41 protein-coding genes are annotated in these 45445 nt (G+C 72.7%); 15 read left to right on the top strand and 26 right to left on the bottom strand.

Annotation, left to right across the window (positions count from 1 at the left end; all coding sequences use genetic code 11):
- Window positions 1-433: 433 nt before the first annotated feature.
- The 3 genes from ABZ312_RS38790 to ABZ312_RS38780 form a co-directional block, all read right to left on the bottom strand.
- The gene (locus tag ABZ312_RS38790) at window positions 434-1123 is read right to left on the bottom strand and encodes a type 1 glutamine amidotransferase domain-containing protein (RefSeq protein ID WP_500439732.1); all 690 of its coding nucleotides are present in this window, start codon (window positions 1121-1123) and stop codon (window positions 434-436) included.
- A 153-nt stretch (window positions 1124-1276) separates the two neighbouring features.
- On the bottom strand, window positions 1277-2065 hold the full coding sequence (locus ABZ312_RS38785; protein ID WP_500325872.1) for an alpha/beta fold hydrolase: 789 nt from the start codon (window positions 2063-2065) through the stop codon (window positions 1277-1279).
- Between the two features lie 80 nt (window positions 2066-2145).
- Window positions 2146-4422, bottom strand: coding sequence for an AAA family ATPase (locus tag ABZ312_RS38780; RefSeq protein ID WP_500360575.1), 2277 nt, complete (start codon window positions 4420-4422; stop codon window positions 2146-2148).
- A 135-nt stretch (window positions 4423-4557) separates the two neighbouring features.
- Between ABZ312_RS38780 and ABZ312_RS38775 the strand changes: the two genes are divergently transcribed.
- A complete protein-coding gene (locus tag ABZ312_RS38775; protein WP_500439731.1) occupies window positions 4558-4725 on the top strand; it encodes a hypothetical protein in 168 nt (55 codons plus the stop codon).
- Window positions 4726-4756: 31 nt separating this feature from the next.
- On the opposite strand, the gene ABZ312_RS38770 is transcribed toward ABZ312_RS38775, so the two are convergent.
- The 4 genes from ABZ312_RS38770 to ABZ312_RS38755 form a co-directional block, all read right to left on the bottom strand.
- Complete coding sequence (locus tag ABZ312_RS38770) at window positions 4757-6658, bottom strand: alkyl/aryl-sulfatase (RefSeq protein ID WP_500360579.1); 1902 nt, start codon at window positions 6656-6658, stop codon at window positions 4757-4759.
- Window positions 6659-6776: 118 nt separating this feature from the next.
- A complete protein-coding gene (nhaA, locus tag ABZ312_RS38765; protein WP_500325880.1) occupies window positions 6777-8093 on the bottom strand; it encodes a Na+/H+ antiporter NhaA in 1317 nt (438 codons plus the stop codon).
- 206 nt (window positions 8094-8299) lie between these two features.
- Window positions 8300-9064: an SDR family NAD(P)-dependent oxidoreductase gene (locus ABZ312_RS38760; RefSeq protein ID WP_500325882.1), complete on the bottom strand. Its 765-nt coding sequence runs from the start codon at window positions 9062-9064 to the stop codon at window positions 8300-8302.
- 208 nt (window positions 9065-9272) lie between these two features.
- Entirely contained in the window at window positions 9273-10571 is a 1299-nt protein-coding gene (locus ABZ312_RS38755; protein WP_500439730.1) for an epoxide hydrolase family protein, read from the bottom strand.
- A gap of 588 nt (window positions 10572-11159) precedes the next feature.
- Between ABZ312_RS38755 and ABZ312_RS38750 the strand changes: the two genes are divergently transcribed.
- Together ABZ312_RS38750 and gnd are read left to right on the top strand one after the other, a co-directional pair.
- On the top strand, window positions 11160-11585 hold the full coding sequence (locus tag ABZ312_RS38750) for a hypothetical protein (RefSeq protein WP_500325886.1): 426 nt from the start codon (window positions 11160-11162) through the stop codon (window positions 11583-11585).
- Window positions 11586-11752: 167 nt separating this feature from the next.
- A complete protein-coding gene (gene gnd, locus ABZ312_RS38745) occupies window positions 11753-13195 on the top strand; it encodes an NADP-dependent phosphogluconate dehydrogenase (RefSeq protein WP_500439729.1) in 1443 nt (480 codons plus the stop codon).
- Between the two features lie 35 nt (window positions 13196-13230).
- Here gnd and ABZ312_RS38740 read toward each other — a convergent pair whose 3' ends face one another.
- The 4 genes from ABZ312_RS38740 to ABZ312_RS38725 are packed head-to-tail and all read right to left on the bottom strand — an operon-like array spanning window position 13231 to window position 16929.
- On the bottom strand, window positions 13231-14685 hold the full coding sequence (locus tag ABZ312_RS38740; protein ID WP_500439728.1) for a glycosyltransferase 87 family protein: 1455 nt from the start codon (window positions 14683-14685) through the stop codon (window positions 13231-13233).
- Window positions 14682-15551, bottom strand: coding sequence for a methyltransferase domain-containing protein (locus ABZ312_RS38735; RefSeq protein ID WP_500439727.1), 870 nt, complete (start codon window positions 15549-15551; stop codon window positions 14682-14684). Before ABZ312_RS38735 ends, ABZ312_RS38740 begins: the two co-directional genes overlap by 4 nt.
- Entirely contained in the window at window positions 15548-16204 is a 657-nt protein-coding gene (locus tag ABZ312_RS38730) for a TIGR04282 family arsenosugar biosynthesis glycosyltransferase (RefSeq protein WP_500325894.1), read from the bottom strand. The genes ABZ312_RS38735 and ABZ312_RS38730 overlap by 4 nt, the downstream gene beginning before the upstream one ends.
- Complete coding sequence (locus tag ABZ312_RS38725; protein WP_500325896.1) at window positions 16201-16929, bottom strand: glycosyltransferase family 2 protein; 729 nt, start codon at window positions 16927-16929, stop codon at window positions 16201-16203. Before ABZ312_RS38725 ends, ABZ312_RS38730 begins: the two co-directional genes overlap by 4 nt.
- Window positions 16930-17043: 114 nt before the next feature.
- Between ABZ312_RS38725 and ABZ312_RS38720 the strand changes: the two genes are divergently transcribed.
- Together ABZ312_RS38720 and ABZ312_RS38715 are read left to right on the top strand one after the other, a co-directional pair.
- A complete protein-coding gene (locus ABZ312_RS38720; RefSeq protein WP_500325898.1) occupies window positions 17044-17763 on the top strand; it encodes a response regulator transcription factor in 720 nt (239 codons plus the stop codon).
- Complete coding sequence (locus ABZ312_RS38715; protein WP_500359471.1) at window positions 17753-18865, top strand: sensor histidine kinase; 1113 nt, start codon at window positions 17753-17755, stop codon at window positions 18863-18865. Before ABZ312_RS38720 ends, ABZ312_RS38715 begins: the two co-directional genes overlap by 11 nt.
- 55 nt (window positions 18866-18920) lie before the next feature.
- On the opposite strand, the gene ABZ312_RS38710 is transcribed toward ABZ312_RS38715, so the two are convergent.
- Genes ABZ312_RS38710 through ABZ312_RS38700 form a run of 3 tightly spaced genes read right to left on the bottom strand, consistent with a single transcriptional unit; the run spans window position 18921 to window position 21593 of the window.
- A complete protein-coding gene (locus tag ABZ312_RS38710; RefSeq protein ID WP_500325902.1) occupies window positions 18921-19976 on the bottom strand; it encodes an NAD-dependent epimerase/dehydratase family protein in 1056 nt (351 codons plus the stop codon).
- A gap of 52 nt (window positions 19977-20028) precedes the next feature.
- Window positions 20029-20460, bottom strand: a complete 432-nt coding sequence (locus tag ABZ312_RS38705) for a hypothetical protein (RefSeq protein ID WP_500325904.1) — start codon at window positions 20458-20460, stop codon at window positions 20029-20031.
- On the bottom strand, window positions 20457-21593 hold the full coding sequence (locus ABZ312_RS38700; protein ID WP_500359470.1) for a molybdopterin-dependent oxidoreductase: 1137 nt from the start codon (window positions 21591-21593) through the stop codon (window positions 20457-20459). The genes ABZ312_RS38705 and ABZ312_RS38700 overlap by 4 nt, the downstream gene beginning before the upstream one ends.
- A 257-nt stretch (window positions 21594-21850) precedes the next feature.
- On the opposite strand from ABZ312_RS38700, the gene ABZ312_RS38695 reads away from it, so the two are divergent.
- The 3 genes from ABZ312_RS38695 (at window position 21851) to ABZ312_RS38685 (ending at window position 26453) form a co-directional block, all read left to right on the top strand.
- On the top strand, window positions 21851-23266 hold the full coding sequence (locus ABZ312_RS38695; protein ID WP_500325908.1) for a molybdopterin-dependent oxidoreductase: 1416 nt from the start codon (window positions 21851-21853) through the stop codon (window positions 23264-23266).
- Window positions 23267-23268: 2 nt separating this feature from the next.
- On the top strand, window positions 23269-23769 hold the full coding sequence (locus tag ABZ312_RS38690) for a hypothetical protein (RefSeq protein ID WP_500359475.1): 501 nt from the start codon (window positions 23269-23271) through the stop codon (window positions 23767-23769).
- Window positions 23770-24002: 233 nt separating this feature from the next.
- A complete protein-coding gene (locus ABZ312_RS38685) occupies window positions 24003-26453 on the top strand; it encodes a SpoIIE family protein phosphatase (RefSeq protein ID WP_500325910.1) in 2451 nt (816 codons plus the stop codon).
- Here ABZ312_RS38685 and ABZ312_RS38680 read toward each other — a convergent pair.
- From ABZ312_RS38680 to ABZ312_RS38640, 9 genes are all read right to left on the bottom strand, one after another.
- The gene (locus ABZ312_RS38680) at window positions 26420-27412 is read right to left on the bottom strand and encodes an endonuclease/exonuclease/phosphatase family protein (RefSeq protein WP_500439726.1); all 993 of its coding nucleotides are present in this window, start codon (window positions 27410-27412) and stop codon (window positions 26420-26422) included. The genes ABZ312_RS38685 and ABZ312_RS38680 overlap by 34 nt on opposite strands.
- A gap of 7 nt (window positions 27413-27419) precedes the next feature.
- Window positions 27420-28493, bottom strand: coding sequence for a D-alanyl-D-alanine carboxypeptidase family protein (locus tag ABZ312_RS38675; protein WP_500439725.1), 1074 nt, complete (start codon window positions 28491-28493; stop codon window positions 27420-27422).
- A gap of 152 nt (window positions 28494-28645) precedes the next feature.
- Entirely contained in the window at window positions 28646-29917 is a 1272-nt protein-coding gene (locus tag ABZ312_RS38670; RefSeq protein WP_500439724.1) for an ATP-binding protein, read from the bottom strand.
- 1 nt (window position 29918) lies between these two features.
- The gene (cseB, locus tag ABZ312_RS38665) at window positions 29919-30578 is read right to left on the bottom strand and encodes a two-component system response regulator CseB (RefSeq protein ID WP_500326214.1); all 660 of its coding nucleotides are present in this window, start codon (window positions 30576-30578) and stop codon (window positions 29919-29921) included.
- 230 nt (window positions 30579-30808) lie between these two features.
- Window positions 30809-32071 (bottom strand): ABC transporter permease, encoded by a 1263-nt coding sequence (locus ABZ312_RS38660; RefSeq protein ID WP_500439723.1) that lies wholly within the window; start codon window positions 32069-32071, stop codon window positions 30809-30811.
- Window positions 32068-32790: an ABC transporter ATP-binding protein gene (locus ABZ312_RS38655; protein ID WP_500325917.1), complete on the bottom strand. Its 723-nt coding sequence runs from the start codon at window positions 32788-32790 to the stop codon at window positions 32068-32070. The genes ABZ312_RS38660 and ABZ312_RS38655 overlap by 4 nt, the downstream gene beginning before the upstream one ends.
- Window positions 32787-34148 (bottom strand): peptidoglycan-binding protein, encoded by a 1362-nt coding sequence (locus ABZ312_RS38650; protein ID WP_500439722.1) that lies wholly within the window; start codon window positions 34146-34148, stop codon window positions 32787-32789. Before ABZ312_RS38650 ends, ABZ312_RS38655 begins: the two co-directional genes overlap by 4 nt.
- 14 nt (window positions 34149-34162) lie before the next feature.
- Entirely contained in the window at window positions 34163-35104 is a 942-nt protein-coding gene (locus ABZ312_RS38645) for a hypothetical protein (protein ID WP_500360788.1), read from the bottom strand.
- 131 nt (window positions 35105-35235) lie between these two features.
- Window positions 35236-36081, bottom strand: a complete 846-nt coding sequence (locus tag ABZ312_RS38640) for a DUF3152 domain-containing protein (protein ID WP_500439721.1) — start codon at window positions 36079-36081, stop codon at window positions 35236-35238.
- Window positions 36082-36265: 184 nt separating this feature from the next.
- Between ABZ312_RS38640 and ABZ312_RS38635 the strand changes: the two genes are divergently transcribed.
- Genes ABZ312_RS38635 through ABZ312_RS38625 form a run of 3 tightly spaced genes read left to right on the top strand, consistent with a single transcriptional unit; the run spans window position 36266 to window position 39137 of the window.
- Window positions 36266-36955, top strand: a complete 690-nt coding sequence (locus ABZ312_RS38635; RefSeq protein ID WP_500325925.1) for a response regulator — start codon at window positions 36266-36268, stop codon at window positions 36953-36955.
- Window positions 36952-38559, top strand: coding sequence for a sensor histidine kinase (locus ABZ312_RS38630; RefSeq protein WP_500325927.1), 1608 nt, complete (start codon window positions 36952-36954; stop codon window positions 38557-38559). Before ABZ312_RS38635 ends, ABZ312_RS38630 begins: the two co-directional genes overlap by 4 nt.
- Complete coding sequence (locus ABZ312_RS38625) at window positions 38556-39137, top strand: hypothetical protein (protein WP_500439720.1); 582 nt, start codon at window positions 38556-38558, stop codon at window positions 39135-39137. Before ABZ312_RS38630 ends, ABZ312_RS38625 begins: the two co-directional genes overlap by 4 nt.
- Before the next feature lie 26 nt (window positions 39138-39163).
- Here the strand turns inward: ABZ312_RS38625 and ABZ312_RS38620 are convergent, their stop codons facing one another.
- Window positions 39164-39916, bottom strand: coding sequence for an SDR family NAD(P)-dependent oxidoreductase (locus tag ABZ312_RS38620; RefSeq protein WP_500325931.1), 753 nt, complete (start codon window positions 39914-39916; stop codon window positions 39164-39166).
- A 50-nt stretch (window positions 39917-39966) separates the two neighbouring features.
- Entirely contained in the window at window positions 39967-40404 is a 438-nt protein-coding gene (locus tag ABZ312_RS38615) for a TIGR03618 family F420-dependent PPOX class oxidoreductase (RefSeq protein WP_500439719.1), read from the bottom strand.
- A gap of 297 nt (window positions 40405-40701) precedes the next feature.
- Between ABZ312_RS38615 and ABZ312_RS38610 the strand changes: the two genes are divergently transcribed.
- Window positions 40702-42024, top strand: coding sequence for an epoxide hydrolase family protein (locus ABZ312_RS38610; RefSeq protein ID WP_500439718.1), 1323 nt, complete (start codon window positions 40702-40704; stop codon window positions 42022-42024).
- A gap of 295 nt (window positions 42025-42319) precedes the next feature.
- On the opposite strand, the gene ABZ312_RS38605 is transcribed toward ABZ312_RS38610, so the two are convergent.
- Entirely contained in the window at window positions 42320-43057 is a 738-nt protein-coding gene (locus tag ABZ312_RS38605; protein WP_500325937.1) for a GNAT family protein, read from the bottom strand.
- Between the two features lie 151 nt (window positions 43058-43208).
- Here ABZ312_RS38605 and ABZ312_RS38600 point away from each other — a divergent pair, with 151 nt between their 5' ends.
- The 3 genes from ABZ312_RS38600 to ABZ312_RS38590 form a co-directional block, all read left to right on the top strand.
- Window positions 43209-44084, top strand: a complete 876-nt coding sequence (locus ABZ312_RS38600) for a glycosyltransferase family 2 protein (protein ID WP_500325939.1) — start codon at window positions 43209-43211, stop codon at window positions 44082-44084.
- Window positions 44085-44145: 61 nt separating this feature from the next.
- On the top strand, window positions 44146-44967 hold the full coding sequence (locus ABZ312_RS38595; protein WP_500325941.1) for an MBL fold metallo-hydrolase: 822 nt from the start codon (window positions 44146-44148) through the stop codon (window positions 44965-44967).
- Window positions 44968-45256: 289 nt separating this feature from the next.
- On the top strand, window positions 45257-45445 hold a 189-nt coding region (locus ABZ312_RS38590), incomplete at its 3' end, for a YciI family protein (protein WP_500439717.1).

Below are 45445 nucleotides of genomic sequence, written 5' to 3'. Positions count from 1 at the left end.
CCGTAGCCGATGACCGCGACCTTACGGCCCTGGATGACGGACAGGTCGGCATCGTCGTCGTAGAACAGCTCAGCCACAGGTGAAGCCTTTCCATGCCGCAAGCCTCCGTGTCGCATCGAGGAGACCCGCTCGAAGGGTGTCGATGTTCGCCCGCTCGCAGCGGACTCGCATGTCGAATCTACGGGGAGAGCCTGCCGCCTTCCGTGACGGGGCGGCGGCCACGGGATGGCGGCAGGGCGGCGAGGCGGCAAAGGCGTGTCTGCCGACCGCTCCACGGCGACCCGCCCCCGGACGACCGGTCGCCTTCAATGCTTCGAGCGAGGGACCGGCGCTCCCGGATCACGGGGCCCGGACCGGCAACGATCACCGGTCCGGGCCCCGTTGGGCTCCGCCGCAATCAGAAGGCCCCCGGCAGGGGCCGGGCACGCACCCGCTAGAGCGCCTTGAGCAGGCGTTCCGCCAGGACGGCCGCGGAGGCGGGGTTCTGGCCGGTGAACAGGTTCCGGTCCACCACCGTGTAGGGCTTCCACATCTCGCCCTTGGTGAAGGCGACACCCATGTCGATGAGTTCGGACTCCGCCAGCCACCGCGCGCGCTTGGCGAGGCCGACCGCCTCCTCCTCCTCATTGGTGAACGCCGTGACCCGGTAGCCCGCGAACGGGGACTGGCCGTGGATCCTGGTCGCCAGCATCGCCGCGGGGGCGTGGCAGACGACCGCGAGGGGCTTGCCGGAGGCGAGCGCCGCGGTCAGCAGGCGGCCGGCGTCGGGGTCGACGCACAGGTCCTCCATGGGCCCGTGGCCGCCCGGGAAGTAGACGGCGTCGTAGTCCTCCACCCGGGCGTTCGCCAGGTGGATGGGCCGCCGCATCACCTCCGCGGAGCGGATGATCTCCTCCAGGTCGAGGGCGATCTGCGCGCTGCCGGCCATGTCGGGACGCAGGCTCATCATGTCCACGGTCGGGATCACCGCGCCCGGAGTGGCGACCGTGATCTCGTGGCCGGCCTCGCTGAGCGCCTTGTACGGGGCCGCGAACTCCTCGGCCCAGTAACCCGTCGCGTGCCTGGTGCCGTCCTTGAGCGTCCAGTACGACGCCCCGGTCAGAACGAAGAGCAGCTTCGCCATCGGACCATCGCCTCCCTGTCGGTATCCGACACGGTTAGGGGCCATGTGTTACTTAAAGCATGATGCGCCCCCAGCAGGTCCGCCAGGCACGGCCTTCGCGCGGCGCCGGATGCCCGGCTGACCTGCGCCTTCGGTGAGCGGCGCACACCGCCCTCACTTCAGGAGCCGGGCGACCTCCGCAGGGTGGGCGAGGTGCGGGAAATGGCCACTGCCGGGGAGGACGGTGATCATGACGCCGGGCAGGGCCTTGCGGAGCCAGGTGAGGTAGTCCGGGTCGGGTTCGGCGCCGGTGACGTAGTGGTACGGCGTGTCCTGGGACGCGATGCGCTCCAGGCGGGCGGCGTTCCGCTCCTCCAGCAGCTCGGGCGGTGTGGTCAGCAACTCGTCCCAGTAGGCCAGCAGTAGGTCACGCGCGGGCGTCGCGTCGGGCCGGGCGAGAGCGCGGGCCTCCGGCGGCAGGCCGTCGATGCCCATGCGGCCGAGCAGGCCGTTCCAGATCGTGCCGTGGTCCGGGCCGCGCAGCACGTCCGCGTTGCGCTGCAGCAGGTCGGCGAAGCCGCCGACGCGCAGCGGCTGGTCGATGTTGACCACGCCCCGCACCGGGTGGGTCGCGGCGTAGGCGGTGGCGATGGCACCACCGATGGAGTGCCCCACCACGACCGGCCGGGTCAGGCCCGCCTCGGTGACCGCCTGGTGCACGACGGCTGCGACGTCGTCCAGCCCGTGCCGGTCCAGCGGCGGCGACTGCCCGTGTCCCGGCAGGTCGACGGCGAGGACGCTCCGCCCCGGGTCGGCGGCCTCCAGCTCCCGCAGGAGCGGGCCCCACCGGTGACGGTCGTAGCTCAGGCCGTGCAGCAGGACGAGCGGCGGTCGGCCGTCCGGCTCGCCCCGGCGCTCCGCCCGCAGACCCGCGTACGTCAGAGGGGCTTCGCCGGTGCTCATGTGGTGCGTCCTTCCAGTGGTGCGTGCCGTGCACAACAGGAGGCGTAACCCCGCGGGGAACGATCCGTTCGTGACCGGCGTCACACCTGCCAGCGCCCGGGGCCGCCGGGGCCCGGCTGGTAACGCATGAGGCGGCCCGTCCGCAGGGACGCCCGCAGGTGGGCACCGGCGAGCGGCGCGGCGGCCTCGATGCGCCGGACGGTCCCCCACAGCGCCCGCGTGGCGCCGACCCGGGCCCGCTCCGCCGCGTCGCCGTGGGCACGGGGGCGGCCGCCGAGGCCGGTCGCACGCCGGAGTTCGGCGAGGAGAGCCCGGCGCTCGGCCTGCACGGCCGCGGCGGCGTCCACGTCACCGGCCCGGTCGGCGGCGTCGAGGCTGTCGTCGAGCACGGCGAGCCGTCGGCGGTAGGAGGCGCGTGCCGTGTCGTCCAGCAGCGGATCGGCCGCCGGAGCCGCGAGCCCGGCGCCGCCGGCCACGAGATCGAGCGCGGGGATCTCCTGGCCGGGCGCCGCCAGCAGTGTGCGCAGGTAACGGGGTCCGCGCCCGTCGGGCACCCGGGCCGTCTCGCCGCCGGCCTCCAGTCGCCAGTCGCGCCCGTCGAGCACCCAGCGCCACCGGCCGTCCGGCGGACCGGCTGCGCGGAGGGTGGAAAGGAGACCGTCCATGCCGAGCCGCTCCGCGATCGACCGGGCCTGCGCCACGTCCTGCGCCGCCCTTTCCCGGTCCCCCGGGCCGTCGCGCCGGGTGCGGACCTCCGCCCGTGCCGCCAGGATGTGCGCGAGCCAGGGGAGGGCGCCGGTACGGCGGGACAGCTCGGCTGCCGCGTCCAGGTGGCCGAGGGCGGCGTCCGGCCGGTCCAGGCGCGCCGCCAGGCGGCCCAGGTAGTCGTCGACGGGTCCGGTGACGGTGTTGGCGCCGCCCCACACCACCAGCCGTCCCTGGTAGGGCAGCAGGGCGTCGTAGAGTGCGGCGGCCGCCGCCGGGCTACCGGTCCGCGAGGCGACGACCGCGAGGTCGGCCAGCGCGCCGATCCACCGCGGGCCGGTGCCCTCGAGCACCGAGGGCAGCAGCCGTTCCAGTTCCAGACCGGCCTCGACCTCGCGTCCCGACCCCAGCATCGCCCGGGCCGCCGTGGCCTCGAAGAAGTGCCCGGGCAGTCGGCGCGCCATCCGCTGCCAGGGCTCGACCGGGGTCTCGGTGCCGCCCCGTACGACGGCCAGCTGGTGGCGCACCGAACCGGCCAGCCTCTCGGTGTCGCTCACCCCCGCCTTGGGCCCGGCTACGAGGATCCGGTCCGCGAGTTCCCCGGCCTCCTCGAACCGGCCCCTGACCGTGGCGAGCATCGCCCGCCGGGAGAGGGCCACCACGTGGGCGTCGGTGTGGCCGGCCTGTTCCGCGGCGCCGACGTACACGGCGAGCGCGGCCTCGGCGGCCGTCAGGTCCCCGGTCTCGGTGTACGCCACGAAGCGCCAGAACAGGCCGCGGCACTCGGCTGCCGCGTCACCCGCCCGGCGGGCCTGAGCGACGATCTCCCCGGCGGTGGCCAGGCGTTCGGCGGTGGCGGCTGGGTCCCACAGCGCGTGCAGCCGGCCGTCGAGGACCTCGGCGACCGTGCCCGGGTCGCCGGATGCGCGGGCCAGGCCGAGCGCCGTGTCCGCCAGGTCCCGGCGGCGCGCCAGGGCCGTGGTGTCGGCCAGCAGCTCGCGCGCGAGCCGGGCCAGCACCCGGGCGCGGACCGCAGGGGCGACCGGTCGCTCGGCGGCCTCCTCCAGCAACCGGACGAGTCCGAGGTCGAGTTCGAGGAACTGGGCCCGCGACGGGAAGACCAGCGCGAGGTGCACGGCCGGGTCGGCGTCCCCGGGCAGGTCCTTCAGCCGTTCGGCCTGGGAGAGTGCGGGACCGGGCAGCCCGCCGGAGACCAGCCACAGGGCGTGGACGGCGTCGGGCGGCAGCCCGGGCACGAGCGCGGCGAACCGCGCGCCCGACAGTCCGCCCAGCCTCAACTGGGTCCCGTCCCCGGAGTACTCCCGGGCGGCGGCCAGCAGTGCGCGCGGTCCCGGGGGCGCGCCGGACCCGGGCAGGTCCTCGGCCGTGCCCTCGTCGGCCAGCAGCAGAACGGGCTCCCCCGGCGACCCCGGTGGGTGCGGCGGAACGGCGGGCGCGGAAAGCGTGCGGTCCCTGGTGTGCTCGACCCGGATGCCGCGCTCGGCGGCCAGCTCCGCCGCGGCGGCCAGCAGCGCGGTCTTGCCCGCCCCCGGCGGCCCGGTGACGACCAGGCGTTCGCCGACGCCGGCACGCAGCCGGTCGAGGAGGGCCCCGATCGCGGAAAGCTCCTGGCCACGGCCGATGAGGGACACGCCCCAGCCTAACCGGCACCCGCCTGGAACCCCCGCGGTGGCCGCCCCGGCCCGGCCGGAGGCCCGGGGCCGCCGCGCGCACCCGCGATCGCCGCGGAGGCCGCGGTGTACGGTGCCTCGACAAGGGGGGCGAGGGTGGATCACGACTGGGACGACGACACCGAGTGCCACCGTGCCGTCGGCCGCGCTTGGGTCATGGTGGCGATCGCCGGTGGCTGCTCCTTGGTGGTCGTGGGATTCGTTGCCGTCGTCGTACTCGGCCTGAACGTGTTCCTCTTCCTCGTGGACGCTCTCAGCGGGTAGGACCCGACCGGTCCCGTGCAGCCAGGGGCTGCTACGGAGTGACGATCGCGAAGTCCGGGTCGGGTTCGCCGAGGTACGCCAGGAGTTCGGCGAGCTTGCCGGGGTCGCCCGACACCTGGATGCCCGCTCGGGCCGCCAGGTCGGCCGCCGGCAGGGTTCCCAGGAGGACGGCCCGCAGATCGGCTTCGGGGAGGGTGACCGCCAGGTCGGGTTCGGTGGCGGCGGGGCCCTCGCCGGGCACGTGGGTGAGCACGCCGTTGTGCAGGCGCCAGGTGATGGGCTCCGAGCCGTGGACGTTCCAGCGGATGGTGATGTCCGCGTCCCAGCCGGCGGGGCCGTCGACGCGGATGGCGAGGGAGTCGAAGAGCTGGTCGAGGGAGAGCGCGGAGATCACGTCGGGCGACGCGGTGACGGTGGGCGTGCCGACCGGGCCGTGGCGCAGTTCGAGGGCGCCGGTGAGGAAGAAGTTGCGCCACGTCCCGTTCTCGCTGCCGTAGCCGAGCTGGGTGAGGGCGTCCGCCTGCAGCTCTCGTGCTTCGGTGTTGCCGGGGTCGGCGAACAGCACGTGGTTGACGACCTGGGCAACCCAGCGGAAGTCTCCTTCCGCGTAGGACCGGCGGGCGCGCCGCAGGACCTCGTCGGCGCCTCCCATGAAGTCCACGTAGCGGGTGGCGGCCTCGGTGGGCGGGTGTTCCCACAGGTGGGCGGGGTTGCCGTCGAACCAGCCGAGGTACCGCTGGTAGATCGCCTTGACGTTGTGGCTGACGGAGCCGTAGTAGCCGTGGGTGTGCCAGACGTGTTCCAGGGCCGGCGGCAGGTGCATCCGTTCGGCGATCTCCAGGGCCGTGAGTCCCTGGTTGATCAGGCGCAGGGTCTGGTCGTGCAGGTACGCGTACAGGTCGCGTTGGTCGGACAGGAAGGTCAGCACGCGTGCGCGGCCCCAGGTCGGCCAGTGGTGCGAGGCGAAGGCGACGTCGGAGGAGGCGCCGAAGAGCTGGATGGTCTGGGTGAGGTACTGCGCCCAGACGCGTGGGTCCCGGACCTCGGCGCCGCGCAGGGTGAGCAGGTTGTGGAGGTTGTGGGTGGCGTTCTCGGCCATGCAGAGCGCCGCGCGGCCGGGGAAGTGGATGTTCAGCTCGGCCGGCGCCTCGGTCTCGGGGGTGAGCTGGAAGACCATGCGGATGCCGTCGACGGTGTGCGTCTGGCCGGTGCGCATGATCTCGACGCTGGGCGGGATGAGGCTGACCGTGCCCGTGGAGGTCGTCTGCCCCAGACCTGCCCCGATCTGACCGTGCGTCCCCTTGGGCAGTGCGGCGCCGTACATGTAGGCGGCGCGGCGCGCCATCGCCGTGCCCGCGTACACGTTCTCGCTGACGGCGTGGGTCAGGAAACCCTGGGGGGCGATGACGGGCAGTCCGGCTCCGGCCTCTTCGGCGGTCACGACACCCTTGACGCCGCCGAAGTGGTCGACGTGGCTGTGGGTGTAGAGCACGCCGCTGACGGGGCGGTCCCCGCGGTGGTGCCGGTACAGGGCCAGGGCGGCCGCGGCGGTCTCGACGGACAGGAGGGGGTCGATGACCAGGATGCCCCGCTCGCCCTCGACGACCGTCATGTTGGACAGGTCGAAGCCGCGTACCTGGTAGATGCCCTCGGCCACCTCGAACAGCCCGTGCCGGGCGACGAGAGCGCTCTGCCGCCACAGGCTCGGGTGCACGGTGTCCGGGCAGTCGGCGTCGAGGAAGCCGTACGCGTCAAGGGACCACACCGTGCGACCGTCGCGGTCCGTGATCTCCCGCTGCTCGACGGTGCCGAGGAAACCACGGCCGGCGTCGTCCAGGTCGCGGCTGTCCTCGAACGGCAGAAGGCTTCGTGCGGCCTGGTTGGCGGCGACGATCGCCGGTTCGGGGCCCTTCAGCGCGGAATCGGCGGACATCGTGTTCTCCTTCGAGACCGGTACCGTCATCACGCCCACACGGGATGAACCCTCTGCCAGCCTCGGCAGGACGGCGTCCGCATGCCAGCGGGAGTACGCCGCCCGGACGAACCCGCGATCAGTCCGCCTGTTCGGCCGTCGCCGGGCTCGCGCCGCCGCGCTGGTAGATGTCGGGGACGCCGTCCCCGTCGGCGTCGGTGTCCTCCTCGGCGCACAGCCGCCGGTACAGCCGGTTGCGGCGGTGCAGGAGCAGCGCGGCCAGGCAGGCCGAGATCACCGATGCCACCAGGACCGCGGCCTTGACGTGCTCACCTTGCGCGGTCGCGGGGAAGGCGAGCTCGCCGATCAGCAGGGCCACGGTGAAGCCGATGCCACCCAGGGTGGCGAGGCCGAACACGTCGGCCCAGGCGAGGTCCGGATTCAACCGGGCCCGCGTGAAACGGGCGGCAAGGTAGGTTCCGCAGAAGATGCCGGCGATCTTGCCGAGCACCAGACCCACGACGACACCGAGCGGTTCGGGCCTGGTGAACACCTCCCCCAGGGCACCCGCGGAGACGCCGACCCCGGCGGCGAACAGGGCGAACAGCGGGACGACGACACCGGCGGACAAGGGGTGCAGCAGGTAGCCGGTGCGCTCGGCGGGCGAGGTCACCTCGTCCTCGTCGCGGGTGGTCCGCAGGATCAGGCCCATGGCCACCCCGGCCACGGTGGCGTGCACGCCGCCGTTGTACATCAGCGCCCAGATGACCAGGCCGAGCGGCACGTACCACCACCAGCCCGTGACCCGTAGCCGCTGCAGCGCGTAGAACACCGCGAGCCCGGCCGCAGCGCCGAGCAGCGCCCAGAGGTTGAGGTCGGAGGTGAAGAACACCGCGATGACCAGGATCGCGCCCAGGTCGTCGACCACCGCGAGGGTGAGGAGGAAGGCCCTCAGCGCCGCGGGGAGGTGGGTGGAGACGACGGCCAGGACCCCCAGCGCGAAGGCGATGTCGGTGGCCATCGGCACCGCCCAGCCGCTCGGGCTGCCGCCCCCGAACGCCGCGACCACGGCGTACAGCCCGGCGGGCACCACCATGCCGCACACCGCCGCGATGACCGGGAGCGCGGCGGTGGCCGGGGTGCGCAGTTCGCCGACGACGAGTTCGCGCTTCAGCTCGATCCCGGCGACCAGGAAGAACACCGCCAGCAATCCGTCCGCCGTCCAGTGCCCCACCGACAGGTCCAGCCCCAGCACGGGAAGGCCGAAGTGGAAGTCGCGTACCGCCTCGTACGCGCCGCTGAACGGACCGTTCGCCCACACCAGGGCCACCACCGCCGCGGCCAGCAGGACCAGGCCGCCGACCGTCTCCGTCCGCAGGGCTCGGGCGACGGCCCGCCGCTCCGGCCACGGGAGCACGCCGAGGAACGGGGGGCGGGAACGGGGGGCGGTGGCCATATGGGCGAACCTCCGGGGCGTCGGCGGCAACGGGCACGGGGCCCCTCACAACGCCGACCAGACTTCCCGGCACACCGGGCGCCTCTTCTTGACGCCTTGCTGACACCCTAACGGCGGCGCATCGGCGGCCCCAACCGTTCCCGGCACCTCCCGCACCTCCGCACCTCCCACGCCTGGCGCCCGCGTCAGCTGTGACGGCGGTGACGTCAGATGAGTTCCAGGCCGCCGTCGACGGTGATGACCTGCCCGGTGGCCTGGCGTCCAGCCGGCTCGGCCATGCGCAGGATCCAGTGGGCGATGTCCTCGACGTCCCCGATGCGGTGCGTGGGGATGCGGTCGCGCTCGTACGCGTACATGTCGTTGATCGCCTCGGGGGTCAGGCCTGCGGCGACCATGACGTCGGTCCGGGTGGGGCCGGGAGCGACGGAGTTGACGCGGATGCCCTCCGCCGCGAGCTCGAGGGCCCAGCTGCGGGTCATCTGCTCGATCGCGGCCTTGGTGGCCGCATAGTGGGATCCGCCGGACATCGGGCGGTGTCCGTAGGTGCTCGACACGTTGACGATGCTGCCGGAGGACGTGCGCAGATGGGGCAGGGCTTCGTGCGCCAGCATGCTCGGGGCCACCACGTTGAGGGCGAACAGGTCGGTGATGACCTGCTTGTCCGCCTCGGCCAGGGGCATGACGGCCGTGGCGCCTGCGTTGTTCACCAGCAGGTCGAGCCGTCCCCAACGCGCCACGGCGGTGTTGACGACCTGCGCGGGCGCGCCGTCGTCGACGAGGTTCACGGACAGGGCTTCGATGTTCGGGTGGGCCTTGGCTGTTTCCACGAGGGCATCCATCCGGCGACCGACGCCGAGCACGTTCGCCCCGGCCTGCGCCAAAGCGAGTGCCGTCGCACGGCCGATACCGGATCCCGCGCCGGTGACGATGGCGACGTGACCGGAGAAGGGCAGGTGAGATGTGGTGGTCATGGACTCTCTCTCCTTTGTTCGATGTTCGGCGAACTACGAACAAGGTACATCACGTGTGAAACGCTTTGATGGGAAAGGTGAGGCATGACACGCGCCGCAGGTCGCCCCGGCGGCTGCTGCGCGACGCCGCGCCGTGCCGTACCGTGCCGGAGAAACGCAAGCGGCCCACCGCGTTCGGCGGTGGGCCGCCTGTGGGCGCAGCAGGATGTCAGCGGAAGAGCCGGCCGAATCGGCGCACCTCCTCCGCGAAGATCTTCGGCTGCTCGAACGCCGCGAAGTGCCCGCCCCTGCTGGCCCGATTCCAGTAGACGAGGCTGGGGAAGACCTTCTCGGCCCATGCGCGCGGCGGCGTGTAGAACTCCTTGGGGAACAGTATGACGCCCATGGGCACGTCGATCTTGACCGCGTTCATGGTGATGTCCGAGTTCTCCCGGTAGAAGCGTGCGGCAGACTCCGCCGTATTCGTCAGCCAGTACAGAGTGATGTCGTCCAGCATCTCGTCCAGGGTGAGGACCGACTCGGGGTTCTTGTCACTGTCGGTCCAGACACCGAATTTCTCGTAGATCCAGGCGGCCTGCCCGACCGGGGAGTCCGCCAGGGAGTAGGACACGGTCTGGGGCCTGGTCATCATCTGGAGCTGGTAGCCGATCTCGTTCTGCTGTTGTGCGTTCAGTTGGTTCATCGCGACCCGCTCCTCCGGAGTGAGGCGCTTCGGGTCGAGATCAGGGGGGACGATCTGAGGGAAATTCAGGTGGATGCCCAGTAATCCCTTGGGACGCAGGACCCCCAGCTGCACATTGACGGCAGCTCCCCAGTCCCCTCCCTGGGAGAGGTAGTGGTCGTACCCAAGGCGAGGCATGATCTTCGCCCAGGCCTTCGCCGTCCTCACGCGCCCCCATCCCACGGCGTCCGGCTGACCGGAGAAGCCGAATCCCGGGAGGGACGGTGTGACCACGTGGAATGCGTCACGCGCGGATCCACCGAACTCGGTCGGGTGGGTCAGGCGCCGGATCACCTTGCGGAACTCCAGGATCGAGCCCGGCCAGCCGTGGGTGAGCATGATGGGCATGGCGTCGCGGTGCGGTGACCTGGCATGCAGGAAATGGATGCTCACACCGTCGATCACGGTGCGGTACTGCCCGAATCCGTTGAGCAGCGCCTCCACCCTGCGCCAGTCGTAGTGTCGCTGCCAGTGCTCCACGAGTCGCTTGACCCGCCACAGCGGAGCCCCCTGGGACCAGTCGTCCACGAGTTCCTCGGTCGGCCACCGGGTCATGGCCAGGCGTCGCCTCAGATCGTCCAGCATGCGCTCCGGCACATGCAGCCTCATGGGCACGACCGCGCCGTTGCCCGGAGGCGGCGGGAACGAGCCCGCAGTCGTGGCGCCCGTTCCCGTGACGGCCTCGGCGACGCCGGACGCCATCGCCGCCGCGGCGGTTCCCGCGCCCAGCGCCCCCATGGCGTACAGCAACCGTCGACGGCTGAGATTGCTCGCTTGACTCGCCATGCGTTACTCACTCCAGTCGGTCATTTCGATTCAGCGGGACATGCCTGGCGTGGGCCTGAGAGGAGTTCGGCGGCCCATTTCGCGCAGGAAAACAGCGCCCCTGCGATGCGGTGGCCAATGTTGCGTTGATTTCGTGTGAGCACGGTGTCACGCCGCCCATTGGCGGGTGGGGGCCCCTTCGCGCACGACAACAGGCCGGGCGTACGCCATGTTTCGCCAGTCATCGAACGTCGCTTGCGACCGTACACCGGCCATTCGCCGACCGAGGATGTCGCGAAGGTGGCATAGCTCACGGACCTTGTTCCGACGCATGGGTGACACCGTGTGCACGTGCAATGAGAGCGCCGTCACGCCGGTCGCAACGTTCAGGGCGAACTCGGCCGTGTTAGGTTGTTCGGCATACGTCGAACGACCATTTCCCGGCGTACACGCAGGGCCAGATGCAGGTGTCGGCCAGAGTCCGAGTGAATCCTCGCCCTGCCATCCACAAAGTGTCGTCGAGGGCGCTCCTCGCGATGCCGCCGCCGGTCGGCCGTTGACCGGACTGACCGCCGGCGTACCTCAACACCCAGCAGAAGGAGAAAAGCCATGAGTGCCATCACCACTGAGATGCAGGAGTTCATCTCCCGCGTCGTGCACGACGGCAGCAACTACCGCATGGACGCCATGGAGAAGCTCTACACCGACGACATGGCGATCCTCTTCCCGACCCGGGAAGGAGCCATCGCGGCAGCTCCCCGCAAGGAGGTCTTCGCGGAGTTCGCGGCCCGGGGACAGGCGGGTGAGACGCCCCTGTCCACCGAGTACAAGGTCCTGCACGCCGAGGACCAGGGCGAGTACGCGACCGCGCTTCTCTACCGGCGCATGAGCGACACCACCGCCCCCTTCCTCTACGAGCTGCGTCTGAAGCGGGGAGGTGCCTACGGCTGGCTCGTCGCCGGGGAGACCGTCACACCGTGGCCCGACCCGGAGACCGCCGGTGCCTTCCTTCCGCCGCGACAGGCCGCCGCCTGAAAGCCGGCCGATGCACGGGACCCGTAGTGCGCGTGCACCAAGGGTCCCGGTCGTGGCCACTGCTGGCAAAGGGGCCTGAGCCAGCGGTGGCCTGCCCCCTCCCAGCGACGAGCAGCCCCAGGTTCCCGCAACCACTACGCCACCGCCAAAGACCCGAAGGAAGAACCGTGTTCCCCACCGCACCGATCGGCGTCACCGGCCTCGCCGTGATGGGCCGCAACCTCGCCCGCAACCTGGCCCGTCACGGCTACACCGTGGCCGTCCACAACCGCACCACCGCCCGCACCCAGGCCCTCGTCGACGACTTCGGCCACGAGGGCACCTTCATCGCCGCGGATTCCGCCAAGGAGATGGTCGCCGCCCTGCAACGGCCCCGGCGTCTGATCGTCATGGTGCAGGCCGGCAAGCCCACCGACGACGTGATCGACGAGTACGCGCCGCTGCTGGAACCCGGTGACGTCATCGTCGACGGCGGCAACGCCCACTTCGCCGACACCCGCCGCCGCGAAGCCACGCTGCACGAACGCGGCATCCACTTCCTGGGCACCGGCATCTCCGGCGGCGAGGACGGCGCGCTGAACGGCCCCAGCATCATGCCCGGCGGCTCCCAAGAGGCCTACCAGCTCCTGGCCCCCGTCCTGACCGACATCGCCGCCACCACCCCCGACGGCAGCCCAGCCGTCGCCCACCTCGGCCCCGACGGCGCCGGCCACTTCGTCAAAATGGTCCACAACGGCATCGAGTACGCCGACATGCAACTCATCGCCGAGGCCTACCACCTGCTGCGCCACACCACCGGTTGGAAGCCCGCGCGGATCGCCGAGGTCTTCCGCCAGTGGAACACCGGCCGCCTGAACTCCTACCTCATCGAGATCACCGCCGACGTCCTCGCCCACCGCGACGCCGACACCGGTCTCCCCTTCGTCGACGTCGTCGCCGACGCCGCCGAGCAGAAGGGCACCGGGCGCTGGACCGTGCAGACCGCCCTCGACCTGGGTGTCCCCGTCTCCGGCATCGCCGAGGCCGTCTTCGCCCGCTCCCTGTCCGCACACACCGCCCTGCGCGCCACCGGCGCCGCCCTGCCCGGCCCCTCGCGTACCGTCCTCGGTGAGCGCGACGCCGCCCGCTTCACCGACCAGGTCGAGCAGGCCCTGTACGCCTCCAAGGTCATCTCCTACACCCAGGGCCTCCACCAGATCCAGGCCGCCGGCAACACCTACGGCTGGAACACCGACCTCGCCGCCGTCGCCGCGGTGTGGCGCGCCGGCTGCATCATCCGCGCCACCTTCCTCGACCGCGTCCGCGACGCCTACACCACCGACCCCGCACTGCCCAGCCTCCTCGCCGACCCCGGCTTCGCCGGCGAAGTCGGCGAAGCCCAGCTCCCCTGGCGCCTGGTCGTGGCCCACGCCACCCGCGACGGCGTCCCCGCCCCCGCCTTCGCCGCCGCCCTCGCCCACTACGACACCCTGCGCACCCCGCGCCTGCCTGCGGCCCTCACCCAGGCCCAACGCGACTATTTCGGCGCCCACACCTACCGCCGCACCGACCGCCCCGGCAGCTACCACACCCGCTGGGACACCGACCGCACCGAGAACCCCGTCAGCTGACCGGGCGGGCGTCCGCGTGTCATGGGCGAGGTACGTCAGGTGCCCAACCGACGCCCGTCCAAGAGTCGCTGTGCCGGGGCGGCCCGCAGGCAGGCCCCGCACACGACGCACACGGCGGCCATGCCGTAGGCCCACGCCTGGAGAGGGACGCCCGGCAGCAACCGGCCCCCGAGGTAGAGGACCGTGCCGGCGAGGGTGACGGCCAGCCACTCCCAGCGGCCGTCGAGCGCGACGAGGCCGACGACGAGCAGTGAGTACCAGGGGTAGTTGGGCGAGACCAGCAGCAGCGCCGTACCGGTCAGCAGCAGGGCGCCGCGCCAGGGGCGGGTGGGGTCGCCGCGCCACCATACGTACAGGGCCATGAGTGCGAGCAGCACGAGGACGACCATTCCCGCGGCGGCGTCAGGGAGCAGCAGACGCAGCAGGGCGAAGCGGTGCACGTCCCCGGGTTCGTATCCCTCCTCCTGCAGGTAGCCGGGCAGGTAGCCCAGGACGCCCGTGCCGGACGCGGCGACGTACGGCAGGTAGGCGAGGGCGACCACGGCGACCGTCGCCGACACCGTGCGCAGGATGCGGGCCGGACTGCGCTCCCCGGACAGCGCGCCGGGGAGCGTCAGAAGCGGCAGCAGTTTCACGGCGACGGCGGCGCCGAGCAGTCCTCCACGGCGGGCGCCCGCGGTGGCGGTACCGAGGGCCAGCACGGTCAGCAGGACACCGAGGGTGTCGACGTGGGCGTTGTCGACCGCCTCGAAGGGGACGGCCGGGCACCACGCCCACAGAGCGGTGCGGGCCGGGGCCCGGCGTGGGTCGCCGCGCCGGCGCAGCACCGCGAGCAGCGCGACGGTGGTGCCGAACGCCACGACGGCGCCGCCTGCTTGGAGCGGCTTGTGGCGGCTGCCCTGCGGGGAGAGGACGTGGACGGTGACGAACCAGCCTTCGGCGACGGGCGGGTAAATGGTCGGGACGGTGGGACGGTTGATGCGGGCGCACAGGCCGCTGTCCGTCCGGGCCAGTCCCCAGCCCCGGCAGGAACCCGTGGCGGGGAACAGCCAGTCGTCCCGCAGCGTGGCGAGTTCGGGTGCGGCGGGGGGATGGGCGTACGGGGAGATCCCCGCGGCCTGGACGCGGCCGTCCCAGGCGTAGCGGTACATGTCGGTGCTGGTGCGGGGTGGTGCGGCGAGCCCGGCCAGCGCCACCGCGGCCGCTCCGGTCAGGACCAGTGCGGTGGCGGCGCGTGCCGGGACCTTGCGAACGGCCCATGCCGAGGCGGCGAACAGCGTCCAGGCGACGGCGTATCCGGCCAACAGGCGGCCCGGGTCGCGCTGGCTGTCGCCCGCGCGGAGGGTGCCGATGACGACGACGGTCAGTGCGGCGAGGAGGACCGCGACGGCGATGGTGCGGACACGGGCCGGTGCGCGGTTGACGGGTGCCTCGGGCGGGCCGGTCGGCGGCTGCGGGGACTGGTGCTGTGCGGCGGTTGCGTCGCTCATGGTCGTCCGGTCCCTCCGGTGGCCGTGGGTGGCTCGTCACGGTGGCGGGACCGCGGGCGGCGCAGTTCCACGAACGAGCGGCCTTCGGCGGTCCACCGGCCTGCCGGGATCCACCCCGCGGCTTCGGCGGTGTGCAGCAGGACGGTGGTGCCGAGGCGGGCCCAGGGGAACGGGCGGCCGTGCCGGCCGTGGCCGTCCTCGACCCGGACGGTCAGGCGCTCGTCCTCGTCGTGCGGAGCGGCCTCTGCCAGGAGGCGTCCACCCGGCGAGACCAGGGTGCGCAGGCGGGTGAGGAGGGCCAACGGGTCGCCACCGATGCCGACGTTGCCGTCCATCAACAGGACGCTGCCCCAGCGCCCCTCCCCCGGCAGGCGGTCGAAGACGGACCGGCGGACGGCGGAACCGCCGTGTTGCCGGGTCCGGGCCACCGCGGCAGGGCTCACGTCCACGCCGAGTGCCCGAACCCCCCGGACGGCGAGGGCGGCGACCAGACGCCCCGGTCCGCAACCCACGTCGAGGACGGGGCCGGTGCAGCGGTTCAGGACGGCGGCGTCCGCTGCGTCGGGGGCGGCGCACCAGCGCTCGACGTCCAGCGGCAGCAGTTCCCCTTCCCCTCCGGCGCCGTCCGGTGGGGCCGGAGGCGACAGGCGGCGCAGGAAGAGCGGGCCGCGACCGGTGCGCAGGGCATGGACGTAGGGGTCGTCCGTCCACGGTTCCCCCGGCTGCGCCGGCCACTGCCGCGCGGCTGGCTGCGCCTGTGCGGGGAGACCGGCGGGGCGGGCCACCGTCCGGGTCTTCCAGCCGGCCGCGGTCCGCGGCGTCCGCTCGGCGAGGGCGGGTTCCGAACCGCCTGCGGTGCCGCTCACCGGCCGGTCTCCGCGAGCGAGTTCAGCGTGGTGGCGAAGCGCGAGCCGGGCGGGCAGCACGCGGCGACCGCGGCGGCGTCGGCGGCGGTGTCCACATCGCGCAGCACCGGCAGGTCGCCCACGCTGAGCCCTGCCTCGACGAGCCGTCGCCGCTGCGTCGCACCGGTGTGCCCGGTGGACATCGGGACGCCGTGTACGAGGGCCGCGGCGCGCCCCGGATCGGCGAGTCCCAGCGCCCAGAAGCCGCCGTCCTCGGCCGGGCCGAACCAGGCCTCGTGGCCGTCGCGTCCGGCCCCCGCGAGGTGTTCGACGGTCAGTTGCGGGGTGTCCATGCCGACCAGGAGGGCCGGTCCGCGGTCGCAGCGGGCGAAGGCGGACGCGATCCGCTCGTCCAGGCCGCCGGTTCCCTGGTGCACGACGTCGAAGCCGGGCGGGAGCCAGGGTCCGGGAGCGCCGTCGAGAACGAGGACGCGACGCCGAGCGGGGGTCTTGAGCACCGTGTGCAGCGTGTCGGCGAGGGCGGCCTCCGCGAGGGTGGCCGCCTCCAGGGGCGTGTAGGGCGGGGTGAGCCGTGTCTTGACCCGCCCCGGGACGGGCTCCTTGGCGATGACCAGCAGCGTGGCCGGGCTCCCGGCCGGGTGGCGGGGGCTCACCGTCCGGTTCCCCGGGCCGTTGCCGCGGGCGCCAGGTCGGCGGAGGGAGGTTCGGCGAGGACGGAACGCATGTCCCGTACCGCGTGCCAGGTACCGCGCCAGGTGCCGGTGACCTTGGAGCGGCCCCTGCGCGGGCGGTACGGCACGTCCGTCTCCTCCACCCGCCAGCCCGCGTCGGCGGCGCGGACCACCATCTGCAGCGGGTAGCCGGAGCGACGGTCGGTCAGGTCCAGGGCGAGCAGGGAATCGCGGCGGGCGGCGCGCATCGGTCCGAGGTCGTGAAGGCGCAGGCCGGTGCGCCGGCGGACCAGTCGCGCCAGCTCCAGGTTGGCCAGCCGTGCGTGCAGGGGCCAGGCGCCGCGCGTGACGGGCCTGCGCCGGCCGAGGACGAGGTCGGCCACGCCGTCGAGGACGGGCGCGGCGACGGCGGGCAGCAGCGCGGGGTCGAGGGAGGCGTCGCAGTCGCAGAAGCAGACGACGTCGGCCGTCGCGGCGGTGAGCCCCGCGTGGCAGGCGGCACCGAAACCGCGGCGCGGTTCGTGGACCACGTGCGCCCCGAGGGCGTGCGCGATGTCCGCCGAGCCGTCGGTGGACCCGTTGTCGACGACGATCGCGCGCCAGCGGGAGGGGATGCGGTCCAGCACCCACGGCAGGGCCTCGGCCTCGTCGAGGCAGGGCAGCACCACGTCCACCGGGGCGGAAGGAGGAGGGGATGTCTCGATCACCCCACTCACCCTACGGAGACAAAAAGCTCAAAAGGGATATGGGCACCTTACGGATCGCTGACGTCCGCCTCCGCTCCCACCGTCGGCCGAAGGCCGGGTGCCACACTCGGTGGCGTGAAACACGTACTCGTCGTGGACGACGACGCCACCGTCTCCGAGGTCGTCGTCGGCTACCTGAACCGGGCCGGCTTCGACGTCGACGTGGCCGCCGACGGCCCCACCGCCGTGGCCCTGGCCGCCGTCCGGGCCCCCGACCTGGTCGTCCTGGACCTGATGCTTCCCGGCATGGACGGCCTCGAGGTCTGTCGCCGCATCCGCGACGACGGCCCGATCCCCGTGATCATGCTGACGGCGCGCGGTGACGAGGAGGACCGCGTCCTCGGCCTGGAGGTCGGGGCCGACGACTACGTCACCAAGCCCTTCAGCCCCCGCGAGCTCGTGCTCAGGGTGGAGTCGGTGCTGCGCCGTACGGGAGACCAGGCCGCCCGTGCGACCCCGGCCGGATCGGAGCTGCGGGCCGGCCCCCTCGCCCTGGACCCCGGCGCACGCCGCGTCACTCGCCACGGCGTCGAACTCGCCCTGACGATCCGCGAGTTCGACCTGCTGGAGTTCTTCCTGCGGAATCCCGGGCGAGCTGCCGGCCGGGAGGAGCTGATGCGCCGCGTGTGGGGCTGGGAGTTCGGCGACCTGTCGACCGTCACCGTCCACGTCCGTCGCTTGCGCGAGAAGGTCGAGGAGGACCCGGCGCACCCCTGCCTGATCAGCACCGTGTGGGGCGTGGGCTACCGGTTCGACCCTCCGACCGCGGACGAGGGAGCCCCCGATGGTGCATGACACCCTCCTCATCGTGGCCTACGCGGCCATCGGTGCGGCCTGTGCCGGCCTGCTCGGCACGGGCGTTCTGCGGCTGCTGCGCAATCGCTCGGTCGCAGTGTCCCTGGCGGTGGTCGCCGCCGTCGCGGTCGCGGCGATGCTCGGCGGAACCATGCTGGTGTCCTGGGCCATGTTCCTGTCCGACCACGACCTGTGGGTCGTGACCATGGTCTGCTCCATCGCCGCGGTCGTCTCGCTCGGGGTGGCGCTCGCGCTCGGCCGCGGCGTGGTCCGCGGCAGCCGGGCCCTCGCCGAGGCCACCCGCGCCCTCGGCGACGGCGGCACTTTCACCCCGCCCGCCGCCGCACCCACCGCCGAACTCGCCGAACTCGGCCGTGAACTGGCCGCCACCAGCGCCAAGCTCGCCGCGTCCAGGGAGCGTGAGCGGGCCCTGGAGGAATCCCGCCGCGAGCTGGTCGCATGGATCTCCCACGACCTGCGCACCCCGCTCGCCGGACTGCAGGCCATGACCGAGGCCCTGGAGGACGGCGTGGTCGACGACCCGAGCCTGTACCACGCCCGCATCCGCGCGGAGGTCGAACGCATGAGCGGCATGGTCGGCGACCTCTTCGAACTCTCCCGCATCCAGGCCGGCGTGCTCGCCCTGAACACCACCCGCATGTCGGTCTACGACCTCGTCGGCGACGCGCTCGCGGGCGCGGCCACCCTCGCGATGGAGCACGGTGTGCGGATCGTCGGGGACGGGGTCGAGCCGGTCCCGGTCGAGGTCGACGGACGCGAGATGTCCCGCGTGCTGGCCAACCTGCTCGTCAACGCCATCCACCGGACTCCGGCCGACGGAACGATCGCGGTCTCCGCCCGCCGGGAGGCGAACAGCGTCGTCGTGTCGGTGACGGACGGCTGCGGCGGCATCCCCGCGGAGGACCTGCCCCGTGTCTTCGACACCGGCTGGCGCGGCACCGACGCACGGACCCCGCCCGCCGGAGCGGGTCTGGGCCTGGCGATCGTCCGGGGGATCGTGGAGGCCCACAAGGGCCGGGCGGCGGTGCGCAACGTCCCCGGCGGCTGCCGCTTCGAGGTCCGGCTGCCCGCCGCCGCCTGAGGCGCCCGGCGGGCAGGCGGACCCGACCCGCCCTGCGGCCGTCCGGGCGGACGGGTCAGCCGCTTCGCAGCGGGGCCGTCGCGAACTCCGTCATCCCCTCGGCGAAGGCGACCCGCGGCTTCCAGCCCAGTTCTTCACGCAGCCTGCGCGAGGAGGCGGTGATGTGGCGGACGTCGCCGAGCCGGTACTCGCCCGTGACCACCGGCACCATCTGCGTGCCGTGCGCCCCGGCCAGGGCGGCGGCCATCTCCCCCACCGTGTGGGGCTCACCGCTGCCGACGTTGTACGCCCTCGCGGACCCCTGCGGCAGACCGGGCAGTCCGTCCAGGGCCGCGAGGTTGGCCCCGGCCACGTCCCGTACGTGGACGAAGTCACGACGCTGGCCGCCGTCCTCGAACACGCGTGGCGCCTCACCGCGCTCCAGCGCGGACCGGAACAGCGACGCGACCCCGGCGTACGGGGTGTCACGCGGCATCCCCGGCCCGTACACGTTGTGGTACCGCAACGCGATCACCCGTCCGCCCACCGCGCGCGCCCAGGCGGAGGCGAGGTGCTCCTGCGTCAGCTTGGTGGCGGCGTAGACGTTGCGCGGGTCGAGCGGGGCGTCCTCGTCCACCAGCCCGGACGCCAGCGGTTCGCCGCACTGCGGACAGGGAGGTTCGAAGCGTCCCGCCCGCAAGTCGGCCACCTCGCGCGGTCCCGGCCCCACGACACCGTGCGACGGGCACTCGTACCGTCCCTCGCCGTAGACCACCATCGAACTCGCCAGCAGCAAGGACCTCACTCCGGCCGCGGCCATACAGGCCAGGAGCACCGCGGTGCCCAGGTCGTTGCAGCCCACGTAGGCGGGTGCGTCGGCGAAGTCCTTGCCGAGGCCGACCATCGCCGCCTGATGGCAGACGGCATCGACGCCCCGCAGGGCCTCGGACACCTCCGCCGCGTCACGGACGTCCGCGTGCCTCCAGTCCACCCCGTCGGGAACCGGCGGGGGCGTGCGGTGCGCGGCGGGCAGCAGGGCGTCGAGCACGCGCACCTCGTGCCCGGCGCCGGTGAGGGCGGTGACGACGTGCGAGCCGATGAAGCCCGCACCTCCGGTGACCAGGATCAACATGTCCCGACCGTACGGCCACCGGCCCGGCCGGCGACCGTACGACGCCGACACGTCAGCGGTTCGTAAGCCTTCCCGCCGCGCGTCTTGGCCGACGGCCGCGGCGGGCACCCCGCACGACGAGCACGAGGACCGCGACCACCGCCACCGCCCCCAGCGTGACCAGCCAGTTGCGCGGGTAGTCCAGCGGCAGGACCGAGGAGTTGGCCGGCTTCCCCGGGCGCAGCATCACCGGCAGGGCGACCGCCGTCACAGCGCCCGCGACGATCAGCGCCCCGCGGACGGGGCCGCGCACGCCCCCGCGGACCAGCACCGACCCGATGAGCAGCACCAGCGGCGCGATGAGCACGTCGTGCAGCACCACCGCGCCGCCCAGCCAGATCAGAACGCCCGTCAGGTCGCCCACCCCCAGCAGCTGGTACGCGCCCACTCCCGCCAGCACCAGACCGGCCGCGCCCGTGAGCCGCCGCGTCACGCTCGTCCTCACGACAGCACTTCCAGCCGGCCGACCCACTTGGTCTGCAGCACACCGGGCCGGTTCGGGGCGATCAGGCGCACCGGGTAGCCGTGGTCGGGGGTGAGCTCCTCGTCGTTGAGACGCAGCGCCAGCAGGGTCAGCGGGTCGCGGGCGTACTCGTGCCCCATCTCGGAGACCCGGTAGCCGCCCCGCGTCTGCAGCGACACCGCCCGTACCCGGGCGTCGGGCGGGGCCCCCACGAGGTCCAGGAGGTCCATGACCCGCACCCCCGTCCAGTGCGCCGTCTTGCTCCACCCCTCCACGCAGGCGATCGGCAGTTCCGCCCCGTACTGCGGGAGGCCCCTCAGCTCATCCAGTGTCAGCGTGCGGGGCCGCGGCCCGGCCACCGTCAGGCGATAGCGGTCGGCCACGATCAGCCCGACGCCGGCAGCGGCGGCGGTGCGGTTGACCGGCAGGCCGCTCGGGCCGTGGTCCGGATGGCGTGGCGCGAGCAGGATGAGGCCCTTGAGCGGGGTGAAGGACTGTCCCACCGTGGTCACGGTGACCATGCCGGCCGCTGCCGCCAGGGCGGCGAGCAGCGAGCGCCGGTCGGCCCCGTCCTCCTGGGGCAGCGCCAGGGTTCCCGGCGACCGCCGCCTCCAGTGGGCGCGGATCTCCGGGGCCTTGACGGCGACGTGCAGCACGAGCGATCCGGTGAGCAGCCAGGCCACTGCGTAGTGCACCGGCACGAACGAGAACGGCCACGGGTACCACTGCGCGGTGTTGAGCAGGCCGGTGGCGACCTCGAACACGGCCGCCGCCACCAGCGCCGCGACCGACAACCGCTCCAGGGCGTGCCGCACCGACCGAACCGGCGGCCAGGAGAACAGTCGCGGGTAGACCGTCCACAACTTCGCCGACAGCAGCGGAACCGCCGCGACACCCGAGGCGACGTGCAGCCCCTGCGTCAGCCGGTAGCCCCACACCGGGCGGGTCGGCAGACCACCGGCCAGCCACATGGGCGGACGCTGCAGCACGTGGCTGATCAGGCCGGTGACGAAGCACACGACGAAGGCGAGTCCGAGCCAGCGTCCGATCGAGGTCGCCGTGCGGGGATCATGGAGCCTGCCGGTGAACACCGGCGGAGACAAGCGCGATCTCATGCCTCCATCACAGCCGCCGCAAGGCCGCCGCGGAACGCCCCGACCCCTTACGGAACAGGGACGTCCACTCCCGGTGGCCGGGCCCGCCGACGCGAGGCGCCCGGACGCCCCCCTACCCCGAGCGCACGCCTCTTCGGCTGGAATCTCGCGGTCCCCGGTGGTGGCGGGACGACAGACGGCCGAGGTCGGGCTATGTGTGGGGGCGAGATCACGGCCGTTGCCCTCCGGCACGCGCCCTGGCAGCGGAGGGTCAGTCGATGCGCGATCACGATCAGCCGTCACAGGCCGGTTCGGGCGGACCTCCGGGTCGCCCGAAGGAGCCCCAGGCGCCTCCACGACGGCCGCTGAGGGAGTTCACCGCAACGGCGGTCGAGCGCGCGAGGGAGAGCGCACGACGCGCGGCGGCGGCCGCCGGAACGACCGGTCCCTTCCGTCCGGAGTTCTGGCGCAGCCCGATCCGGGGGCCGTGGCTGACGTCGGTCTTCGGTCTGGTGCTGCTGTTCGGCATCCCGGTGGTGTTCGTGACCGGCGCGCTCTCGTACGCCGCGTACAACCCGGATCTGGGCCCGCTCAACGACCAGACCCCGGACAAGGGGCTGCTGGGCTTCTACCTCTTCGACTGGCCCACCCACCCCGCCTGGCTCTACCGGCTGACCCAGGGCGTTCACGTGACGCTCGGCGTCGCTCTCGTGCCGGTGGTGCTGGCCAAGCTGTGGTCGGTCATCCCCAAGCTCTTCGCATGGCCGCCGCTGCGATCGGCCGCCCAGGCGCTGGAACGGCTGTCGCTGCTCCTCCTGGTGGGCGGCGTCGTCTTCGAGTTCGTGACCGGGATCTTCAACGTCCAGCTGTTCTACGTCTTCCCCGGCTCCTTCTACACCCTGCACTTCTACGGCGCCTGGGTGTTCATCGCCGCGTTCGCCGTCCACGTCAGCCTGAGGCTCCGCCGGATGACGCGCGCCCTGCGCAGTCGCAATCCCCTCCGGGAACTGCGCATCGGCGTCCCTGGCACCCGGCCCGAACCTCCCGATGCGGACGGCCTGGTGCCGGTCGCACCAGCGGCCGCCACCATGAGCCGGCGGGGCGCCGTGGGTATGGTCGGCGCCGGATCGCTCCTGCTCCTGGCGGTCACGGCAGGGCAGAGCATCGGTGGGCGGCTGCGCGGCACGGCGCTGCTCGCCCCGCACGATCGCGATCCGGGCGGCGGACCCGACGCCTTCCAGATCAACAAGACCGCCGCGTCCGTCGGCGTGACCCCGGAGCTCGTCGGCCCCTCCTGGCGGCTCGAGGTGCACGGCGTCGGACGGCCCCTGGTCCTCTCCCGCGAGCAGTTGAGCGCGATGCCACGGCATCGCGCGGCCCTGCCGATCGCCTGCGTGGAGGGCTGGTCCACCACCGACCAGCGCTGGGAGGGCCTGCGGCTCGCCGACCTCGCGGCGTTGAGCGGTCTGCCCGGCGCCGGGAGCGTGCTGGTCGAGTCCGTCCAGCCCTCGGGGCCGTACCGCTCGGTGATGCTCCGCGGGAACCAGATCCACGACCCGAGGGCCCTGCTCGCCCTGCGGGTCAACGGTGCGTACCTGTCCATGGACCACGGCTACCCGGCGCGCGTCATCGTGCCGGCCAACCCCGGGGTCAACAACACCAAGTGGGTGCACCGACTCACCTTCCGGGCCTGACCATGGCCCGCTACCTGCGCTGGTACGGCGCCAACCCCCTGCACCTGCTCGTCCTGGTCTGCTCCCTGGCCGTCACCGGCTACGCCTGCGTACGCCTGTTCGCCGTCCGGCCCGTGGAGGTCGCGATCTGGCTGGTGGGTGCGGCGGTCCTGCACGACCTGATCCTGCTGCCGCTGTACTCCCTCGCCGACCTCTCGGCCCGCTCGGTACTGCGGCACCGGACCCGGGCCGTGCCGGGACGGGCTTGGACCAACCACCTCCGCGTGCCCGCCTTCCTGTCCGGCGTGCTCCTCCTGGTCTGGTTCCCCCTGATCCTCCGCCTGCCCGCCCCTTACCCGGGCGCCACAGGACTCACCGACGCCGTCTACCTCGGCCGGTGGCTGGCCGTCACCGCCGTCCTGTTCGGCGTTTCGGCCCTGATCCTCGCCCTCCGGCTGCGCGGGATGCGCCGGTCACGCGACAAGCAGCGACGGCGCCCACGGAGGGACGCGCAGGACCCGTGACCAGAGCCAGAGGGGGCACACCGGCGTGGATCCACCATCCGGGAGAACACGTTGCCTCAAGCACCCTTCTGCGGAAGAACCGCAGGTCACGACGCTACGCACGCCGGTTGTCACAAAACGGATGGTTGCCCGGTCAACATTTCAAAAGGGGGCAAACAAAGCTCCGCGCCCCTGTCGCACCCATCCCCCATCCATCCGAGGGCAGCCACTTGGCGACCACATTCAGCCCCGACTTGTCTCTTGGCAAACAGCTGAACACGGCCGAGATATCCGACACCGCCATCGCCCTGCTCGACGAGCAGGGGACCGTGGTCGGATGGACGCAGGCCGCCCGGCAGCTCGTCGGACTCTCCGCGGGCGACATGGTGGGCCGGTCAGCCGCCCACGTGCTGCCGTCGTACGGGGCGGCGCTGTCGATGTCGGCCTTCGTCGAGCAGTGCCGCGCCCGGAACGGCTGGCCTGGCGTGACGGCGGTGCGCCACCGGGACGGCCGCATGGTCGACACCACGCTGCGGATCTCGATGGTGCAGGGGCATGACGGCGAGACGCAGTGGCTCGCCTCCCTGATCAATGCCGGCACGTCGTCCGCCGGCTCCATCAACGGCTCGGTGCGGGGATCGCTGCTGACCCGCGCGCCGATCGGCGTCATCATCCGTGATCGGCAACTGCGGTGCACCGGCGTGAACGCAACGATGGCGAGCCACGACGGCCTTCCCCGTGACCGGCGCCTCGGGCGCCGGTTCCCCGACATCCGCTCCGGCGCCGAGGCGCGGGCCATCGAGGCGCTGATGCGGCAGGTGCTGCGGAGCGGCACCTCCAGGGTCCACGAGTACCGCACCTGGCTCCCGACGGCTCCGGGCCGGGAGCGGCCGTTCGCGGTGTCCTGTCAATGCCTCCTGGACGCGGACGACCAGGCACTGGGCGTGTGCGTCATCAGCGCGGACGTCGTCGAGGGCCGGCGGGCTCACGAGCGCCTCGCCGTCCTCGGCGAGGCCGGTGCGCGGCTCGGGAGCACCCTGGACGTGATGCAGGCCGGCCAGGAGCTGGCCGACCTCGCCGTGCCCCTGCTCGCCGACTACGTCGCCGTGGACCTGGAGCTGTCGGTCTCGTTCGGTGAGGGCCCTCCGGTCCGTGTCGGCGCCGAGGGCAGGCGCCTGCCCGGTTTCCGGCGTGCCGGGCTCGCATCGATCCACCCCGGGGTCCCCGAATCCCCGTGGCTGCGAGGCGAACCGATCGGTGTGCCCCTGGTCTCGCCCCTCACCGACGTGCTGCGTACCGGCAGGTCCCGCCTTGAGCCGACGCTCGACACCGCTCCCGGCACGTGGCTCGACACCGTGCCGGAGCTGGCGCACCGGCTCCGCGGCAACGGCGCGCACTCGATCATGATCGTTCCCATCCGGGCGCGGCGCACGCTGCTGGGAACGGCGTTGTTCGTCCGCACCGACAACGAGTCGCCGTTCCAGGACGTCGACCTGCTGCTGGCCGAAGAGCTCGTCGGCCGCGCCGCCCTGTCGCTGGACAACGCCCGCCAGTACGCCCGCGAGCACACCGCGGCCCTCACCCTGCAACGCACCCTGCTCCCCCGCCAGTTGAAGGGCGGAGCAGCGGTCGAGACGGCATCGCGCTACCTGCCCGCCGACGTGGACCACTGTGTCGGCGGCGACTGGTTCGACGTGATCCCGCTGTCGGGCGCCCGGGTCGCCCTCGTCGTCGGCGACGTCGTCGGGCACGGCCTGCACGCTGCAGCGACCATGGGAAGGCTCCGCACCGCCGTCCACACCCTCGCCGACATGGAGCTGCCCCCCGACGAACTGCTGACCCGCCTCGACGACACCCTCCAGCGGCTGGCCGAGGGTGACGACCACGCGACCCCCGCCGTCATGGGCGCCACCTGTCTGTACGCCGTCTACGACCCCGCGACCCGCCGCTGCACCATGGCGGGGGCCGGTCACCCCCCGCCCGTCATCGTCGACCCGCAGGGCCGGGTCACCTTCCCCGACCTGCCCACCGGGGCCCCGCTGGGCATCGGGCTGGGAGACCCGTTCGAGGCCGTGGAGGTGGAGCTGCCCGAGGGGAGCCTCATCGCCCTGTACACCGACGGCCTGGTCGAGAACCGGGACCACGACATCGAGGAAGGCATGCGCCGCCTGGGCACCGCCCTCGCCCGGCCGGGCCGGTCCCTGGAGGACCTGTGCGGTCTCGCGACGGAGGCCCTCCGCGGCCGGACCGCGTCCGACGACATCTCCCTGCTCCTGGTCCGGACCCGCTCCCTCGCCCCGGACCAGGTCGCCTCCTTCGCTCTGCCCGGTGACCGGACCGCCGCCCGCCAGGCCCGGGACGTGACGACCCGTCAACTGACCGCCTGGGGCCTGGACGGGCTCGAGGACCCGGCGAGGCTCATCGTCAGCGAACTGGTCACCAACGCGCTGTGCCACGGCGCCGGCCCGGTCGTGCTGCGCCTGATCCGGCATCAGGTCCTCACCTGCGAGGTGTCCGACGCGGACGGGTGCTTCCCACGGCGGCGTCGCGCACGGTCCCTGGACGACCACGGCCGTGGCCTCTACCTGGTGGCCCAGTTGTCCCGCCGATGGGGCTGCCGGCCGGTGCCGGGCGGCGGCAAGGTCGTGTGGGCGGAGGTGGACCTGCCCGCCTACAGACGGACCGATGCCGCCACCGGCAGGTGATCGCTGCCCGTGGCCGGGAGGGTCCAGGCCGACCGCGGTTCCATACCGCGCACCAGGATGTGGTCGATCCGGGCCACGGGGAAGGACGCGGGCCAGGTCAGGCCGAACCCTGCACCCGACTCGGCCTGAGCCGAACGCAGTTGGGACGTGACCGCCGACAGGGCCCGGTCGTCCGTGGTGCCGTTGAAGTCGCCCATGAGCAGGGTGCGGGGCAGGGGTTCGGCGCGAAGGGCGCCGGCCAGAACGCGCGCGGCGGCGTCGCGTCCGGCCGTACCGAACCCGTACACAGGGGTGAACCGGACGGACAGCAGGTGGGCGACGTAGACGGCGACGGGCCCCTTGGGGGTGCGGACGGTGGCACGCAGGGCACGCGGCCAGGGCGCGATGTCGACCGCCCGGGTGTCGGTGAGCGGGTAGCGGCTCCACAGGCCGACCGTGCCCTGCACCGAGTGGAAGGGGTACGCGGCGCCCAGTGCGCTGCCGTACGCCGGCGCGTTGTCGCCCACTTCCTCGATGGCCACCAGGTCGGCGCCGGAGGCCGCCAGGGCACGGGCGGTGCGCGCCGGGTCCGGGTTCTGCTCGTTGGCGTTGTGCGTGACGACGGTCAGGTCCCCGCCGGCCGCCCGTTTGTCGGCCAGTGCCCCGCCGAAGAGCGAGCACCAGACGACGGCGGGCAGCAGGACGGCCACGGCGGCGGTCGCGGAGCGCCGCAGCAGTGCGCACAGCAGCAGGAGCGGTACGGCCAGGCCGGTCCACGGCAGGAAGGTCTCGACGAGACTGCCGAGGTGGCCGGGCCCGTTGGGGACGTGGGCGTGGCCCGTCATGACGAGTGCGGCCGACGCCGCGAGGGCGGCGGCGACGCGTCCTCGTCGCCACGTGCCCGGGCATCCGCCCGGCCGTCGTCCGCGAGCGGGTTCGGGTTCCGGCGGGGCGCCGGGTACGCGGAGGAGAGTGGTCACGGCCGGCTCACCGGTCCCCGGACCGGGCGCCGGCCGCGGACGCGGGGTCCGTCCCGGCGACCCATCGCCGTACGCCCTCCACCAGGGTGTGGCTCACGCCCAGGACGGCGTTCAGGCCCTCCTGCGGGCTGGTGCCGGGACGCTGGTGGAGGACGACGCCGAGGGCGAGATGGCCACGTCCGCGGCGGTCGGGTGCGGTGGCCGCCCACATCAGGGCGCCGCCCGCGGGGGTGCTGGAGCCGGTCTTGAGCCCGATCACGCCGGACGTGCCGAGCAGGGTGTTGGTGTTCAGGACGGTGCCGGGCACTCCGGGGACGGTGGTGCCGGGCAGGGCGACGACGGCTGCGAACACCGGATCGTGCATGACCTGCCGGGCCAGCTTCAGCTGGTCGCCGGAGGTGCTGGTGGTGGTGGCCTCGATGCCGCTGGCCCCGGTGTAGGTGGTCCGGTCCATGCCGAGGTGGTCGGCGGCCCGGTTCATCTTGACGACGAAGGCCTCCTGCGTTCCCGCGTCCCAACGGGCCAGCAGCCGGGCGACGTTGTTGCCGGAGGGGACCAGCATCAGCTCCAGCAGCTGCCGTTCGCCCAGCCGCTGCCCCTGCCTGAGCGGCACGCTGGACTCGACGCCGGACACGGACTCGTCCGCGGCCTGCTGGTCGACGGTGACCCGGGGGCCGGTCGCGCCCTCGCGCAGCGGATGGTCGCGCAGGATCACGTACGCGGTCATCACCTTGGCGACACTGGCGATGGGCACCGGGTTCTGCGCGCCACGGTCCCCCAGGTCGCCTCCGTCGCCGAGCCCCTCGACCAGCACGCTCGTCTGCCCCTCGTGCGGCCAGGGCAACGACACCGTGGGGCGGTGCTCCGGCCGCCGGCCGAGGAGACCGCCCGTCCGGGACCCGTCGCCTCCGTCGCCGTCGTCGCCCGTGGCGACGACCAGCGCGCCCAGTGCGATCAGGGTGACCAGGGCGGCCGCGCCGGCCGCGACCGGCACGGGGATGCGCCGTGCACGGAGCGACCGGGCCGCCGCGGACCGCGGTCCACCGGTGTCACGTTCGCGGGGTTCGGGGACTGGGCGCATGGACGGGGCACCTCCACGGGATCACGGCGTGGCTCTCACGCACACCGCCCACCGTGGAACGCGCTGGTGTCGGCCCGGCCGTGACCGTGCCTCGGCCACCGCTCGGCCGCTCATCCGTCGTGTATCAACGCCGTCCGGCGCTGCGCCGCGCCTCAGTCGGCCGCGGGCAACCGGAGCGTGGCGACGGCCCCGCCGTCGGGCGCGTTGGCGAAGGACAGCGACGCGCCGATGACCCGGGCCTGGCCGAGCGCGATCGTCAGCCCGAGGCCGTGGCCCCGACCGCGCTCCGAGGCCCCGGTGCGGAACCGCTGGGGCCCGTCCGCGAGCAGCGCGCGCGGGAATCCGGGGCCGTGGTCCCGTACCGTCACCGTCGTCCCCGCCACCGCGACCTCGACGGGCGCGCCGCCGTGCCGGTGGGCGTTGACGACGAGGTTGGCCACGATCCGGTCGACCCGGCGCGGGTCGGTCCGTGCGTACACGGTGCCGTCGGTGGCGAACCGTGTACGCAGCCCGGTGCGGCCCAGCGCGTCCTCGACGACCTCGGCGAGCGGGACGGGTCTGAGTTCGGCCCGCTCGGCGCCGGCGTCCAGCCGGGAGATCTCCAGCAGGTCCTCCACCAGGTCGCGCAACACCCCCACCCGGTCCCGGACCAGGTCGGTGGCCTCCCCGTCGGGCAGCAGCCCGCTCGCGGTGACCAGGCCCATCAGCGGGGTGCGCAGTTCGTGGGCGACGTCGGCGGTGAAGCGCTGCTCGGCCGTCAGCCGCCCGAGCAGGCTGTCGGCCATCGAGTCGACGGTGGCCGAGATCTCGGTGATCTCGTCGCCGCTGCGGCAGCCGCGGCCGCCGCGGCCGTCCGTGGTCCTCGCGGCCAGGTCACCGGCCGCGATCCGGCGCGCGGTCCGTGCCACGCGCCGCAGCCTGCGGTTGGGCAGCTCGGCCGCGAGCGCCGTGAGCGGTACGACGACGGCCAGCGCGGCCAGGGAGTACTTCCACATGTGCCGGTCCAGGGCGCGCCGGGTCAGCAGGTCGGACGTCATGTCGGTGCTCATCGCCACCGGGCCGCCCCCGTACATCCGCGCCGCCCACATCTCCGGATGGTCCCCGGGGCTGTCACCGTCGTACCAGGTGGCGTGCCCGGTGCTCGGCCCCTGCCCGTGCCGCAGCCGGTCCAGCAGTCCGGCGGGCATCGCGGCGGGCGACGTCTCCAGCCCTTCGGGCGGCACTCCGTCGCGCGCGTAGTCCTCCAGGGCCCGGTCCAGCTGGGCGGTGGCCTTCGCGCCGCCGTCGTTCATCGACCACTCCAGGGTGCTGCGGTGGACCAGCACCCCCACGGTCAGCGCGATCGCGCAGCAGGCGACAGCCACGAGGAGGGCGATCCTCCAGCGCAGCGAACGCCAGTTGAGCAGGTCCCGTACGGTGTCCACCTCAGCGCCGCAGCTTGTAGCCGAAGCCGCGGACCGTCTCGATCCGGTCGGCCCCGATCTTCTTCCGCAGCCGCTGGACGCAGAGGTCCACCACACGGCTGTCGCCGTCCCAGCCGTAGTCCCACACGTTGCGCAGCAGGGTGTTCCGGTCCAGCACGACGCCGGGGTTCGCGGCGAACTCCAGGAGCAGCCGCAGTTCGGTGGGGGCGAGCGCGACGGGTGCGCCCGCCCGGAACACCTCAAGACCGGCGGTGTCGATCGTCAGGTCACCGAAGACGAGCCGGGCGGGGTCCTCCGGCCGCCCCACCGGGTCCGCCGGGGGCGGGACGGCTGCGGGGGCAGGGACGGGGGTGAAGGTCGCCCGGCGCAGCAGCGAGCGGATCCGGGCCACCAGCACCGCGGTGTCCACGGGTTTGACCACGTAGTCGTCGGCGCCCGCCTCCAGGCCGGAGACGACGTCCAGGGCGTCGCCGCGCGCGGACATCATCAGGATCGGGTCCATGCTGGTCTCCCTGACCCTGCGGCACAGCCCGATCCCGTCCAGGCCCGGCAGCATCACGTCGAGCAGCAGCAGGTCGTGGCGGCCCTCCCGGAACAGTTCGAGCCCGGTCAGGCCGTCACCCGCCGACGTCACGCGGTAGCCGTAGCGCTCCAGCGCCATGGTGACCGATCTGCGGATCACCTCGTCGTCCTCGACGAGCAGGACCGCCACGGACGCCGGGACGGACCCCTCTGTCACCAGAACCGACACTCTCTTCCCATCGGACGCAGGTACGGGGACTCCCATCATGCGCCAGGCGGATGCCCCGCCGGGTGTCCGGTGGTGCTCGGCCACGCATCAACCGTGTATCAGCACGCGCTCATGCCACGGCCGCCCCACCACCACCCGCCTCAGGACCGCAGGGCGTCGACGGGCTCCATGCGGGAGGCCCGCAGGGAGGGGTAGAGACCGGCCAGGAGTCCGACGAGGGCTCCGGCGACCGGGGCGCCGAAGGCGAGCCGGACGTCGAGGACCGGGGTCCAGTCCCTGACGGCGGAGACGCCCACCACGACGACCATGCCCAGGGCGGCGCCGACGACGCCGCCGAGGAGTCCGATGGTCGTCGACTCCAGCAGGAACTGGCCGGCGACCTGGCGTCGCGAGGCACCGAGGGCGCGGCGCAGTCCGATCTCCCCGATCCGTTCGATGACCGTCACCAGCGTCACGTTGGCGATGCCGATGGCCCCGACCACCAGCGAGACCAGTCCGAGGACCAGGAACAGGCCGTTGACGTCGCCCTGTACGCCCTTGCGTGCCTTGGCCGGGTCGGGCGGTGCCGTGACGGCGAGGGCGCCCTCGGCTCCGGGGGCCAGCGCGATGGGTGCCTGGTGGGCCACCTGGTTCGCCGCGCCGAGCGCGGTGTTGATCAGTACCCGGGTGACCACTCCGAGGCCGAGCTGGTCCTGCGCGGTCGTGGGCGGCAGGATCACGGCGGTGGCGAGCTGCTGTTCCCGTTCGGCTCCGCCGAGGATCCCGATGACGGTGTAGGCCTGCCCCTTGAGGAAGACGGCGGGCGCGTCCTTGACCGAGCCGATGCCGAGCAGCCGTGCGGCCTGGTCGCCGATCACCGCCACCCGGCCGTGCCGGGCGACGTCCCCGTCGTCGAAGAAGCGTCCGGCGGTCATCGTGCCGCGCACCGCGGCGGGCAGCGTCGGGGACGCAGCGACGACCGCCATGGTCTGCCCGGTGACCTCCCCGGGCGCCACCACGTCGTTCGCCCGTACCTGGACGCTCGCGGTCGCCTGGGATTCGGCGATGGCCGCCGCCGAGTCGACCCCGGCCAGCCGCCGGACGGCGTCGACGCCCGGCCAGTCCACGAGAGGGACGGGGTCGGCCGACGGCGGCGGCGCGGGCACGACCACGGTGACGGAGGTGGCGGTCAGCGCGTCGAACCGGCCGACGATCTGGTTGCCCGCCGTGGACGAGACCCCGATGGTGATGACCAGGGTGGTGATGCCGAGGACGGTGCCCAGGGTGGTCAGCGCGGAGCGCATGGGACGGGCCAGCACCCCCGCCAGCGCCTCGGTCCACAGGTCCCGGAAGTCCATCCAGGGACGCTCGATGCCCCTGGCCCTGCCGCCGCCCCTGCCGCGTCGCCGGGCACGGGTCCTCATCGGTCCTCCTCGGTGAGGCGTCCGTCGCTGATCCTCACCCGGCGGTCGGCCCGGGCGCTGACCGTCTCCTCGTGGGTGATCACGACCAGGGTCATGCCCTGCGCGCTCAGCTGATCGAAGAGGTCCAGCACGGACGCGGTGTTCTCACTGTCGAGGTTGCCGGTGGGTTCGTCGCAGAGCAGCAGCGCGGGCTCGCTCATCAGCGCCCGGGCGATCGCCACGCGCTGCCTCTCACCACCGGAGAGCCGGTCCGGCCGGAAGCCGGTGCGGTGTGCCAGGCCCACCCGTCCCAGTGCCTCCTCGGCCCTCGCGCGGCGGCCGGCCCGGCCGCGCCCGGGGCGCGGCCGGCGGTAGGCCTCGGCGAGCATGACGTTCTCGTCCACCGTCCGGTAGGGCAGCAGGTGGAAGGACTGGAAGACGAATCCGATCCGGCTGCCGCGCAGCGAGGTGCGCTGCGGGTCGCCGAGCGTGTTGGTCTCCACGCCGTCGAGCCAGTACGCGCCCGAGGTGGGGCGGTCCAGCAGCCCCAGGGTGTTGAGCAGCGTCGACTTGCCGGAGCCGGACGGGCCGACGATCGACAGGTGCTCGCCGCGCCGGACGGCCAGGTTCACGTCCCGCAGGGCGTGCACCGGCGGTTCGGAGTCGAAGGTCCGGTCGACGGAGACCAGCTGGATGACGGTGTCCGCGTCGGGCACCGCCGACAGTGCCGGGCCGGTCATCGTCCGACCACCACGGGATCGCCCGCCGTGAGGTCGTCACCGGACGGGGTGACCTCCACCTGGCCGTCCGCGGACAGGCCCGCCTTCACGGGGACGTCCACGACCTTGCCGCCCCGCACGACCTGCACCCTGGCCTGCCCGCCGGCCGATGTGTGCAGCGCGGCGATGGGCACCGTCAGCACGTCGCCGACCGAGGAGCCCACCTCGATGGTGACCATCGCGGACCCGTTGGCGTTCTTGGCCAGCTTCCCCGACGGGACGGAGATCTGCACCGGTACGGGAGCCGCCGCGTCGCCGCCGCCGACCGACGTCCCCGGCGCGTCCTTGCCGTCGCCCGCGTCGTGCTTCGGTACCTCGTCGCCGAGCGCCACCAGCCGCCCCCGCACCTTCGTGCCGTCGGGGGTCTCCACCTGGGCCGTCATGCCCTTGTGGAGCAGCTTGGCGTCGCTGCCCGGGACCACGGCCTGCACCACGACCTTGGAGCTGGTCACGGTGCCGATCGTTCCGGACGGGGTGTCGCCGGTCTTCAAGGACACCTTGTCCAGCCGGGCCGGCAGGTCCGGCAGGAAGACCACCTCGCCCGCCGGGATCTTGGTACCGTAGCCGGCCTGGAAGGCGGAGAGCGCGGCGTTGGCCGCGTCCAGCTGCTGCTGCGCCGCCTTGAGCCGCAGCTTTCCGGACTCCCCACCGGAGCCGGATCCGCTGCCGGGGTCCTGCGCGTCCAGGAGCGCCTGCTGTGCGGTGGTCACGGCCGCTTCCAACGTCCCCAGCTGCTGCTTGTCCGCGAATCCGGGCTCCTCCGCGTGGAAGCCCTTGCTCTTGTACCAGCGGCTCACCGCCGCGGCGTCGGAGGATCCGTACGTCCCGGTGGTTCCGCCCGGGTTGAACCCGAGGCGGGCCAGGGCGCGTTCGAGCTGCTCGACGTCGTCGCCGGAGGCGCCGGGACCGAGCGTGCGGTACATCGGGACGGATCCCTTGAGCACCAGCACCGGCCGGCCGCTCACCTGCATCAGCACGTCGCCCTCCTTCACCTCCGATCCGGCGACCGGTGCCTTGGTGACGCGCTGGACGGCGGCGTCGCCGGCCCCGGAGTCCCCGGTGCCGGAGTCCGGGGACCCGACCGGCCCGGCCAGCGCCAGGCTCTGCGGTGAGGCGAACTCCACCGAGCCCTGGGCCACCACGCTCGCGGTCAGCGACCGCCGTTCCACGGCGACGGTGACCGGTCCGGCCTTCGGCGGACGGTGGGCGGCGGCCGCGTCGGCCGGCGACTGCATCTGCGATCCGGCGAACCAGCCGCCCGCGCCCACCAGTCCCACCCCGGCGACGATGGCGCCGAGCTGCCTGGGCCGGCTGCTCACCTTGCGGCGCTGCCTCACCCGGCACCGCCGCCGCTGGTCGGGGCCTTGAAGAACTTCGGGAAGTAGGCGGCCCGGAAAGCCTTGCCGCACTCCAGGTCCTGCATCGCCAGGTCGATGTCCTTGGCGAGCAGGGGCATGGCCTCGTCCTTGCCCATGGGCTTGGTGGAGCTGCCGTCGGGGTTCGCCTCGGCGGCGCCGGCCCCGGCGCCGGGGGCGGCGGAGGTCATCGCCTGCAGCTTCACCATCTCCCCGATGCCGGTCGGCTGCGTCGTCGTGACGGGGATGCCGTGGTCCTTCAGGCACGAGGCGTACGACTGCGCCAGGGTCACCAGCCGGGAATCGCCGTTGAGCGCCTGCGCGTTCGCCTGGTTCCGCTGCGCGGTCGTGACGCTGCGTTCCTGGGCCGACGCGTTGCCGTAGACCTCCTTGTTGGCCTCCCCGTCGCATCCGGTCCACTGCTTGCCACCGGTCTTCGGGTCCGGGGGGCCGCCCATGGCCTTGTCCCAGGCGGCCTTCTGCGCGGCGGTGAGCGTGGCGACGTAGTCCGCGTTGGGCGAGACGTTCGCGTCGTCCCGGGCGGCCTCGCTGCCCGGCGCCTGGGGATCGTCGGGATAGACGACGCCCGCGTAGACGCCGAAGCCGTACTTCTGGCGGTACTTCTTCGTCAGCCCGTAGTCCGCCCCGTCGGCGGCCCAGGATGCCGCGGGGTCCTCGGGGGCGATGGGGGTGTAGGGGAAGCCCTTCTTCTTCATGCAGGCCGCGATCGCGTTCTGCAGCTGGTACTCCTTCTTGAGCTCCCCGCCGGCGTTCGCGGGGACGTCGAGCTGTCCCCGCGCTCCGGTCGGGGCCTTGCCACCGCCCGCCGTCTGCGATGCCGTCTCGGCGCCGCAGGCCGCCAGCAGCGGCAGCAGGCTCACCGCCACGGCCAGTATCCGAACAGTGCGGGATCCAGACATGCTCTTCCATCCGATCGAGGAGAAGTGAGGTCGCCGCCCTGAGGCGGGGCGTCACCGGGTTCGTGCGTCCCAGGCTGGCGCCCGCAGGTGATGGCCCCTGGCCCGGATCATGACCGAGCTGTAACGCCGGTTCACTGCACGTGCGGGCCGGTGACGAAGCGACCGTTCCTGTCGTAGGGCCAGGCGTTGGCGACGCATCCGCGCAGGCCCTTGATCTGCTGCATCATCACCGGGGCCAGTTGTCCGGGGCCCGCGCAGGTGGTGTGCGTGTAGTTCAGGAAGTGCCCCATCTCGTGGTTGATGATCAGCGCCCGGTAGTCGTGGATCGGGCCGTCGAACGTCGGCGAGCCCTCGACCCAGCGCTTGAGGTTCACCACGACCCCGCCGGGGACCTCGCAGTTGTACTCGCCCTGGGTGTCCTGCTTGATGCCCGTCCAGCACAGGGCGTCCGCCGTGCCCGGCGTCGCGATCCGCACCGTGAGGTCGTGGGGTTGCCCCGCGCTCACCAACTGGAACGCGAAGGCGGGGTTGTGGGTCCAGCCCCGGGGGGCGGCGAGGATGTCGGCGATCTCGTTGGCCGCTTGGTCCGGCGAGATGTCGAGGCCGGTCTCGACCTTCACCACGTAGCGGAGCGGACGGGGACCGCGACCGACCTTCTCGCCGCCGGCCTGCGCGGTGACGAAGGTGCCACTGCCCGTCGCGGGAACGTCGATTTTGGTGGGGGTCGGCGTCGGCGTCGGGGTGGGGGTCGGTGTGGGCGTGGGCGTCGGAGTGGGCGTGGGGGTGACGTGCACCACGCTCCGCGGGCGTGGGGCGCCGCTCGACGCGTCACTTCGCCCGTCGTCCAGGAAGAACGCGACGGAGCCGAGCAGCCCTGCGACCACCAGCGTGGCGACCAGATAACCCCGGCCCCGGCGGCGCGGACGGCGCCTGCGACGGGAGGACCGGTGGCGTCCGGCACGGTGGGATGAATGCATGGCAGCTCAAACTGGTCATTTCAGATGATCGCCATGAGCTCACGCCATCACGAAACGATAACGAGCGGCCTTCCGGTGACCCACCGGCCGGCCCCACGCCCCACGTATGACCCTTCTGTAACAGCTCCCGGGCGGGCCCCTTCCGCCGCCCGGTCACCGATCGCGATCTGCTTAGACTGTCGGCGTGCCACGAGTCCTTATTGTCGAAGACGACCCGGATGTCCGGAAGGCCGTCCAGCTGGGGCTGCGCCACCAGGGACACGAGGTCTTCGCCGCCGGAACGGGTGAAGAGGGATTGGAACAGCTCCGCCCCTTCCACCCGGACGTCGTCGTGCTCGACCTCATGCTGCCCGGGATGTCCGGTCTCGACGTGTGCCGCCGCATACGCGACCGCGACCAGGTGCCGATCATCATGGTCACCGCCAAGGGCGACGACATCGACGTGGTCGTGGGGCTCGAGGCCGGCGCGGACGACTACGTCGTCAAGCCCGTGCAGGCCCGGGTGCTCGACGCACGCATACGGGCCGTGCTGCGCCGGCAGGACGCGTCGTTCTCCGACGCCGTCCGCCCCAGGGCGGAGTCCCACGGCGAGCTGGCCATCGACCGGGCCGGACTCGTGGTGACGCACCGAGGTGAACCCGTCGCACTCGCCCCCTCGGAGCTCCGGCTGCTGCTGACCCTGTCGGCCTCGCCCGGGCAGGTCTTCAGCCGCCAGCAACTGCTGGAAGCGGTCTGGGAGCACAGCTACTACGGCGACATACGGCTCGTGGACGCCTGCGTGAAACGACTGCGCGGCAAGCTCGGCGAGCTCGGCGGCGCTCCCCGGTACATCCAGACCGTGCGCGGCTTCGGTTACCGCTTCGGTACCGCGTGAGCCGCCGGAGATCGGCACGGCCGCGCAAGGCCGTGCGGCAGCGCGAAGCCGCGGCGACCGGGCAGGGCCCCAGGTGGACGCGCCTCCACCGCGCGGCACTGGCGAAGGTCCCGCTCCCCCTGCGGGGCCTGCGCTCCCGCCTCGTCGTGGCCTTCGTCCTGGTGACCATGGCCGGAGCACTGAGCACCGGAGCCGTCACCTTCCGGGAGGCGCGCACCGGCGTGCTGCAGCAGAGCCAGGACGCCGTCATCCAGCAGTTCCGGGACAGCGTCGACGCCGTGGCCGAATACACCCCCACGAATCCGGACCAGTCGGACCTGCAGACGGCGGTGAACCAGGTGTTCCGCGCCAACCAGTCCCAGGGCTGGCGGGTCATGGCCACGTACGGCGACCTCCGCGCCTGGGTGGTGGGCGCCGAGTTCGACATGCTCAGCCCGGAACTGCGCCGGAGCGTGGCGACCAAACGCGCCGCGGTGTTCCAGCGGGTGACCACCGACGGGCGTCCCTGGCTCGTCGTCGGGTTGCCGGTCACGTACACCAGCGGCGAGGGCAAGGAGCCCCAACTGTCGGGGCTCGTGATGTACCTGGTGGTGCCGCAGGACACCGAGCAGGCCTACGTCAGTGCGATGGTCAGCGCCATCGAGCACGCCTCCCTGGTCGCGCTGGGCCTCGCCGTCGTCCTGGCGCTGCTGGCCGCGCGAGGTGTCCTCCGTCCGGTACGGGCGTTGCGCGGGGCGACGCGCCGGATGGCCGAAGGCCACCTCGACGTCCGCCTGGCCGTCAACGGCTCCGACGAACTGGCCGACCTCTCGGAGTCCTTCAACCACACGGCGGCCGAACTGGAGCGTTCGGTGGCGGAGTTGCGCCGCCTGGAGGCCCAGGCGCGCCGCTTCGTCGCGGACGTCTCCCACGAACTGCGGACGCCGCTGGCGGCGATGACGGCGGTCACCGACGTGCTCGACGAGAACGCCCTGCGGCTGGACGTGGAGACCGGCGAGGCACTGCGGCTGATCAGCGAGGGGACCAGCCGGCTGAGCGGGCTGGTGAACGACCTGATGGAGATCTCCCGCTTCGACGCGGGCGCGGCCGAACTCAACGTGGACGAGATCGATCTGGCCGACTTCGTGCACCACTCCCTCGCCGCCCGCGGCTGGCAGGGCCAGGTGGAGACCCATCTGCCCCCGCCCGGTGTGCTCCGGACCCGCGTGGATCCGCGCCGGCTCGACGTGGTGCTGGCCAACCTGGTCGGCAACGCGCTGCGGCACGGGGCGCCGCCGGTACGGCTGACCATGAGCGTGCGGGAGGAACGGCCGGACGTGGCGTGGGCCGTCATCGAGGTGACCGACAACGGGAAGGGCATCACCGAGGACGCCATGCCGCACATCTTCGAACGCTTCTACAAGGCGAACAGCACACGGACCAGGAGCGAGAGCAGCGGTCTGGGCCTCGCCATCACGGCGGAGAACGTGCACCTGCACGGAGGGCGCATCACCGCGGCCAACCTGCCCTGGGGCGGCGCGGCGTTCACCGTCGAACTCCCCCTGCACCGCGACTCGGCCGCCGACGGCGACGGCACCGACGACGTGATCGAAGGTGCCCGGTGAAGGGGGCGCGCGTCGCGGCGCTGACGGCCGGGCTCGCCGCCGGGCTCACGCTGGCGGGCTGCGGAGTCCCGCCGTCCGACGTCATCGAGGCCGGCGCGCCGGCGAGCGGCATGTTCTACGCCCCCGAGCCCGCGGTGACGGCCCCCGTGTCCCTGTATTTCCTGCTCAACGGCGATCCGACGCCCGTCGGCCGCAAGCTCGCCGATCCTTCGGACGTTGCAGCCGCCGTGCGCTTGCTGTTCGACGGACCGGCCGGAGGCGAGGTCGACAAGGTCACCACGGAGCTGCCGCACCTCGCGGTCGCACCGGAGGTGACGGTCGGCAAGACCGGCCTCGTCTCCGTCCGGCTCCCCGAAGGCATCCCTCCCCTCAGCCACCCGGCCATGCTGCAGCTGGCGTGCACGGTGTCCCACGTGGGTGGGTCCTCCGCCACGCTGCCCTCGGTCTCGGGCGGAGGCGGCGCCGCCGCGTCTCCTTCCGTCGCCGTGTCCCTGTTGTACAAGGGCGTCGATGTGCGCGGGGACGGATGGACGATGACGCAGTCGGCCGACGCCTGCCCCGACGCCGGCCGCTCGTAGGCAAGGCCTCCGCTCCCCGGCCCTGGTCAGACCTGGACGGTGCCGCCGTCGACGAACAGCTCCGTACCCGTGACGAAGCGGCTCTGGTCGGACGCGAGGAAGAGGACCACGTCGGCGACGTCGTCCGGAACGCCGATGCGGCCGAGCGGGATCCGGGAGACCAGGAACTCCTTCATGCGTCGCCCCTCCTCCGTGCCCGCCCCGAGCGCCTGGTCGAGCTGGGGCGTGTCGATCGTGCCCGGACTGATGGCGTTGACGCGGATGGACCGGTCCTTGAGCTCGTTGGCCCAGGTGCGCGCGAAGGACCGGATCGCCGCCTTCGTGGCCGAGTAGACGCCGAAGCCCTCGGGGCCCTCGACCGTCCAGATCGAGGCCGTGAGGATGACGGACGCACCCTCGTTCAGCAGCGGCAGGACCTTCTGCACGGTGAAGACCGTGCCCTTCACGTTCACACCGAGGAGGAGGTCGAGGTGCTCCTCGGTGACCTCCGCGAGCGGAGCCCGCTCCCCCACCCCGGCGTTCGCGTGCAGCACGTCGACCCGGCGGCCGTCCGCGGCGATGCGCTCGCAGAGGCGGTCGAGGTCGGCGGGGACGGCGACGTCGCCATGGACGCCGGTCGCCGCGGGCCCGATGCGCGCCACGGCCGCGTCCAGCTCCACCTGCCGCCGGCCCATGACGTAGACGTGGGCCCCCTCCTCGGCGAAGCGACGGGCGCTTGCGAGGCCGATCCCCGTCGAGGCGCCGGTCACCACGGCCGTCTTCCCCTCGAGTCGTCCCATCAGGTCCTCCTCAGCCGGCCCGAGGTGTCACCGCTCCTCGCGGCCCGCGTTCAGACGCCGTAGATCCGTTCGGGCCGCACCAGCACGGCCGCCCGGCCTTCGGCGGCCATGACCTCGTCGTAGGCGTCCCAGTCGTCATGGGTGCCGCCCGCCGCGGTGAAGATCTCCCGCAGCAGCAGGCGCCTGCCGTCCGCGTCGACCGCCGGATGCGGGTCGTCGGGACCGATGACCTCGGCGTCCCCTTCCACCGTCAGCCAGTGCCATCCGGAGCGCACGCACGCGGCGAGCCGGGGACGCCCCCTGAGGTTGGCGAGCTTGACCTTGCCGTAGGTCACGAACGCCACCGCCTCCAGGCCGGACACCGGATGCCTCATGACCCCGAGGTTGACCACGGAGGACTGGATGCTCCGGTCGGCGCGCAGCGTCGACACCACACCGAGGCCCTGCTCGGCGCGGGCCAGCTCCGCGAAGTCGTTCAACGTCGCCACTGTCGTCCCCTGCCTGTTGCGGTGCGCTCCGGAACAACGATGACACGCGATCGCGACGCGGACCTGCCGGCCTCCATGCCACCCCGGGCCGGGCCCGACCCTGAGTTGCGGAGCAACAGAGCGCCACATAGCGTCTCGCTTCATCGCACTACCCTCATATCGGATACCGGCCCGGCCCTCCTGCCCCGCACCCCGTGGCGATCGCGCATTCCGTGCGGCATCTCCCGCCGTCTCCGACGAGGTACGTGCACGCCCACGACGCTTCCCTCCCGGGAATCGGACGACCGGAGACCTGCCATGCCCGACATTGCCCGTCTGCTTTCCCGGCGAAAGCTCCTGCTCACCTCCGCCGGCGCGATGACCGCGGCGACCACGGGGGCCGTCGGCATGGCCTCACGGACGCCGGACGCGGTGCACGAGCGGGCGGCGGAGGGCACGGGCATCCGGCCCTTCCACGTCGACATCCCGGAGGCGGCTCTCGCCGAGCTCCGCCGACGGGTGAACGGGACGCGGTGGCCCGACCGCGAGACCGTCCCCGACCAGTCGCAGGGCGTCCGGCTGGCGACGATGCGCGACCTCACGCGCTACTGGGGAAGCGACTACGACTGGCGGAAGATCGAGGCGAAGCTCAATTCCCTGCCGCAGTTCAAGACCAGGATCGACGGGCTCGACATCCACTTCATCCACGTCCGGTCCCGCCACCAGGACGCGCTCCCGATGATCCTGACCCACGGCTGGCCGGGCTCGGTCCTGGAGTTCCTCAAGGTCATCGACCCCCTGACCAACCCCACCGCCCACGGCGGCCGCGCGCAGGACGCGTTCCACGTCGTCATCCCCTCGATGCCCGGGTACGGCTTCTCCGAGCGACCCACCACCCCCGGCTGGAACCCCAGCCGCATCGCCCGCGCCTGGGCCGTGCTGATGCAGCGTCTGGGGTACACGCGCTATGTCTCCCAGGGCGGCGACTGGGGCGCGGTGGTGTCGGACAAGATGGCGGCGCAGAAGCCCCCCGGGCTGATCGGCATCCACGTCAACATGCCGGCCACCGTGCCGCCGGCCATCGCGAAGAAGCTCGCCTGCGGCGACCCGGCCCCGTCAGGCCTGTCCGCCGACGAGAAGGCCGCCTACGACAAGCTCAACGCCTTCTACAAGACCGGCTCGGGCTACTCCGCGATGATGGTCACCCGCCCGCAGACCGAGGGGTACGGACTGACGGACTCGCCCGCCGGACTGGCCGCCTGGATGTACGACAAGATCGCCGCCTGGACCGACAGCGACGGCGACCCGCAGCGGGTGCTCACCAAGGACGAGATCCTCAACGACATCAGCCTGTACTGGCTCACCAACACCGCGGTCTCCTCCTCCCGCCTCTACTGGGAGAACAACGCCAACAACTTCAACGCCGTGTCGATCTCGATCCCCGCCGCCATCACCGTGTTCCCCGGCGAGATCTACCAGGCACCGCTCAGCTGGGCGGAAGACGCGTACCACGACCTCATCTACTACAACAAGGCTCCGCGGGGCGGCCACTTCGCGGCCTGGGAGGTCCCGGACATCTTCACCAGGGAGCTCCGCGCCGCGTTCTCGGCACTGCGCAACCCCGGAACGCCGGGCAAGTAGCCGTCACGGCCTCGCGGTGGCTCATCACCGCGAGGCCGCATCCCCATGGTCCGAGCAAGGGGGTCCCCACCCGCAATGCTTGCTCGGTCAAATAATTGAACAGCACGGCATAAATACGTTCAAGTAGCTTGACCCGCCATCAACTCGTGCGGCTCACGCCGGAGGCTCGGCCGCCAGGAAGGCGCGCAGCCCGTCACCCCCCCCCCAACCATGACCGCAGGCTACGGGCATCCGGTCCAGTGATGCCGTGGGGGGCGTCGGCTGCCCCGACCGAACGGCGCGGCAAGCCGGCGGGTCAGCGGTGCCGCACCCACACGTTCGGCTCCACCAGCGTGCCTCGATCAGCGCCGTGATCGATCACCAGTGGCGCGAGGGCCCCGGGGACGACATAGCTGCCCGACGCGGGGAGGGGGAATCCCACCCACTCCTCCCACTGCGCGACGGAGCCCTCCATCGTCATGGAATGCTCCGCCGCAGCCAGCACCCGCGCGCCCGAACGATGGTGCGTCCTCAGCCACGGGTCCAAGGGAGCACCGTCCGCCCGCGCCCAGTTCATGAACTCACCCATCGGGGTGAGCGGATAGCGCGCCTTCAGCGGCGGCCGCACCGGGGCGATCACGCGCGCCAGACCGGCGCGCTCCGCCGCCGACGCGAGTCGCGCCAGCACCTCCGCTGCCAGACCACGCCCCTGCAGATCCCGGCGGACCTGTGCGGCCGCGATCACCAGCGTGTCAGCCCTGCCACCCGCCTCGTACAGCGCGACGGCCCGCACCAGCGAGCCGTCGTAGCCGGCGGGCAGGTCGTCGCGCGACCCGTCCCACCGCACCGGCACGCCCCACCCGCCTGCCACGATCCGGTCCTCGCCGTCGACGAGGAGGAGGTTCAGTTCGCCGAACCACCGCCGCACCCGGTCCATGTGCTCATCCGCGACCGGGTCGTGGAAGATGAACTCCGGCCACTCCTCGCCGAAGATCCCCTCCGCCTGCCCGTGCAGATCGGGACGGTCATCGAAGAGATACGTCTGCAGATCCACAGCGCTGGAGCGTACGCCGCACCGAACGCCGGGTGCCGGGATTTTCGGCGCCGCCTGTGGCGCCGGTGGTGGCCGGTACCGCACGAGGGGTGTGCGGAGCGCGGGGCGGTTAGCATCGCGAGGACCACTTCCGGACGAACGGAGTTCACCCGTGGGCCACCTGCGCATCGGGGTTGCCGTCCTCACCATGGGCAACCGGCCCGCCGAACTCGATGCGTTGCTGGCCTCGGTCGGCGCGCAGGATCTGCCGCCGGCGCGGGTCGTCGTGGTGGGCAACGGGTCCCCGCTGCCGGCGCTGCCGGACGGGGTGACCGGGGTGGTCCTCCCGGAGAACCTGGGGGTGGCGGGTGGTCGCAACGTTGCCCTGCAACGGCTGCGGCAGTTCGGGGATGTCGACGTGGTGGTCGACCTGGACGACGACGGGCTGCTGATCACGGCCGACGTCTTCCGCCGTTTGGCGGAGCTGTACCGCCGGGACGCACGGCTGGGCATCGTGTCGTTCCGGATCGCGGACGAACTCGGCCGCACCCAGCGGCGGCACGTGCCGCGGCTACGGGCTTCGGACCCCATGCGCGGCGGCCTGGTGACGACGTTCCTCGGCGGAGGACACGCGTTGTCGATGCGGATGCTGGAGGAGGTCGGCGGCTGGCCGGACGCGTTCTTCTACGCCCACGAGGAGACGGACCTGGCGTGGCGGGCGCTGGATGCGGGCTGGCGGATCCGGTACGCGCCGGAGCTGGTGCTGCAGCACCCATGGACGTCCCCGACACGGCATGCGGTGTTCTACCGGATGGTGGCCCGGAACCGGGTGTGGCTGGCCAGGCGGCGTCTCCCGACCCCCTTGGTGCCGGCGTACCTGGGGGTGTGGGCGGTGCTCACGGTGCTCAAACGGCCGTCACCGGAGGGGCTTCGGGCCTGGTGGGGCGGCTTCATGGAGGGTGTTCGCACGCCGTGCGGGGCGCGGAGGCCCATGCGGTGGCGCACCGTCGCGCGGATGACCGCCCTGGGCCGCCCCCCGGTGGTGTGATGTGATCACCCAGGGCCCGGCGACGGGCTCCGGTGACAAGCACGACACGAAAGGTGCCGCGATGAACGATCAGGTCAGCCCCGCCCGCCTCCCCGGCGCGGTGAGCGTCCTCGGAGGGCCCACCACGGTGATCGACATCGGCGGGCTCCGCCTGGTGTCGGACCCCACCTTCGACGACCCGGGCGACCACGGGTACCTCACCAAGACGGCGGGGCCCGCCGTCGGCGAGGACGCCCTGGGGCCGGTGGACGCGGTCCTCGTCAGCCACGACCTCCACCCCGACAACCTGGACACCCGCGGCCGTGCCTTCGCCCTGGGTTCGCCGCTGGTGCTGACCGGGCCCGCCGCCGCGCGGCGGCTGGGCGCCCCGGCCCAGGGGCTGTCGGCCTGGGACCGCGTGGAGCTCCCCCGCCCGTCCGGAGGCACCGTCACCGTGCACGCCGTCCCCGCCCAGCACGGTCCCGACGACGGCGAACGCGACGAGCAGGGTCATGTGAACTGCGAGGTCACCGGCTTCGTCCTGACCGGTGACGAGCTGCCCACCGTCTACGTCAGCGGCGACAACGCCTCGCTCGCGGTGGTGGCCGAGATCGCCCGCCGCATGCCGCCCGTCGACGTGGCCGTCCTGTTCGTGGGTGCGGCGCGCGTCCCGTCGAAGATGCGCGGCCGGCCTCTGACGCTGACCGCGCAGCGGGCCGGCGCCGCCGCCTCCGTACTGGGGTCCCCGATCGTCGTCGCCGCCCACTGCGACGGATGGGCGCACTTCAGTGAGACCCGCGCCGACATCGAGCGGGCCTTCGACGACGCCGGGCTCGCCGCGCGGCTGCGCACCGCGGGCAACGGCGAGTGGATCGACCTGGGTCAGGCGGTCGCCCAGCGCTGACCGGTCGGCACTCGCACCGACCATGGCGACCTGGCTTTAATTTGTGCATTTAGCCGTGGTAGCTTCTGGTCCGGCAGGGGGGCGGGTCGACCGATTGAGATGACCGGTCACTTTCATCCTGGGTGACCGCGTTTTCAGCCGCTACGGGCAACGCGGCGGTCGGCGGCCCGTTCCACTGTCGACGGGCATCGGAGAAATCTCGGGCGGTGATGTCGAGAACCCGTGGCCGGCTCCGTCCCCGGGGTGAAGGCGGCCACAATGGGTCGCACCGGCACCAGGGAGAACCACCATGGCCAAGTACCTGCTCCTCAAGCACTACCGCGGCGCACCGGCCGCAGTGAACGACGTGTGCATGGACCAGTGGACGCCCCAGGAGATCTCCAACCACGTCCAGTACATGCAGGACTTCGCCGCCCGCCTGGAGAAGACCGGCGAGTTCGTCGACGGCCAGGCCCTCGCCCCCGAAGGCACCTGGGTC

The sequence above is a fragment of the Streptomyces sp. NPDC006207 genome (assembly GCF_040613835.1).
Classification (GTDB): Bacteria; Actinomycetota; Actinomycetes; order Streptomycetales; family Streptomycetaceae; genus Actinacidiphila.
This window is presented reverse-complemented; position numbering and strand designations above follow the sequence as displayed.

Bases quoted from the DNA above. Each gene is read 5' to 3' on its own strand.
- ABZ312_RS38790 (WP_500439732.1), bottom strand. From the start codon at position 1,123: ATGGCGAAGCTGCTCTTCGTTCTGACCGGGGCGTCGTACTGGACGCTC.
- ABZ312_RS38785 (WP_500325872.1), bottom strand. From the start codon at position 2,065: ATGAGCACCGGCGAAGCCCCTCTGACGTACGCGGGTCTGCGGGCGGAG.
- ABZ312_RS38770 (WP_500360579.1), bottom strand. From the start codon at position 6,658: ATGTCCGCCGATTCCGCGCTGAAGGGCCCCGAACCGGCGATCGTCGCC.
- nhaA (WP_500325880.1), bottom strand. From the start codon at position 8,093: ATGGCCACCGCCCCCCGTTCCCGCCCCCCGTTCCTCGGCGTGCTCCCG.
- ABZ312_RS38760 (WP_500325882.1), bottom strand. From the start codon at position 9,064: ATGACCACCACATCTCACCTGCCCTTCTCCGGTCACGTCGCCATCGTC.
- ABZ312_RS38755 (WP_500439730.1), bottom strand. From the start codon at position 10,571: ATGGCGAGTCAAGCGAGCAATCTCAGCCGTCGACGGTTGCTGTACGCC.
- ABZ312_RS38750 (WP_500325886.1), top strand. From the start codon at position 11,160: ATGAGTGCCATCACCACTGAGATGCAGGAGTTCATCTCCCGCGTCGTG.
- ABZ312_RS38740 (WP_500439728.1), bottom strand. From the start codon at position 14,685: ATGAGCGACGCAACCGCCGCACAGCACCAGTCCCCGCAGCCGCCGACC.
- ABZ312_RS38715 (WP_500359471.1), top strand. From the start codon at position 17,753: ATGGTGCATGACACCCTCCTCATCGTGGCCTACGCGGCCATCGGTGCG.
- ABZ312_RS38710 (WP_500325902.1), bottom strand. From the start codon at position 19,976: ATGTTGATCCTGGTCACCGGAGGTGCGGGCTTCATCGGCTCGCACGTC.
- ABZ312_RS38700 (WP_500359470.1), bottom strand. From the start codon at position 21,593: ATGAGATCGCGCTTGTCTCCGCCGGTGTTCACCGGCAGGCTCCATGAT.
- ABZ312_RS38695 (WP_500325908.1), top strand. From the start codon at position 21,851: ATGCGCGATCACGATCAGCCGTCACAGGCCGGTTCGGGCGGACCTCCG.
- ABZ312_RS38690 (WP_500359475.1), top strand. From the start codon at position 23,269: ATGGCCCGCTACCTGCGCTGGTACGGCGCCAACCCCCTGCACCTGCTC.
- ABZ312_RS38675 (WP_500439725.1), bottom strand. From the start codon at position 28,493: ATGCGCCCAGTCCCCGAACCCCGCGAACGTGACACCGGTGGACCGCGG.
- cseB (WP_500326214.1), bottom strand. From the start codon at position 30,578: ATGGCGCTGGAGCGCTACGGCTACCGCGTGACGTCGGCGGGTGACGGC.
- ABZ312_RS38660 (WP_500439723.1), bottom strand. From the start codon at position 32,071: ATGAGGACCCGTGCCCGGCGACGCGGCAGGGGCGGCGGCAGGGCCAGG.
- ABZ312_RS38655 (WP_500325917.1), bottom strand. From the start codon at position 32,790: ATGACCGGCCCGGCACTGTCGGCGGTGCCCGACGCGGACACCGTCATC.
- ABZ312_RS38645 (WP_500360788.1), bottom strand. From the start codon at position 35,104: ATGTCTGGATCCCGCACTGTTCGGATACTGGCCGTGGCGGTGAGCCTG.
- ABZ312_RS38640 (WP_500439721.1), bottom strand. From the start codon at position 36,081: ATGCATTCATCCCACCGTGCCGGACGCCACCGGTCCTCCCGTCGCAGG.
- ABZ312_RS38620 (WP_500325931.1), bottom strand. From the start codon at position 39,916: ATGGGACGACTCGAGGGGAAGACGGCCGTGGTGACCGGCGCCTCGACG.
- ABZ312_RS38610 (WP_500439718.1), top strand. From the start codon at position 40,702: ATGCCCGACATTGCCCGTCTGCTTTCCCGGCGAAAGCTCCTGCTCACC.
- ABZ312_RS38595 (WP_500325941.1), top strand. From the start codon at position 44,146: ATGAACGATCAGGTCAGCCCCGCCCGCCTCCCCGGCGCGGTGAGCGTC.